The 57671-nt window shown below is 59.7% G+C and carries 46 protein-coding genes and 2 pseudogenes (1 of these 48 running past the window's edge); 28 read left to right on the top strand and 20 right to left on the bottom strand.

The window, feature by feature from the left end:
• The 3 genes in view from BN2476_RS29470 to BN2476_RS29460 are tightly spaced (each overlapping or abutting the next) and all read right to left on the bottom strand, a layout consistent with a single transcriptional unit that may run on beyond the window.
• Positions 1–2920 carry the 5' portion of an efflux RND transporter permease subunit gene (locus BN2476_RS29470; RefSeq protein ID WP_087737748.1) on the bottom strand. It extends 146 nt beyond the left edge of the window, so 2920 of the gene's 3066 nt are visible here — the first part of the coding sequence; its start codon is at positions 2918–2920; the stop codon falls past the left edge of the window.
• Positions 2917–4041 carry an efflux RND transporter periplasmic adaptor subunit gene (locus BN2476_RS29465; RefSeq protein WP_235851015.1) on the bottom strand — a complete coding sequence of 375 codons (1125 nt, stop codon included), beginning with the start codon at positions 4039–4041 and terminating at the stop codon, positions 2917–2919. Before BN2476_RS29465 ends, BN2476_RS29470 begins: the two co-directional genes overlap by 4 nt.
• Positions 4031–5470, bottom strand: coding sequence for a TolC family protein (locus tag BN2476_RS29460; RefSeq protein ID WP_087737746.1), 1440 nt, complete (start codon positions 5468–5470; stop codon positions 4031–4033). Before BN2476_RS29460 ends, BN2476_RS29465 begins: the two co-directional genes overlap by 11 nt.
• 138 nt (positions 5471–5608) lie before the next feature.
• Between BN2476_RS29460 and BN2476_RS29455 the strand changes: the two genes are divergently transcribed.
• Both BN2476_RS29455 and BN2476_RS29450 read left to right on the top strand, forming a co-directional pair.
• The gene (locus BN2476_RS29455) at positions 5609–6271 is read left to right on the top strand and encodes a response regulator (protein ID WP_087737745.1); all 663 of its coding nucleotides are present in this window, start codon (positions 5609–5611) and stop codon (positions 6269–6271) included.
• Complete coding sequence (locus BN2476_RS29450) at positions 6268–7605, top strand: ATP-binding protein (RefSeq protein ID WP_087737744.1); 1338 nt, start codon at positions 6268–6270, stop codon at positions 7603–7605. The genes BN2476_RS29455 and BN2476_RS29450 overlap by 4 nt, the downstream gene beginning before the upstream one ends.
• A gap of 441 nt (positions 7606–8046) precedes the next feature.
• Here BN2476_RS29450 and BN2476_RS29440 read toward each other — a convergent pair whose 3' ends face one another.
• The 4 genes and pseudogenes from BN2476_RS29440 to uppS all read right to left on the bottom strand — a co-directional run.
• A complete protein-coding gene (locus BN2476_RS29440; RefSeq protein WP_087737743.1) occupies positions 8047–8478 on the bottom strand; it encodes a hypothetical protein in 432 nt (143 codons plus the stop codon).
• A 69-nt stretch (positions 8479–8547) separates the two neighbouring features.
• A complete protein-coding gene (locus BN2476_RS29435) occupies positions 8548–9288 on the bottom strand; it encodes a COG4705 family protein (protein ID WP_087737742.1) in 741 nt (246 codons plus the stop codon).
• 1110 nt (positions 9289–10398) lie between these two features.
• Positions 10399–10584, bottom strand: coding sequence for a diacylglycerol kinase (locus BN2476_RS47755; RefSeq protein WP_235851013.1), 186 nt, complete (start codon positions 10582–10584; stop codon positions 10399–10401).
• Positions 10585–10875: 291 nt separating this feature from the next.
• Positions 10876–11246, bottom strand: a pseudogene (uppS, locus tag BN2476_RS48575) (polyprenyl diphosphate synthase); the annotation flags it as partial.
• A 535-nt stretch (positions 11247–11781) separates the two neighbouring features.
• On the opposite strand from uppS, the gene BN2476_RS29420 reads away from it, so the two are divergent.
• The 6 genes from BN2476_RS29420 to BN2476_RS29395 all read left to right on the top strand — a co-directional run bounded on the left by BN2476_RS29420 (position 11782) and on the right by BN2476_RS29395 (position 17923).
• Positions 11782–12795, top strand: coding sequence for an ABC transporter substrate-binding protein (locus tag BN2476_RS29420; RefSeq protein WP_087737752.1), 1014 nt, complete (start codon positions 11782–11784; stop codon positions 12793–12795).
• A 116-nt stretch (positions 12796–12911) separates the two neighbouring features.
• Complete coding sequence (locus BN2476_RS29415) at positions 12912–13709, top strand: ABC transporter ATP-binding protein (RefSeq protein ID WP_087737741.1); 798 nt, start codon at positions 12912–12914, stop codon at positions 13707–13709.
• Positions 13710–13760: 51 nt separating this feature from the next.
• Positions 13761–14597: an ABC transporter permease gene (locus tag BN2476_RS29410; RefSeq protein WP_087737740.1), complete on the top strand. Its 837-nt coding sequence runs from the start codon at positions 13761–13763 to the stop codon at positions 14595–14597.
• A 156-nt stretch (positions 14598–14753) separates the two neighbouring features.
• Positions 14754–15866 carry a porin gene (locus BN2476_RS29405; RefSeq protein WP_087737751.1) on the top strand — a complete coding sequence of 371 codons (1113 nt, stop codon included), beginning with the start codon at positions 14754–14756 and terminating at the stop codon, positions 15864–15866.
• A 135-nt stretch (positions 15867–16001) separates the two neighbouring features.
• Positions 16002–17627: a methyl-accepting chemotaxis protein gene (locus BN2476_RS29400; RefSeq protein WP_087737739.1), complete on the top strand. Its 1626-nt coding sequence runs from the start codon at positions 16002–16004 to the stop codon at positions 17625–17627.
• Positions 17624–17923, top strand: coding sequence for a DUF3579 domain-containing protein (locus BN2476_RS29395; RefSeq protein WP_087737738.1), 300 nt, complete (start codon positions 17624–17626; stop codon positions 17921–17923). Before BN2476_RS29400 ends, BN2476_RS29395 begins: the two co-directional genes overlap by 4 nt.
• 644 nt (positions 17924–18567) lie before the next feature.
• Here the strand turns inward: BN2476_RS29395 and BN2476_RS46650 are convergent.
• Positions 18568–18717 carry a hypothetical protein gene (locus tag BN2476_RS46650; RefSeq protein ID WP_160111776.1) on the bottom strand — a complete coding sequence of 50 codons (150 nt, stop codon included), beginning with the start codon at positions 18715–18717 and terminating at the stop codon, positions 18568–18570.
• Here BN2476_RS46650 and BN2476_RS48570 point away from each other — a divergent pair.
• A pseudogene (locus BN2476_RS48570) lies at positions 18670–18816 on the top strand (DNA-binding protein); the annotation flags it as partial. The gene BN2476_RS46650 and the pseudogene BN2476_RS48570 sit on opposite strands and share 48 nt — an antisense overlap.
• A 211-nt stretch (positions 18817–19027) precedes the next feature.
• Here BN2476_RS48570 and BN2476_RS29385 read toward each other — a convergent pair.
• The 4 genes from BN2476_RS29385 to BN2476_RS29370 all read right to left on the bottom strand — a co-directional run bounded on the left by BN2476_RS29385 (position 19028) and on the right by BN2476_RS29370 (position 25596).
• On the bottom strand, positions 19028–22138 hold the full coding sequence (locus BN2476_RS29385; RefSeq protein WP_087737737.1) for an efflux RND transporter permease subunit: 3111 nt from the start codon (positions 22136–22138) through the stop codon (positions 19028–19030).
• The gene (locus tag BN2476_RS29380) at positions 22135–23277 is read right to left on the bottom strand and encodes an efflux RND transporter periplasmic adaptor subunit (protein WP_160111775.1); all 1143 of its coding nucleotides are present in this window, start codon (positions 23275–23277) and stop codon (positions 22135–22137) included. Before BN2476_RS29380 ends, BN2476_RS29385 begins: the two co-directional genes overlap by 4 nt.
• Positions 23278–23342: 65 nt before the next feature.
• On the bottom strand, positions 23343–24803 hold the full coding sequence (locus BN2476_RS29375; RefSeq protein ID WP_087737735.1) for an efflux transporter outer membrane subunit: 1461 nt from the start codon (positions 24801–24803) through the stop codon (positions 23343–23345).
• A 112-nt stretch (positions 24804–24915) separates the two neighbouring features.
• Positions 24916–25596, bottom strand: coding sequence for a response regulator transcription factor (locus BN2476_RS29370; RefSeq protein WP_087737734.1), 681 nt, complete (start codon positions 25594–25596; stop codon positions 24916–24918).
• Between the two features lie 147 nt (positions 25597–25743).
• Between BN2476_RS29370 and BN2476_RS29365 the strand changes: the two genes are divergently transcribed.
• Positions 25744–26427 carry a response regulator transcription factor gene (locus tag BN2476_RS29365; protein WP_087737733.1) on the top strand — a complete coding sequence of 228 codons (684 nt, stop codon included), beginning with the start codon at positions 25744–25746 and terminating at the stop codon, positions 26425–26427.
• Between the two features lie 133 nt (positions 26428–26560).
• Positions 26561–27778 (top strand): sensor histidine kinase, encoded by a 1218-nt coding sequence (locus BN2476_RS29360; protein ID WP_235851012.1) that lies wholly within the window; start codon positions 26561–26563, stop codon positions 27776–27778.
• A gap of 101 nt (positions 27779–27879) precedes the next feature.
• Here the strand turns inward: BN2476_RS29360 and BN2476_RS29355 are convergent, their stop codons facing one another.
• Positions 27880–29043, bottom strand: coding sequence for a PepSY-associated TM helix domain-containing protein (locus tag BN2476_RS29355; protein WP_087737731.1), 1164 nt, complete (start codon positions 29041–29043; stop codon positions 27880–27882).
• A gap of 214 nt (positions 29044–29257) precedes the next feature.
• Here BN2476_RS29355 and BN2476_RS29350 point away from each other — a divergent pair, with 214 nt between their 5' ends.
• A complete protein-coding gene (locus tag BN2476_RS29350; protein WP_087737730.1) occupies positions 29258–29923 on the top strand; it encodes a response regulator transcription factor in 666 nt (221 codons plus the stop codon).
• Positions 29920–31296 (top strand): ATP-binding protein, encoded by a 1377-nt coding sequence (locus BN2476_RS29345; protein ID WP_087737729.1) that lies wholly within the window; start codon positions 29920–29922, stop codon positions 31294–31296. Before BN2476_RS29350 ends, BN2476_RS29345 begins: the two co-directional genes overlap by 4 nt.
• A gap of 23 nt (positions 31297–31319) precedes the next feature.
• Here BN2476_RS29345 and BN2476_RS29340 read toward each other — a convergent pair whose 3' ends face one another.
• The 4 genes from BN2476_RS29340 to BN2476_RS29325 all read right to left on the bottom strand — a co-directional run bounded on the left by BN2476_RS29340 (position 31320) and on the right by BN2476_RS29325 (position 34963).
• Positions 31320–32120, bottom strand: coding sequence for a transporter family protein (locus tag BN2476_RS29340; RefSeq protein WP_143811072.1), 801 nt, complete (start codon positions 32118–32120; stop codon positions 31320–31322).
• An 80-nt stretch (positions 32121–32200) separates the two neighbouring features.
• Entirely contained in the window at positions 32201–33070 is an 870-nt protein-coding gene (locus BN2476_RS29335; protein ID WP_087737727.1) for an ABC transporter permease, read from the bottom strand.
• Positions 33071–33096: 26 nt separating this feature from the next.
• Positions 33097–33903, bottom strand: coding sequence for an ABC transporter ATP-binding protein (locus BN2476_RS29330; RefSeq protein WP_087737726.1), 807 nt, complete (start codon positions 33901–33903; stop codon positions 33097–33099).
• 49 nt (positions 33904–33952) lie between these two features.
• Positions 33953–34963, bottom strand: coding sequence for an ABC transporter substrate-binding protein (locus BN2476_RS29325; protein ID WP_087737725.1), 1011 nt, complete (start codon positions 34961–34963; stop codon positions 33953–33955).
• 754 nt (positions 34964–35717) lie between these two features.
• On the opposite strand from BN2476_RS29325, the gene BN2476_RS29320 reads away from it, so the two are divergent.
• From BN2476_RS29320 to BN2476_RS29260, 13 genes are all read left to right on the top strand, one after another.
• On the top strand, positions 35718–37844 hold the full coding sequence (locus BN2476_RS29320; protein WP_087737724.1) for a TonB-dependent siderophore receptor: 2127 nt from the start codon (positions 35718–35720) through the stop codon (positions 37842–37844).
• Positions 37845–37875: 31 nt separating this feature from the next.
• Positions 37876–39042 carry a PstS family phosphate ABC transporter substrate-binding protein gene (locus tag BN2476_RS29315; RefSeq protein WP_143811071.1) on the top strand — a complete coding sequence of 389 codons (1167 nt, stop codon included), beginning with the start codon at positions 37876–37878 and terminating at the stop codon, positions 39040–39042.
• Between the two features lie 60 nt (positions 39043–39102).
• A complete protein-coding gene (locus BN2476_RS29310) occupies positions 39103–40236 on the top strand; it encodes a PstS family phosphate ABC transporter substrate-binding protein (RefSeq protein ID WP_143811070.1) in 1134 nt (377 codons plus the stop codon).
• 10 nt (positions 40237–40246) lie between these two features.
• On the top strand, positions 40247–41245 hold the full coding sequence (locus tag BN2476_RS29305; RefSeq protein WP_143811069.1) for a PstS family phosphate ABC transporter substrate-binding protein: 999 nt from the start codon (positions 40247–40249) through the stop codon (positions 41243–41245).
• A gap of 3 nt (positions 41246–41248) precedes the next feature.
• Entirely contained in the window at positions 41249–42301 is a 1053-nt protein-coding gene (locus tag BN2476_RS29300) for a PstS family phosphate ABC transporter substrate-binding protein (RefSeq protein ID WP_087737720.1), read from the top strand.
• A 1-nt stretch (position 42302) separates the two neighbouring features.
• On the top strand, positions 42303–43487 hold the full coding sequence (locus BN2476_RS29295) for a PstS family phosphate ABC transporter substrate-binding protein (protein WP_143811068.1): 1185 nt from the start codon (positions 42303–42305) through the stop codon (positions 43485–43487).
• An 11-nt stretch (positions 43488–43498) separates the two neighbouring features.
• Positions 43499–44725 carry a PstS family phosphate ABC transporter substrate-binding protein gene (locus BN2476_RS29290; RefSeq protein WP_087737718.1) on the top strand — a complete coding sequence of 409 codons (1227 nt, stop codon included), beginning with the start codon at positions 43499–43501 and terminating at the stop codon, positions 44723–44725.
• A 58-nt stretch (positions 44726–44783) separates the two neighbouring features.
• Positions 44784–46004, top strand: coding sequence for a PstS family phosphate ABC transporter substrate-binding protein (locus tag BN2476_RS29285; RefSeq protein WP_143811067.1), 1221 nt, complete (start codon positions 44784–44786; stop codon positions 46002–46004).
• Between the two features lie 15 nt (positions 46005–46019).
• Entirely contained in the window at positions 46020–46475 is a 456-nt protein-coding gene (locus BN2476_RS29280) for a hypothetical protein (protein WP_143811066.1), read from the top strand.
• A gap of 244 nt (positions 46476–46719) precedes the next feature.
• On the top strand, positions 46720–47259 hold the full coding sequence (locus BN2476_RS29275) for a hypothetical protein (RefSeq protein WP_087737716.1): 540 nt from the start codon (positions 46720–46722) through the stop codon (positions 47257–47259).
• 105 nt (positions 47260–47364) lie between these two features.
• A complete protein-coding gene (locus tag BN2476_RS29270) occupies positions 47365–48444 on the top strand; it encodes a YncE family protein (protein ID WP_087737715.1) in 1080 nt (359 codons plus the stop codon).
• Between the two features lie 982 nt (positions 48445–49426).
• On the top strand, positions 49427–50632 hold the full coding sequence (locus BN2476_RS29265) for a PstS family phosphate ABC transporter substrate-binding protein (RefSeq protein WP_160111774.1): 1206 nt from the start codon (positions 49427–49429) through the stop codon (positions 50630–50632).
• Between the two features lie 2 nt (positions 50633–50634).
• A complete protein-coding gene (locus tag BN2476_RS29260) occupies positions 50635–51759 on the top strand; it encodes a PstS family phosphate ABC transporter substrate-binding protein (RefSeq protein ID WP_087737713.1) in 1125 nt (374 codons plus the stop codon).
• Positions 51760–52327: 568 nt separating this feature from the next.
• Here BN2476_RS29260 and BN2476_RS29250 read toward each other — a convergent pair.
• Positions 52328–52762 (bottom strand): HU family DNA-binding protein, encoded by a 435-nt coding sequence (locus tag BN2476_RS29250; protein ID WP_087737712.1) that lies wholly within the window; start codon positions 52760–52762, stop codon positions 52328–52330.
• Between the two features lie 1317 nt (positions 52763–54079).
• On the opposite strand from BN2476_RS29250, the gene BN2476_RS29245 reads away from it, so the two are divergent.
• Entirely contained in the window at positions 54080–55243 is a 1164-nt protein-coding gene (locus BN2476_RS29245) for a GGDEF domain-containing protein (protein ID WP_087737711.1), read from the top strand.
• 147 nt (positions 55244–55390) lie between these two features.
• On the top strand, positions 55391–56146 hold the full coding sequence (locus tag BN2476_RS29240; RefSeq protein ID WP_087737710.1) for an H-NS family nucleoid-associated regulatory protein: 756 nt from the start codon (positions 55391–55393) through the stop codon (positions 56144–56146).
• Positions 56147–56390: 244 nt separating this feature from the next.
• Here the strand turns inward: BN2476_RS29240 and BN2476_RS46645 are convergent, their stop codons facing one another.
• Positions 56391–56651 carry a hypothetical protein gene (locus BN2476_RS46645; protein WP_160111773.1) on the bottom strand — a complete coding sequence of 87 codons (261 nt, stop codon included), beginning with the start codon at positions 56649–56651 and terminating at the stop codon, positions 56391–56393.
• Between the two features lie 122 nt (positions 56652–56773).
• A partial coding sequence (locus BN2476_RS29230; RefSeq protein WP_143811064.1) for a nucleotidyl transferase AbiEii/AbiGii toxin family protein occupies positions 56774–57671 on the bottom strand: 898 nt, incomplete at its 5' end.

Raw genomic sequence — 57671 nt, 5'->3', positions numbered from 1 at the left:
GTGCAAACGCGAGCGGCAGCAGCGCGAGAATTGCAGCGATGGTCGTCATCGCGATGGGACGCAGACGGTTGCGGCCCGCTTCAATAAGCGCGCGCTCGAATGGCAGGCCTTCGTCGCGCACAAGTCCCTGCAGTTCCGACACGTAAAAGATGGCGACCTCGGTCACGATACCGATGATCATCGTCATGCCCATCATCGCGGAGATGTTGAGTTCGATGCCCGTCATCCACAATCCGATGAAGACCGCGCCAGCTGCGAGCAGCGGCATCGCCATCACCGCGAGCGCAACGCGAAAGCGCTCGTAGAGAAAGAGCAGCAGGCCGAACACGAGCGCGACGGCCGCGCCGAACACCGTGACGAGTCCCTTGAACGCAATCTGCTGCTGCTGGTACAGACCGCCAAGCTCATAGTAGACGCTCGACGGCAGCAGTTGCGGTTCACCGAGCGCCTTCTGCACATCGGCGACCGTCGAACCCAGATCGCGCCCGTCAATGCGTGCCGTCACGGCCACCATGCGCTTCAGGTTGTCGCGGCTGATCTCCGGCTGGCCTGTGACCTTGACCATGTCCGCGACGCGGCCAACGGGAAACAGATGACCGTCCGGCGCGCGCACGAGCAGCTGGCCGAGTTGCGTATCGGTGAGGCTCAGGGCATTCGCCACACGCACGCGCACGCCGACCGTCTTCGGCCCGCTCTGGAACTGCGTGGCGACGCTGCCTTCCAGCATGTCGGAGATGGCCTGCGCGACCGATTGCACGTCCATCCCTTCGGCCGCTGCCGCATCGGGGCGAATGCGCAATTCGAGCGCATCGCCGGCGGGATTGATGCCGTCGTTCACATCGACGACGCCCGGAATCTTCCCGATGCGCGCCGCGACCTTGCGGGCCGTCGTGTCGAGCGTGTTCTGGTCGTCGGAATAGATCTTGATCTGCACGGGTTGCGGCACCGCTGTCAGATCGCCGATCAGATCCTCCATCAGTTGTGCGAGCTCGACGCTAACGCCCGGGACCTGACTCTCGATCTGCGAACGGATTTCTTCCATCACCGTTTCGATCGGCTCGCGACCGCCGGACTTGAGCCGCACGAAGAAGTCACCACGATTCGGTTCGTTCAGGTCGCCACCCAGACCCGCGCCTGTGCGGCGCGAGTACGTCGAGACATTCGGATTGGACTGCACGATCGTCTCGATCTGCTGCATCAGCCGGTCCGTTTCGGTGATCGACGTGCCGGGCGCCGTGTGATAGTCGAGCACGAAGCCGCCTTCGTCCATCGTCGGCATGAAGCCGCTGCCGACCTGCGTGAACGCGAACGCCGCGACAGCGATGAGCGGCACGAGACCGGTCAGCACGAGCAAAGGCTTCGACGTCACATGCTCGATCAGATACGCGTAGCGCCTGTTCATCCACGAGGCGAGGCGCGTTTCCTCGTGTTCTTCCGCGTCTTTCGCCTTGAGCCAGTGGTCACACAGAATCGGCACGGCGAGCCACGTCACGATGAACGAGATGAGCAGCGCGCTGGCCATCGTCACGGACAGCGCCTTGAAGAACGCGCCCGTCACGCCGGAAAGAAACGCGAGCGGCACGAAGATGATCAGCGTCGCGGCCGACGAGCCCGCAAGCGGCCGCGTGAATTCGAGCGCTGCCGACATCACGCGGCCATGAAACGCCTGCGCGCCGGCTTCGCGCATGCGTCGCACGATGTGCTCGATCATCACGATCGCATCGTCGATGACGAGACCGACGGCGGCCGCCATGCCGCCGAGCGTCATGATGTTGAAGCCCATGCCGAACACGTCGAGCAACAGGATCGTGGCAGCCATTACGACGGGCACGAGCGCGACGGCAATGGCCGTGATCTTCCAGTTGCGCAGAAACACGAACAGCGTGATCGCGGCCAGCACGACGCCAATCATGATCGCGTCGCGCACGCTCGACGCCGACGCGACCACCAGCTCGCTCTGGTCGTACCAGTTTGCGAGGTGCACACCGGCCGGCATTTTGTGCTGGAAGTCCGCGAGCTTCGCGTGAATCGCGCGCGCCATCGCGACGCTGTTCGCCCCCGGCTGCTGATAGATGTTGATGAGCACGGCATCCTTGCCGTCTGCTGTCACGCGCATCCATTGTGGCACGACGCCCTGCTGCACCGTCGCGATATCGCCGAGCCGAATCTGCGTGGGCCCATTCGACGACACGACCACGTGCTTCAGTTCGTCGATATGCGTGATCGTCGTTTTCGCGATTACCAGATACAGCTTGTAGTGATCTTCAATGCGGCCCGTCGCCATCAGCACATTGCTCATGCCGATCGCTTTCGATACGTCCGCGAGCGACAGCTTGTATGCGGCAAGGCGCGCCGGGTCGATCGCCACTTCGAACTCGTCCTGGGCGCCGCCCATCACGTCGACACGCGCCACGCCTTCCACCGACGACAGCAGCGGGCGCAACTGGAATTGTGCGAGATCGCGCAGTGCCGACTGCGACTGCTTCTGCGAAGTCAGACTGTAGGCCAGCACAGGAAACACGGTCGGGTCCATGCGGCGCACCTGCATCGACGTGCCTTGCGGCAGCGTCGCGAGGATCTCGCTGATGGCCGACTGCGCTTGCAGCGTCGCCTGCGCCATGTCCGTGCCCCAGTCAAAATTGATCGAGATCTCGGCGGCGCCGCGGCTCGTTTTCGATTCGACGTCGCGCACGTTCGGCACGCGGCGCAGCGCTTCTTCGACGGGCATCGTGACAAGCGTCGTCATCTGTTCGGCGGGGCGGTCGCCGGCATCGAGCGATACGACGGCGCGCGGAAACGCGACGTTCGGAAACAGCGAAATCGGCATGCGAAACGCGGTCAGCGCGCCGGCGATCGCGAGCAGCGCGACGACGAACAGCAGCGAACGACGATGCCTTTGCATCCACTGGCTGAAGTTCATCGCGCCGTTCCCTGCTTTGCGTTCGGCCCGGTAGCCTGTTGCGCCGTGCCGTCGATATGCACGGGTGTGCCGTCCTGCAATTCATAGTTGCCCACGACGACGAGTGGCCGCGTGGCGTCGAGCGTGCCATCGACGCCATAACGGTCGCCGTCCTCGACGACCTTTTTGACGGTCACGCGATGCGCCTTGTTGTCGCTGCCCGTCTGAAACACGTAGTCGCCATGCGCGTCGTTCAGTACGGCGCTGCGTGGCACGATCCAGTACGTGCCCGATTGCGTCGCGATGTCGGCCTTCACGCGTGTGCCCGGCATGAATGCGCTTTGCCCGAACGGTACGCTCGCGCCGATATTGACGAGCTGGCTTTGCGTATCGATGGACGCGCCAACCATCGCAACACGTCCCGCGACGTGCGCCGTCTGAAGCGCCGTCGACAGGCCGCTGACGGTGACGGTGTCGCCGGGATGGATCGATGCCGCATCGGCGGGTTCAACGCCGAGCGTCACGTTCGGCCGAGCGTTATCGCCGCGCGAGCCCGCCGACAGCTGCAGGATCGCCGAGCCCGCCTGCACCTGATCGCCTTGCGCCACGGACACCTGCGTGACGACGCCGTCATGCGGCGCGACGATGGTCGCGTGCCCGGTGCCGATGCCGAGCTGCCGTTGCGCGTCGAGCGCCTGTTTTGCATCGAGCGCGGCCTTGCGCGCGCTGGCGAGCTGCGATTGCGTCGCGAGTGACTTGTCGTAGAGCGACTGCGTGCGCGCGAGTTCGTCCTGCGCGAGCTGCGCTGCGCTCTTCGCCTGCGTTGCCGCGACCACGGCTGCGGGATCGGCCTGCACGACAAACAGCGGCGTGCCGCGCTTGACGGCCTGACCGGCCTGCACGCGCATCTGGTCGATGCGCGCGACGTACGGCAGATCGACGGTCGTCACGCTCGACGATGAACTCGCGACCACGCCGTATGCATGAACAGGCTGGGCAATCGTCCCGCGCGTGGGCGTGACCGTCTGCACGGTGGTGACGGGCGCTTCATCCGCATGGGAAGAAGGGCAATACACTGAAAGGACTGCCGCGATGCCGGCAGTAACGAGGCCGGAATAAAGCCACGTGCGGTTATTTCGCATCGGATTCGGTGAAGGTTCTGTCTGAGGAGTAAGCATCGGGGATCGCGCTGCCGAGCAACGCCTGCAAGCCGACGCGCTGTTCGGCAAGCGACTCGCGCAGCGTCGCCACGTCAATGCGTTTTGTGATGGACGCGCTTTGCGCATCGACATATGCGCCGAGCGCGAGGTTGTGTTCCGCGTAGGCCGCAGTGGCGTGCTTTGCCGCAGCGTCGACATCGGGCAGCGCCGATTCGGTCGCTTGCAACTGGCGCGTGAGGATCGTTGTGTCGGCGCGCATTTGGGCGACGTCCGCATAGGCCGTGTTGAGCCGGTCCTGATACTCGTCGCGCAGACGTTGACGCGTTGCACGCTCGATCGCAACGTTGCCCTGGTTGCGATTGAAGACCGGCAGGCTCAGGTTGATCTGGAAACCGCTCGTGTAGATGTTGGACGTGTCGCGTGCGCGTACGAATCCCACGGAGAGGCTCGGAAACTGGCTGAGAATCGCCGCACGATACTTCTGCTCCTGCGCTTCGTAGCCCGCCTGAAGCGCGAGCAGATCCGGTCTGCGTTCGGGCAGCGCGGTGAGGGCGGCGTCGAGGGTGTCATCAGAGAGCGGCACATCGTGGTCGTCGCCGGTCAGTTGCAACTGCACGTCCTGCGAGAGACCCAGCAACGCATTCAGGTCGTGATGCGTTTGCTGGGCGGCACGTTGCGCATCGGTGTACTGGCGGTTCGAGTCCGTGTATGACGTGAGCGCGGCTGTCAGCGTGTCTGCGGTCAGATTGCCGGCGCGTTGCGCTTCGGCCATCCGTTCATAGCGCATGCGCGAGAGGTCGCGCTGCTGCTGCAACAGCGGCAACGTCTGCTGCTGAAAGCGCGTTTTGATGAAGAGCTGTCTGGCCTGCGCGACGGTCTGCCATTCCTGCCAGAGCAGCCCGAGATCCGTCTTCGCGACAGTCGCATCAGCGGACTGCCTGTTCGCGCTGCGCGTGACGATCGCCATCACGTCCATGCTCAAGCCGTAGTTGAACGCGCGCGTCGCGCCGTATGCGCCCGGATAGTCGCTTGAAATGCTCAACTGCGGATCGGGCAGCAGACCTGCGGAATAGGCCTGTGCACAGGCGATATGCAGATCGTCGCGCGCGAGCTTCAATGCCGGATTGTTCGCGACCGCGAGCATCGCGACTTCTTCGATATCGAGTCCATCGGAAGGATCGAAGCGATGCGCGGCGAGTTCAGGCAATGGCATGCGCGACGGATCGATCTGGATGCGTTCGAGCTGCTCTGCAGAGGTGCTGGTCGTATAGGGCGAAAGGGGTTCGCGGTGATACCAGGTGCATCCCGACAAGGTGAGGACATAGGCGCCCGCGATGGCCGCAAGTGGCATGCGTCGTGAACCGACGCGCGTGCGGACAAAATGCGCGGCAGAGTGAAAAGACAAAGGCATACTCCTGAGCGGGGCCCGCTCGAATGAAGATTGCGTCGAGTAACGGGCGGATTGTCGGCAGCACGCGCTTAAGAGACCCTTAAGGGCGCGTTAAGCTAAAGGTGCCGACAATGTAGGCTATTCAGGAGAAATGGCGCCATGCGTTTGCTGCTGGTGGAAGATGACGAGATGATTGGCGAGCCCGTTGTGGATACGATGCGGCGCGCGGGCTATGCGATCGATTGGGCGCACGACGGACGCGAGGCCGAACTGTCGCTGGACCACGACATTTACGATCTGGTTCTGCTCGACCTCGGCTTGCCGGAAGCGGATGGCATCGATGTACTCAACCGTTATCGCCGGCGAGGTGGCAATGCGCCTGTGATCATTCTCACGGCGCGCGATGCCGTTGAAAGCCGGATCGGCGGACTCGATGCGGGCGCGGACGACTACCTCGTCAAGCCTTTCGATCTTGACGAACTCGCTGCGCGTGTGCGTGCATTGCTGCGTCGACGCACGGGGCAAACCAGTCCCGTCTATTCGCACGGCGATCTGACATTGAATCCCGCCACACATGAAGCGACGTTGAAAGGCGACGCGCTTGCTCTCGTGCCGCGCGAATTCAGCCTGCTGCAAGCGTTGATCGAAGGACCGACGCGTGTGTATACGCGCTCGGAACTCGAAGAGAAACTGTATGGCTGGGGCGAGGAAGTCGGCAGCAATACGATCGAAGTCCACGTGCATAGCCTGCGTCGCAAGATCGGGGCAGAGCAGATCGTGACGGTGCGCGGCGTGGGATATCGCCTGAAGAGGTGCGAATGACGTCGATCCGGCGCTGGCTGCTCGGCTGGTTGATCGCCGGCCTTGCCATGGCAGCGTCGATCGCGGGTTTCGGCATCTTTCATACGGCACGCGAAGAGGCAAGCGAGCTGTTCGACTACGAATTGCGTACGGTGGCGCTTTCTGTGCCCGCGAATATCAGCCGCGTCGATACGCTCACGCGGCGCACGCCGGATTTCGAAGGTCTGTCGGACGATCGTATTCTTATCGAGATCTGGGATCAGGCTGGCAGGGGCGTTTATAAATCGCTGGGCGGTATCGATCTTGCGCGCTTTCCCGAAGGCATTCGCACGATTGAACGGGATGAATATCACTGGCGCGTGCTGGGTGTTCAGGAGGGCGATCGTTTCGTACAGGTCGCTCAGCCTGTGTCCGTGCGCGAAGATCTGGCCTTGCGGCTGGCATTGCGTACGCTGTGGCCACTCGGTCTGTTCTTTCCCGCGATCATTCTGATCGTGCTTTGGGTGGTCGGCCGGGGACTCGCGCCGCTTGGCAGCATTTCCCGCGCATTGTCGACACGCTCACTGGATTCGCTTGAACCGCTGCGGCTCGATGGCCGCATGCCCGTCGAAATGAAACCGCTCGTCGAGGCACTCAATGATCTGCTGCATCGGTTGAACATTGCTTCCGAAATGCAACGCACGTTTGTCGCGGATGCCGCGCATGAATTGCGCTCGCCGCTGGCTGCGCTGAAGCTGCAATTGCAGGCCGCCGAGCGCGATGGTTCGCTGGTCGGCAGCAAGCCGACGTTCGCGCGCATTGAAGGGCGCCTGAACCGGTTAATCCACCTCGTACACCAGTTGCTGACGTTGGCACGTGAAGATGCGCAACGCAGCGCGAAATTCGAAGCCGTGAGTCTGCGCAGATTGTGCGAGCGTGCGGTGGGTGACTTTTCGCTGCTCGCCGAGGCCAAGCAGATCGACCTGGGGCTTGAATGCAACGGCTCATCGACGAAAGCCGACGATGCCTACATGGTGCGCGCCGAGTCGCAGGGACTCGAAGTGCTGCTCAATAATCTGATCGACAATGCGATCCGTTACACCCCGCAGGGCGGGAAGGTGGATGTGATCCTGACGCGTAGCGGTAATGAGGTCAGCATGAGCGTATCGGATAGCGGCCCCGGCATTCCGGCGGGGGACCGCGAGCGCGTTTTTGACCGGTTCTATCGCAGCACGGGCCACAAGGAACATGGCAGCGGCCTGGGTCTCGCCATCGCGCAGAAAATCGCTCAGCGTCATCTCGCGACGCTTGCTTTCGACAACAACGACGACCGTCCAGGTCTGCGCGTCACGCTCTCCGGGTTGCGGACCGGGTAACTGTCGCCATCCTGTCACCATGCGAGCTGTTTCAGCGGCCACCCACGTGCGGCGTTCTTCGTCAGAAGGAGCGATGGATGCCTTTCACCGGCATCTATGCTTCACCACTCCGATCCATACAGTATGCGGCATCCTGATGCATTCGAGTCTCGCTGTCACGACGCAGGGCATCGCATTGGGACTCGCAGCAATCAGGTTCGCGTATCGATCGAGGAGAAGGAAAGCTATCGATGGCTGGAAAATCTACGGCAATCGACAGCACTGTTTGGGCAGCCGCAGCGATGTGTTGATGGAGGAGGAGATCGCGAAAGCGATATTTGCGAACTTTCTGTCACGACCTATGAGTTGGAGACCAACTTCCCGGTGCGAACCGGACCCTTGATGAAAACGCGCTCGCATCCTGCGACGAAAGCGCGTTTCACCTTTCGTATTGAAGCGTGCTCAACCTTTCCCACTCATCTGATCCATCATCGTGATCAGATCGGCGAGAGCTACCTTGCACCTGGCCTGTTCCGGCGATTTCTCGCGCAGCGCTTCGAGCGCGTTGTCGATGGCCTTGTCGAGCTTGTGCCAGTCGGCGGCGGCGCGCGGTTTGAGCGAAGGCTCGGCATCATCCCACGATGTTTCGAGATCCTTGATCCGCTTTTTCGCGCCGGCCAGATCATCCGCGTCGACGAGCTTCGACGTGTCGGTCGCGATGGTTCTGAACTTCGACAGATCTCCGAGCTTCGATGGTGCAGTAGCGGCATGTGCCACCGAGATCGGCGACAGCGCAGAGAGGCGTTGCGACATTGAAGCGATATGCGAACCTTCCATCGTACAGGTTGCGAAAGCGGCAACTGCGAGTACAGGAACTACCATGCGTCGGTTCATAACCGATCCTCCGTTTGAAGATGCAATAGCTTCGCCAGTCTGGCGGCGTGAACTGAAACCCGATGTGTGCTACGTGGCCTGACCCTGGCGCGTTCTGGCCGAAGCGTAGATGCCCACGAGCACGACAATGACGGCGAGGAACACCACGCTGGTCATGACGGTGCCCATGCCCAGCCCGCCATAATCTCTCGCTTGCGAGAGCAGATCGCCGAGCGATGCGCCGAACGGCCGCGTCAGAATGTAGGCAAGCCAGAAGATCAGTACATGGTTCGCGCCGAGATATGCTGCGCAGCCCATGAGCAGGAGCAGGATGCCGAACACAACGACGCCGAGGCTAAAACCGAGGCCGATGGCTTCCGTAGCGAGATCGCCGGCTGCCGTACCCAGTGCAAACGTGACGAGAATCGCGATCCAGTAGAACAGCTCGCGCCTGCGTGTCACGATCGTGTTAATGGAGAGCGTTCGTTCTTTCCGATACCAGGTAGCGAAGACGCCGCAGAGCAGAAGGGTAAAGACCGCGGTACTGATGTATAGGCTGACACCGAGCCCGTCGCTCAACACATCGGTCAATTGAGTGCCCACGACACTCACGAGCACCACAGTGAGCCAATAAATCCACGGCACGTAAGTACGTTTGCTCAATTGCGTGATCAGCGAAGCCGCAAGCAGCGACAACGTGATGGCAATCGTGATGGTGGTGCCGAACCCTACATGGACGGCAAGATAGTCGGCACCTGTTTCACCGACCGTCGTGGACAGGATCTTGATCGTCCAGAATGCGGCCGTGACTTCGGGAACCTTGTTTTGCATTGGTGTGACGTGTGCGTCGGGCATTCTCCCCACTCCTTTGTTCAAAGACGCTGATTCAAACGTTCAAATGTGTCCGGTCCGAAGTTTGTTCTGTTGCGCCACACTATGACGGCGGGAACCTTATCGAATGCTTACGTTGCGTGCGCGTTTGATGCGTGGTCTGATTGACACAGCACAATCGTTAAATGACTGATCGGCAGACGTGAAGAAGGTCGAATGGTGCACCTCGTTGAGCACGGTGCGCGGGTGCCTGACAGCGGCACGTCCGCTGCGCGCGCATCGGGTGAAACAACGTCATTGGAGTTCAAATACGCTAGCCGCGCGTGTATCCACCACATTGCCATTGACGGGTAGCTGAAGCTGTTCGCCGATGCGCGGCGCCCGACGGCCGCGCTATGGGTGTGCAATAAACATTCGATGTGTGTAAGGTGGTGTGAGCGTGCATCCGCAAGTCGAATGGTCAGTTATTCAGGCGAGAACCTGTCAAACATTAAGGTTGCCTTAACCGGGTAGAGATTTCCGAAAAATATAGTTCTCAAGTGATCCGGTTACTCTGCCGATAGACCTGCTGCCGAAATACGGCGTAACTTTTGGAGAGAACCATGTCAATCCAGGCAGTCGGCCAGAACTTGACCCAGTCTGTCGCCACACCTCCGTCACAGTCCGCAGGGGGTACACCCTCAACCAGTAAGACGACGTCGACGTCTTCCCCGGCCGCGTATACGGTCAGTATCAGCAGCGCGGCGCGTGCGGCATTACTTGAAGCTGCCGAGACGTCGGTTCAAACCGCGCAGGAAGCGAATCGTGGTGACCTTCAGGCACAGCGGCTTCTTGCAAAGGAACAGGCGTCAAAAACTCTGTAGTCTGTGCCTGATCCGGACTGCGCTGCAGCGTCACGTTCGTAGTGCTAGCGGAAGCGCTCGGGCGAGGTCCTGAGGCTTCCGCAGCACGTTGACGGCCCTCTTGCGATGTCGCAGGGCACGAGCGCGGGAGGTCAAAATCACGTCGTGGTTCGTCGTGAGCACGTTGCGCCCGACGTGAATGCGGCGGGTGTTGTCACAGTGATTTTTGAAAAACTGCCGACGCTATGGACGGGACTGTGGTCAAGCGCTACCGATTTGCAACAACGTCAATCACCGTGAGCAATCCGACGAGACCGGCGCCTGCGCAGACGAGCAGCACAGCGCCCGCAGCACAGTCTTTGGCTACACCGATTGCAGGATGATGTTCGGGATACAGGTGATCGGCCAGCCTTTCGAGGGCCGTATTGAACAGTTCGGCCGCCAGGACCAGCATGGCCATCGCCAGGCACAGCGCCCAAAGCACAAGCGGTGGCGAATCCTGCCTGGATGCGAAAGTTGCGCTGGGCTCGCCAGGTGGTGGCTACACCCGCCAGTGCATCGCCGGCGCTTTGCAAGAAACTCCTCTTCGTCATGATCCACTCCCGTCCTGTCCGGGCGTCCAAGCGTCTCCGAAGCCGCGATGTCCATACAAGGCAACCGTCGGCGATCGCTCAGCCTAGCGTCGCCCGGGAGGCAGCCCCAGCACCAGCCGTCCGATTGCGACCACCCAGGCTTCGCGCATGCGTCACGCAGTCGCGCGGCCAAAGCGACGCTCGCGCGTCCGGTACGATGCCAGATCGGCCTCGAGTGCCGCGTCGTCGAAGTCCGGCCAAAAGGTGTTGGTGAAGTACAGTTCAGTGTACGCGAGGCGCCACAGCAGAAAGTTTCTGATGCGCTGTTCACCGCCGGTACGGGTGAAGAGATCCGGTTCCGGCGCGTAAGCGAATGCGAGATGCTGCGCGAGGCTGGCTTCGTCGACCAGCGCGGATCGCCTATCGGCCACAGTCTGTTCGAGAAGCTGCTGGGCCGCCTGGAGTATGTCCCAGCGTCCGTCAATAGTTTGCCGCAACCGTCAACGTCATGCGGAGGGTTGTGGGTGGTTTTCGCTTCAGCGCGCACTGAATCAGCACCCGGAGGCCCGCATCAAGCATCGGACGCGGCGTCCCTTGGTACAGGACTTCGGTGTCGCGCAGTTGAAGGATCGGATCGTCATGAGGTTTTCCGTTTACCGACTCGAACGCTCGTTCATTTTCAACCGGGCCGGCCGGTTCGCGGGCCATGTCGTTTCCTAGCGCATTGCAGCAAATCCGCGTGCAATCAAACTCTTACAGGCATTCCTCGATGGATGCTGTCGAGAGAGCGTGTCAGTACTTGTCATGCTGCTGGCCCTCGCCTCAATGGGCAACACTGTCAAGCCAAATTCAGTCCATGCCTTGAACAAATGCATATAGGACTGGGTGAGCTTCGCGATTTGCCATCGAGATTCTTCTAAGGACGACATATGGAAATCTCGGGCTCCTGTGGATCCATAGGGAAAGCACTAACCTTTTTGTTTCGGGCGTGAAAGCGGGAGGAAGGTTTCATCCACCTAAGATGCCGCACCGATACAGAGGTAGCCATGTGCGCTGCCGCCAACAAAGGAGACTCCACGATGCGTCACACCTTCCGCAAGCTGAGGCAGATCGCGCTATGCGCATCAGTGCTATCCGTCGGCCTCGCTCAACATGCCTATGCAGGAGACGACGGCAAACTCAGCATCATGGTGGGCGGCGCGACGAAGATCATCTATCTCCCCGCGAAACTGACCGAACAGCTCGGCTATTTCAAGGACGAAGGGCTCGACGTCGAAATCCTCTCGCAACCCGCCGGCGTCGACGCGGAAAACGAGTTGCTGGCTGGCGCGGTTCAGGCGGTCGTCGGCTTCTACGATCACACGATCGACCTGCAAAGCAAAGGCAAGCAAGTCAAGGCTATCGTGGTCTTCGGGCAGGTGCCGGGGGAAGCGGAAGTGGTCGCCACGAAGGCCGCCGACAGCATCAAGAGTATGGCCGATGTGAAAGGCAAGACGCTTGGCGTGACAGGTCTGGGTTCCTCGACCAGCTTTCTGACGCAATACCTCGCCGAGCGTAACGGTGTGCACGCCGACCAGTTCACGATGCTCCCGGTCGGTGCAGATGCGAGCTTCATTGCAGCCATCAGGCAAGGCCGTATCGATACCGGGATGACGACCGAGCCCACCATCTCGGCACTCGAGAAGGCCGGCGACGCGAAGGTGCTCGTCGATATGCGTACGCTGGCGGGGACGAAGGCAGCGCTGGGCGGCACGTATCCGGCGGCGAGCCTGTATGTGCAATCCGCCTGGGCGGACACGCACAAGGCGCAGGCAGCGAAGCTTGCGCATGCCTTCGTGAAGACCATGCAGTTTATCCACACGCACAGCGCGGAAGAAGTCGCTGCGAAGATGCCGACGGACTATCAGAAAGACAGGACGCTGTATGTCAACGCTCTGCGGGCGTCGATGCCGATGTTCACCGCGGACGGCAAGATGCCGGCGGACGGTCCGCAAACCGTGCTGAAGGTGCTCTCCGCATTCAGTCCCTCTGTGAAGGGCAAGCACATCGATCTCACCAAAACCTACACGGACGAGTTCGTGGAGGCGAAGTAAGGGTAGGGTCGGCGATCACTTAAGCCGAGTTGGCTGTCGTTTTCATCCATCTCCTCCTCGGGGGTGCCGGGGTCTGCATCCGGGCACCGGCCCCCCATTTTTCTGGTGAGTTCCTGATGAACAGAAGTATTACCGGGCACGCACCTGCCATCGAGTTTCACAATGTCAGCTGCCGTTTCGTGAGCCCGGATGGCAAGGCGACAGTCGCATTGCGCGATTTCAGCATGTCGGTGGCGAAGGGCGAATTTGTCGCCATCGTTGGTCCCACGGGCTGCGGCAAGTCCACGACGCTCAGCATGATTACAGGCCTGCTCAAGCCGACGACGGGCGAAGTGCGCGTGATGGGCGCGCCCGTCGACGGCATCGACCCGCGCATCGGTTTCGTTTTCCAGGCCGATGCGGTGTTTCCGTGGCGCTCGGTGCTCGACAACGTGGCAGCCGGCCCACTTTATCGCGGACGTTCGAGATCCGCTGCGTACAAAGAAGCGGACGAATGGCTGCGCCGCGTCGGGCTCGACAAGTTCGGCAAGCACTATCCGCATCAACTGTCGGGCGGCATGCGCAAGCGGGTCGCGCTCGCGCAGACCTTCATCAACAAGCCGGAAATCCTGCTGATGGACGAGCCGTTCTCGGCGCTCGACATGCAGACGCGCACGCTGATGCAGGACGAGTTGCTGCAGCTGTGGTCGGGCAACGCGGGCTCTGTGGTGTTCGTCACGCACGATCTGGAAGAGGCGATCGCGCTCGCGGACCGCGTCTTCGTGCTGACCGCACGCCCGGCGACGCTGAAGAAGGTCTACGAGATCGACCTGCCGCGTCCGCGCATCACCTCCGAAATCCGCTATGACCCGCGCTTTATCGAAATTTCGCGCGATATCTGGCACGACCTGCGCGAAGAAGTGCAGATCGGGTAACCGAAGTCTGGAAATCACATGACAACCCCACAACACGCGCTGGCCGGGCGCATGAACCGGCAAACGTCCATCTCGCCAACGCCGAAAGAAGCGGTCGAGCGACGCAAGGTCCGCTATCGTGATCTGCTCGTCCTCACGTTGCGCGTGCTGGTGCTCGTCGTTGCGCTCGGCGGCTGGGAGCTCGCTGCACGCCTCAGGTGGATTGATCCGTTCTTCTTCTCGATGCCCTCGTCGATCTTTGCGCAGATCGTCGACTGGTTCGAGCACGGTACGGCCCAAGGTCCGCTTCTCTTGCAGGTCTGGGTCACGCTCGAAGAGACGGGACTTGGTTTCATCATCGGCTCGGTGGCAGGTGTCTTCTGCGGCATCGTACTGGGTCGCAACAAGCTGCTCTCCGATGTTTTCAGCCTCTACATCAAGATCGCGAACTCGATACCGCGCGTCGTGCTCGGTTCGGTGTTCGTGATCGCGCTCGGCCTCGGCATGGCGTCGAAGGTCGCGCTGGCCGTCGTGATGGTCTTCTTCGTCGTGTTCGCGAACGCATTTCAGGGCGTGCGCGAAGCCGACCGTTACATGATCGCCAACGCGCAGATTCTCGGTGCCTCGCGTCGTCAGGTGATGACGTCCGTAGTGATTCCGTCGGCATTGAGCTGGATTCTCGCGAGTCTGCACGTCAGCTTTGGCTTCGCACTCGTAGGCGCAGTGGTGGGCGAATTCCTCGGCTCGAAGCAGGGCATCGGCCTGCTGATCTCGACCGCACAAGGTGCATTCAATGCGAGCGGCGTGTTCGCGGCAATGATCGTGCTCGCGGTGGTCGCACTGGCCGCAGATTTCCTGATGACGTCGCTGGAGAAGCGTCTGATGGGTTGGAAACCGTCCCGGCAATAGGTTCAAGGTTCATATCAGGTTCGACGTTCTGTGGTCATGGCATGGCAGCGCGTGTGCGCTGCTACCCGCCGGTGGATTGAGCTTCGGTCCACGGCGGCACAACAAATTGTTCAACGCAGTGAAGAGGAGACGATAGTGACGAAGAAGCATTTTGCAATGGCCGCGACGGTCGCGGCCATTGCAGTCGCGGCAGGCGGCGCACACGCGCAATCGAGTGTCCAGCTCTATGGCCTGATGGATCTGAGTGTGCCGACCTACCAGTCGCACGCCGATGCGAACGGCAACCACGTCATTGGGATGGGCATCGGGGGTGAGCCGTGGTTCAGCGGCAGCCGGTTCGGGATGAAAGGTGCGGAAGACATCGGTGGTGGCACCAAGGTGATCTTCCGGCTCGAGGCGGAATACCGCGTGGCCGATGGCCAGATGGAAGACCCGGGTCAGCTTTTCGACCGCGACGCATGGGTCGGCATCGAGAACGATTCCCTTGGCAAGCTCACCGCGGGCTTCCAGAACACGATTGCGCGCGATGCGGCCGCGATCTACGGTGACCCGTACGGCAATGCGAAGCTGACTACTGAAGAGGGTGGTTGGACCAACTCCAACAACTTCAAGCAGATGATCTTCTACGCGGCCGGCTCGACCGGCACGCGTTATTCGAATGGCCTGGCGTGGAAGAAGCTGTTCAACAACGGCATCTTTGCAGCCGCAGGCTACGCATTCGGCAACCAGACGAGCTTTGGCCTGAACTCGGTCTATCAGGCTGCGCTCGGCTACAACGGCAATTCGTTTGCCGCGTCGACTTTCTACAGCCATGTCAATAAAAACGGCTTTGCGAACCAGTCGTTCTCGGTCGGTGGTAACTACACGTTTGGTATCGTGCGCGCGAATGCCGGCTATTTCCGCTACTGGGGCGACCAGGGTTCGCTCGGCCAGCGTCAGGACAACGCGTGGACCGTGTCGCTCAAGCTCGCGCCGAAGGGACCGCTCGACTATGAGCTTGGCTATCAGCAGATGCGCGTGCACAACGCGGCGTACAACGCAGACGGTGACATTCCGAATGCCAACCTGGGCACGTTCGATCCGACCTCGGGCCTGCACAACGGCTTCAAGGAAACGCTGTACGGCTCGGTGTTCTATCACCTCTCCAAGCGCACCGAAGTCTACCTGGCAGGCGACTACATGAGGCTGCACGGCGGCTATACGGTCGGCAGCACGTTCGGCGCGACCAATCAGCTCGAACTGACGGGCGGCATTCGTACGCGCTTCTGAAGCCAACACGCCGGCAGGGCGTTCACGTGATGACGAGCGTGGACGCCCGGCGCGAGCCTTTTTCGCCATCCGTGGCAGTGACGCAGATTTGCGCTCGCTGCTTTTTTATGTGGGCGACTCGCGAGACTCAAGACGATGAGCATTCGCAGAATTCTGTCCGTATTGATTGCCTGCTACACGATCGCGCTGGCCGTCGTGGTGGGCATCTCCGTCGTTTCGCTGCGTTCGGCGAATGCATCGCTCGAAGCAACGTATCGCAACGAAACCGCGGCGCTGCGCAAGCTGGCGGCGAGTACCGAATGGCTGCTTCAGGTGCAGGTCGATCTCGGTGGGTACGAAGCGCTGGTCATGCAGGGCAAGTCGACGGATGCGCTGCTTGCGCGCATTCACGCGGAACTCACGAGCAGCGACCGCGAGCTTGCCAGCTATCTTGGCCAGCCCGTTTCCGGGCCCATCGAGCAGGCACTTGTCGATGCGTTCAAGGCGAAGCGCGCTGCGCTGATGACGCAGGCGATGACGCCCGAGATCGCCGCGCTGGATCACAACGATTTCGCATCGTACCGTTCCGTGCACCGTCAGGCCCCCGATTCGTTATTCACCGACTACCGGCATGCGGCGCTCGCGCTGGAGGATTTTCAGTCCCAGCAGCAGAAGATGCACTTCGAGTCCGCCGAGGTACGCTTCTATCGATTGCTGCAAGTGTTCGGCGTCGTGCTTGCCCTTGCGCTGCTGGCGGGCGCATGGGCGAGATCGCTACTCATCCGTTCCATCGTCCGGCCTATCGATCGTGCCATCCGTCACTTCGACCGGATCGCGTCGGGCGATCTCACGGTGCCTGTCGATGCGCACGGAAAGAACGAAATGGGCCGCCTGATGCACGCGCTTTCGCGGATGCAACAGGCACTCGCGGCGTCCGTCGCGCAGATTCGCGGTGCAACTGCGGCCATCTCGCTGGGCGTCGCCGAGATTGCGCAAGGCAATGCGGATCTGTCGAGCCGGACCGAACAGCAGGCGGTGGCGCTACAGCAGAGCGCATCGAGTACCGAGCAGTTGACCGACGCCGTGCTGCGCAACGCGGACAATGCACGCGTGGCGAGTACGCTTGCCATCGACGCTTCGGGCATAGCCGGCCAGGGCCGCGAAGCAGTGGGACGCGTGGTCGGTACCATCGAGGATTTGTCGTCGAGTGCGGACAGGATCGTCGACATCATCGGCGTCATTGAAGGCATCGCGTTCCAGACCAACGTGCTTGCGCTCAATGCAGCCGTTGAAGCGGCACGTGCCGGCGACGCGGGCCGCGGCTTCGCCGTGGTGGCGGGCGACGTGCGGACGCTCGCACAGCGCTCGGCGGCCGCCGCCAGGGAGATCAAGGTGCTGATTGCCGAGTCCCACAGCAGGGTCGGGCGAGGGCGTGAGCTCGCGGCAGCGGCCGGCGAGACGATGACGCAGGTGGTCGATGCGGCGCGCAAGGTGGCGGACATCATCGGCGAGATCAGCGAGGCGTCGGGTCATCAGTCGCGTGGCATCGAACACGTCAATCGCGCGGTCGCGCAGATCGAGCAGACGACGCAGCAGAACGCGGCCCTCGTCGAGCAGCTCGCCGCGGCAGCGGCATCGCTTGACGAACAGGCGCGCGGACTGGACGAAGCGGTGTCGTCGTTCCGGCTCGACGGGGCGCACACAACCAGAACCGAACTTCATCGTCTTGCACCGGACCAGCCAGTGGCTTTGCTGCATTCTGCAGGGACAGGCGCTGCATGACGCATTATCTGATCAGCGGAATCACCCGCGCCCGTGGGCCGTTTCGCCCGAACGATTGGGCCGAACGCCTTGCGGGTGTCGTGTCGATTTTCGTGAGGGAACGGGCTGGCGCGTCGCGCGTTTGTGCTGTCGGCTATGCGATGCCTTGCGTGGACGGCGATGTGAAATGCCTGAGAGTTGCCGGCGCGCTGCAGGAAATCTGCCCCGATGCACTCCGGTTTGTCCTTCAGTTTGCTGACGAAAACGATCTGCCGGTGAAAGCGCTTGATGTATCGCGATCTGACGTAAAACGCTGAGCTTTTGAGGGGGAGTATCGCCACGCCTGTGGGCGAATCTGCGTAACCGGTCAGGGATCGGCGAGCGATAGTACGCCACGCCGGCGTACGTGCCGCGCGTAAGCTGCCGCTCACCCGCTCGCTTTCACAGGTCACGGATCGGCATGTCGCCGCCCCGTAATGGCGCAAAGAATCCGGTTGAGGTGCGTGTCAGCCACGAATCGACTTTCCCGATGGGGAGGTTCCGTTCCTTCTGAGCCAAGCGCCAATGACCAGCAGGAGGTTCGAATTGTTGAATGTCGACCTTGTCGGCGTACAGCAGGGAAATTCAGATGGGGATAGCATGCAACGGTCTGATGGAGCTTGAGCGGCTGAGTGCGATACGCCACGTTGCCAAGAGTGCGCCGGCTCGAGGGGGGCCGGCGTGGCAGAGATTGGCGGAACCGCCGGTAGGGCGCATTCGAAGCTTCTTCATCAAAGGCCCCCTCGTACTTCCCGACGGTCGAAACCGTCGATGTCGCTGCGACTCACGATCCACAAACCCGGTGGTTTTAGCTCCGCAATGCGCGGACGCGCTTCGGCATGGCGAAGCGTAACATGCGTCGTCATTGTGACAAGGTGGCAAACGCGAATAGCGAGCAACCGGTTGCGCAAACGCAAGCATCTCATGTCATGTCGAGATGCGGACTGGCCAGACTGTTCGCTTCTGCGGTCATTGCATCGGGCCACGATGCGTTTTCGCCCGACGAGGCCGCCTCGCCGCCGAGATCGAGCGTCTGAAGGCCGAATTTCCGAAGACACGCGAGCTGTACCACGAGGTCTGCGCGCTGCTGTTCTTCCGTTTCAGACAGTTGCCGACTGCGAACTGCCCGGATCAGCTCGTGAAGCGGGGCAGCATGGGTACCGCGTCGGCCAGGAAATCAATGCGGGCGCCTCATATACCGCCAGCCCGATTCCCGTGGCTGGCATGTACGATTTGAGACATGGCACTTCGACTCTCACAGAGCCGATAAAGAGCAACGGGTTGCCGTTGGCGCAATTTATCAGATCCTCTCTGCCTTAAAGGCGATCGACAGTCCTCCCCGTTTGGCGGTTCAGGGCAGAGGCCTCAAAACAGACGAAGCGTTACTGGATCGTTGCTTGTTCCGATGCCATGCGATGCATGCGTCGCCCGGTGAGCCAGTGGGACAGACGGTCAAACCACAAATGGACGACCGGCGTTGTAAAAAGCGTGAGCATTTGGGAAACGATCAGGCCGCCCACGATCGAAATGCCGAGCGGCACGCGCAACTCCGCACCTGCTCCGTAGCCGAGCGCGAGCGGAAGCGCCCCGAAGAGGGCCGCAAGCGTGGTCATCATGATCGGACGGAAACGAAGCACGCACGCCTCGCGAATTGCCTCGACTGGAGAGAGTCCATGTTCTCGCTCGGCGACCAGGGCGAAGTCGATCATCATGATCGCGTTCTTCTTGACGATGCCGATCAGGAGAATCACGCCGATCATCCCCATGATCGATAGGTCCTGCCCGCACAGCATCAGCGCGAGCAACGCGCCGATCCCTGCCGAAGGCAGCGTTGAGATGATCGTCAACGGATGAATTGCGCTTTCGTACAGCACTCCGAGCACCAGATACACGGCGATCAGCGCCGCGGCGATCAGATACGGCTCGCTCTGCAATGATGCCTGGAACGCCTGCGCCGTGCCCTGGAAAGTGCCGGTAATTGCATCGGGTTTGCCGACCGTGGCCTCGGTCTTGTGGATGGCCGTGACGGCATTGCCGAGCGACTCGCCAGGCGCGAGATTGAACGAGATCGTCACGGAAGGGAAGAGCCCTTGATGATTGACGGAAACCGGCGAGACTGTGTTGTCCACCCGCGCGAGCGTGCTAAGCGGCACGAGCTGGCTTGTCAGCGGTGAACGGATATAGAGGTGAGTGAGCGCGTCGGTCGTCAGCTGATACTCAGGGTCCACTTCTTCGATTACGTGATACTGGTTCAGCTGGGTAAACATTGTCGCGATCTGGCGCTGGCCGAACGCATCGTACAGCGTGTCGTCAATCATCTGCGCGGTGATGCCGAAGCGCGCCGCGGTGTTTCGGTCGATCACCAGGTTTGCACTCGTGGCGGAAGCCTGCTGGTCCGAGGACACATCGGCGAGTTCAGGAAGGCTTGCGAGCTTTTTCGTCAGTACCTTGGCCCAATGGTTCAGTTGATCCACGTCTGGGCTCTGTAGCGTGTACTGGTACTGTGCCGCGCTGATGCGTCCGCCGACCTGGATATCCTGGCGAACCTGCATCGACAATGAAATGCCTTTCACGGCCGCGATTTGCGGCTTGAGGCGACTCAGCACTTGCGCCGCGCTCGCGGTGCGCTTGCCGAAGGGCTTCAGATTGATCATCACCCGGCCCTGGCTCACAGTCGGAATCGCTCCGATCCAGTAGTAGACGTTGTCCACCGCCGGATCGGCCTCAATGATTGCCCCCAGTTCACGCATCTTCGCGGACATCGAGCGCGGCGAGATATCAGGCGCGGCCTGCGTGACACCCATAATGAGCCCGGAATCTTCCTGCGGAAAGAACCCCTTCGGAGTGGCGATGAATAGCGCCGCAGTGGCAAGCACGGTCGCCACCGTAATGCCAAGCATGACGTTCTGGTGACGCAGCACACGATCGAGGCCGCGCTCGTAGGCGCGCTCCATCGCGACGAAGCCTTTTTCGAGCCAGCGCTCGATTTTCTTCAGCGGGCCCCGGTCGCTGCCCGGCGGCTTGATGAACCAGCCGCAGAGCATCGGTGTGACAGTGAGCGATACAAGTGCCGACATAACGATCGCCGCGCTCACCGTTACCGCGAACTCTCGAAAGAGCCGCCCGACGATGCCGCCCATCAGCAGGATGGGAATGAACACGGCGACGAGCGAGATCGTCATCGAAACGATTGTGAAGCGGACTTCGCGCGCGCCGAGCAATGCCGCGCGCATCTTCGGCACCCCTTCTTCGATATGGCGCATTACGTTCTCGATGACGACGATCGCATCGTCGACCACGAAGCCGACCGCGATCGTCAGGCCCATCAGCGAGAGATTGTCGAGGCTGTAACCGAGCAGGTACATCACGCCGAAGGTCGCGACGAGTGATAGCGGGATCGTCAGGCTAGGAATGACCGTCGCCCATACGTTGCGCAGGAACGAGAAGATGACCATCACGACGAGCGCGATCGTCAGCATTAACGTGAACTGCACGTCATGCACGGCGGCCTTGATGGTCTGCGTTCGGTCGCCGACCACATGCAGATTCGCTGCCGCAGGAAGGCTCGCCTGCAGGGCTGGCAGCCGCGCCTTGATATTGGCGATGGTCTGAACGACGTTGAAGCCCGGCTGCTTGTGAATGTCGATGACGATTGCGCGGTCATGCTGGAGCCATGCGGCCTGCTGCGTATCTTCGGGTGCGTCGATCACTGTGCCGAGATCTTGTACGCGCACCGGGGCGCCGTTCTTGTAGGCCACCACGAGATCGCGATAGTCGGCAGCGCTCGTGAGCTGGTCGGTTGCATTGAATACCACCGAGCGGTCGGTGCCGTTCAGGCTGCCTTTCGGGGCATTGACGGTCTGCACGCCGACGATCGAGCGGACGTCCTCGAGCGTAAGCCCGCGTGCGGTGAGCTTGTCAGGATCGAGCCTGATGCGAACGGCCGGTCGCTGCTGGCCGTGAAAATCGACGAGACCGACGCCCGGCATCTGTGAGATCTGCTGGGCGATATAGTTTTCGGCGTAGTCATCGAGCTGCGTCAGAGTCAGCGACGAGGACGTGAGCGCGAGCGAGAACATCGTGAAATCGGCGGGGTTGACCTTCTCGTAGGTCGGCGGGTTCGGCAGATTCTTCGGCAACTGGCCACCGGCCGCGTTGATCGCCGTCTGCACGTCCTGAGCAGCACCGTTGATGTCGCGCGACAGGTCGAACTGCACGGTGATGTTGGTTGTGCCGAGCGAGCTCGCCGAGGTGATCTGGGTAATGCCAGAGATATTGGAGAGTTGCCGTTCAAGCGGCGTCGCGACCGAGGTGGCCATCGTATCCGCGCTCGCGCCAGGCAGTTTCGCGATGATGAGGATCGTCGGAAAATCGACCTGCGGCAGCGGCGCCACCGGCAGGAGGAAATACGCGACGGCGCCGGCGAGCATCACGGCGACGGCGAGAAACGTTGTCGCTATGCGCCGTTCGATGAAACATTCGAGGAGGCTCACGACGCATCTCCCGCACGGGTTGCGGCATGGCTCGGCGCTTCGGCCGTCGCCGCGACCGTGCTCGCCGCAACGCGCACGCCGGGATGGAGGCGGCTCTGCCCGTCAAAGACGACGAGATCCGCCGGTGCGACGCCCGAGCGCACCTCGGTCATGCCTTCCACGCTCGCGCCCGTCGTTACCGGGCGCAACTGCACGTGCCCATCTACGGCGACGACGTAGAGCTGCGTGCCGTCCTGCGTGTTGACGATCGCCCGGCTCGGCACCGCTATCCGGCCGCGGTCCGTGCGCACGAGGACGCGTGCATTGACGAGTTCCCCGGGCCAGAGTTTGCGATCCTTGTTGGCAAACGACGCCTTGAGCTTGACCTGGCCAGTGGCGGGGTCCACCGTGCTGTCGATGAAGACAAGCTTGCCGTCGGCAAGCGCGGCGCTGCCAGCGCGCGTCGTGATGTGAACGGGCAGCGGCCCTTTCCCCTGATTGTCGAGCAGATCGGGCAAGACATCCTGCGGCACGGAGAAGACTACCGTGATCGGCTCCATCTGCGTGACGGTCGCGATGCCGGTCGTGTCGCTTGCGCGCACGATTGCACCGATGTCCGCCTCGCGCGCGCCCACCCGCCCGTCAAAGGGCGCATAGAGTGTGGTGAAACCGAGCTGGAGCTTGTCGTTCTGCACGAGCGCGGTGTCGGCGGCGACCATCGCGGCGTATGACGCCACCTGCGCTTTCGCCTTATCGACGCTCTGGGAGGTTGCCGCGCCGATGCCTACCAGCTTCGTGTACCGGTCAAGATCGAGGCGCGAGTTATCGAGGTTGGCCTGATCCTTCCGCTGAGCGGCTTCTGCCTGTTGCAGCTGCGCCTTCAGTGGCCCCTGGTCGAACTGCGCGAGCAATTGTCCGGCCCGCACATCTTGACCTTCGGTGAACGCGATGCGCTGCAACTGTCCGTCGACGCGCACTTTCACATCGACTGCGTTGATTGCCTGCACGGATCCTGTTGCTGCCACCCGGACGGGGAAGTCTTGCCGCACCGGGTGCCCTGCGTAGACGGGCACTGGTGCAACCGGCGTCGGATGCGGATGTTCTGGCCACAGCCACCATCCGGCGAGGCTGGCGAAGACAAGCATGGCGCCGATCAGCAACAGGCCACCGTGGCCGTCGCCACGGTCGCCGCGGGGCGCGTTCTCGCGAGGAGGGTGGTCGATTCTCATGAGCGGGACAGGTTTGTGGAAGAGTCGGGGCTTGCGGTGGCTGCGTCAGTTACACCAAATCCGCCGCCGAAGGCTCGAAACACGCTCACCGATGCCTGCAGGCGGGCGAGGCGCGCCTGCATGAGCGTGTCCTCTGACTGAAACCGCGTGCGCTGCGCGTCGAGCACCGTCAGGAAGTCGACCGTGCCCAGCCGATATTGGGCTTCTGCGAGCGTAGCGGCCTTCGCGGCGGCGTCTGCGGCACTGCGGTCGGCCGCCTCGACAAGCTCCTGCTGATGCGCAGCGGTGAGTGAATCTTCGACCTCCTGCAAGGCGGTAATTACAGTTTGCTGATAATCGGCGATGCTTTTAGCCGCTGTGCCCCGGCTCGCATGAAGCTGACCCCGCAATGCGCCTCCGTCGAAGACTGGTGCGGCCAACGCGGCTGCGATGCTTGCGAACGGACTCGCCATCAATCGCGAAAGCGATTTGCTTGCGAGGCCTCCGTCGGCGGTCAGTACAAGGCCTGGCAAAAACGCGGCGCGCGCTGCACCGACAACATAGTTGGCCGATTGCACCTGTGCCTCCTTCGCGCGAATGTCAGGCCGCGTTTGCAGCAAGCTCGCTGGCAGGTCAGGACGCGGCTGCGGTATCGGAATGCTCGCAAGCGATACCTGTTGCACCGCGAATTGCTCTGGTGCGCGGCCGGTCAGCACGGCGAGCGCGTGCTGCGCGATCTCGAGTTGTTGTTCGAGCGCCGGCACTGCAGCCTGAAAAGTCGCAAGCGCGTTGCGCTGCTGTTGCACCTGGAGTTCCGTCGCGACGCCGGCTGCCTGCTGGGCAAGCAGCAACTGCAGGACATGGGAAGCATCGTCCGCGATCGTGTGGGCGAGCGCGAGCCTGCGGTGCAGACTCTGCACGCTGAAGTACGTATCCACGACCGATGCGGTCAGGGTCAGCGCAACTGTGTCGCGATCGAATTCGGACGCACGCGCGAGCAGCGCGGATGCATTGGCATTCGCGGCGTTCAAGCCCCAGAAGTCCACTTCATATCGTGCCTCTGCAAAAACGCTCTGGCTCTTGCTGTTGGACCCGTGATGGCCGCCCTGATGGCTACGGTCAACGGTTGCGCCTGCCGCGAGCGACGGATACTGCGACGCCCCTACTTTTTCCGCAGTGCCGCGCGCCTCTTCGACGGCAGCGACCGCCGCCGCAAGCGAATAGTTGTGCGTGAGGCTGTCGTCGACGAGCGCATCGAGCGCCGGGTCGCGGTAGGCGTGCCACCAGCCGGCGCGCACGGGTAGGGTTGCGTGGAGAGACGCGCTGGAACTCGCGCCCGAGAACGCGGCCGGCATTGGAGCGTCGGGCCGCTGATACTCGGGCACGAGCGAGCAGCCTGCGACGAATGTTGCCAGCACACACGTAATGAGGGGAAGGAGACGAATCGACGGCGGCGCCGATTCAGGCAGCCAGGACATGGAAGAAGCCTCTCGCAACACAGGTGGAGCGAGCTTATTCAACAGGTCCTGTCAGGCCTTTCGCGCGAGTATTAAATTTCGTTCACACATCCGGTGGATAGCCGAAAACTGCTCAGGGAGGGACTGCGCTTAGCATGTAGCCTCCGCCGATCACCGTGTGAATCAGCGGCACGGCGAAATCACGATCCACCTTTCTGCGCAAACGATGAATATGCATGTCGACGATATTTCCGCGCGGCTCAAAGTCGTAGTTCCAGGCCGCCTCGAGCAGCATGCTGCGCGTGACGACCTGTCCTTCATGACGCATCAGGCATTCGAGCAGCAGGAACTCCCGATGATGCAACCGCAGGTCGAGCCCTGCACGGGTGCCGGTGCGAGAGCGCCGGTCGAGCGTCAAATCCACGCAGTGCAGAAGCGCGTCCATGCGCTGCCGGTCCGCGCGGCGGCCGAGCGCCTCCACCCTGGCGAGCAGTTCCGCAAATGCGTAAGGTTTGGCAAGATAGTCATCGCAACCGGCGCGGATGCCCTCCACGCGCTCGCGCAATTCGCCCGCAGCGGAGAGCATCAGCACGGGCGTGGCGTTGCCTTCTGCACGCAGCTGGCGAACGAGCGCGAGGCCGTCGAGCGCGGGTAACCGTCGATCAGAGACGATCACGTCGTAGATGGGCTCGCGCGCGTAGGCAAGACCCGTCGCACCGTCGTCAACCCGGTCGACGACATGGCCGGCTTCGGTCAGACCACGCAACAGGAACTGGCTCGTGCGCGAGTCGTCTTCGATCAGCAGGATGCGCATGCGAGAATTGACGGAGCCTCTGGATTAAATTTTTTTCACGATCGCGCGAAACCGTTGAAGGGGGCAGGGCGGCATACTGCATTCGCGTGACGCCCAGCGTAGCGCAAAACGGCCAGGAACGACGCATTCACTTCGCGGATAAACGGCATGTCAAAGGTACTAGTGGTGGAGGACGATGCGCAAACGCTCGCTGAAATCGTCGAGGCGCTCACTGATCACGGATGCGCGGTCGAAACCGCCCGGACGGGTCGTGACGGCCTCGTTCACGCGGTGGGCAACGACTACGACGCGATTGTCCTTGACCGCATGCTGCCGGGCGGCCTGGAGGGATTGGGGATGCTCTCGGCGCTGCGTAGCGCCGGTGTGCAAACACCTGTGCTGATTCTCAGCGCATTGTCCGCAGTGGACGAGCGCGTGCGCGGACTGCGTGCCGGCGGTGACGACTACCTGACCAAGCCGTTCGACTTTATTGAGCTAACCGCAAGGCTCGACGCCCTGATGCGCCGTCGTGACAGTGCGTCGGGCGTGCAGACCTATCAGGTTGGGCCGCTTCGGCTCGATCTGCTCAAACGTGAAGTTACCTGCGCGGGACGGCCGATTGCATTGCTGCCGCGCGAGTATCGCCTGCTCGAGTATCTGATGGAACACGAGGGACAGGTTGTGAGTCGGACGATGCTTTTCGAGGCCGTGTGGGACTATCGCCTCGAAGAGCGCACCAACGTGATCGACGTGCATATCAGCCGGCTCAGAAAGAAGCTTGATGCATGCGGTCATGCACCGATGATCGAAACCGTTCGTGGATCGGGGTATTTGCTGCGTGCGCCTGACTGATCTTCACCGCACTACCGGCTTTCGTCTCGCGACGCTGTTCCTCGCGCTGTTCGGTGCCGCCGCGCTTGTGCTTTTCAGCTATCTCTATGTCGAGATTACCGGATTCGAGAAGGAGCGAATCGACGACTGGCTCGTGCGCGAGCATGCCGGAGTCGGACGAGAAGAGGCAGCTGAGCTCGTGGCGAGCTTTAATCAGCAGAGCCGGTACGATACCCGACGTCAGCGCCCATTCGGGCTTTTCGACCCGGCCGGACACCGTATCGCCGGAGGCTATCCCGGTAATTTGCCGCCCATCCCTTACTTCGATAAGCCATTCGCAATGCGGCTCGAAGTCATGCCCGGGCGCCCGCCCGCGCGATGCATTGCTGCGCGCTTGTCGGAGGCGCGCGTTGCGCTGCAGTGCCAGAACACTCGCGATCTCGATCACTTCGACGAGGAGTTGTTGCACGCGCTGTTGAGCGCCGGGGTGCTCACGCTTTCGGCAGGACTGCTTGGTGCGGTGCTGATCGGTGTCGGCGCGATGCGGCGCCTCGACGCGGTGACGGAGTCGATCAGATCGATTGTCGCGGGCGATCTCAGTCGCCGCCTGCCGGTGCACAAGAGGAACGACGATCTCGACCGGCTGGTGCGCGTGGTTAACGGCATGCTCGACGAGATCGAACGCCTGATGCACGAAGTGAAGGGCGTGTGTGATGCCATCGCGCATGATCTTCGCACGCCCCTTACGCGGCTGATTGCAAGCCTCGAACGGGCGCAGCGGCGCACCATGACCGAAGCTGAGTATCGCACGACGATCGACGACGTGATCACCGAAGCGATCGGCATCCAGCGTACGTTCAACGCGATGTTGCGTATCTCAGAGATCGAAAGCGGCGCGCGCCGGGAAAACTTCGCCGGGGTTGACCTCGCGTTCGTTGCCGCCGATGTGTTCGAGTTCTACGAGCCGGCCGCCGAAGAGCGCATGCTCTCGTTCACGCTGCATCGTGACGAAGCTGCCTCCTTCGAGATGCAAGGCGATGCGAACCTGCTATTCGAGGCAGTTGCCAATCTCACCGAGAACGCGATCAAGTTCGCGCGAGCAGGCGGGCACGTACAGCTCGAACTTTTTCGCGACATCGAAGGCATGGGGATTCGGGTCATCGATGACGGCCCGGGCATCACGCCTGAAGAACGCGAAGCGGTGCTCAGGCGCTTCTATCGAGGCGAGGCAAGTCGCCATACCCCTGGGAGTGGGCTGGGGCTGAGCCTTGTCAACGCGGTCGCGGGGATGCACGGCATGGTCGTGCGCTTTGAGGACGCGCAACGCGGCTGCAGGATAGCGCTAATAAGGTACGCCGAAGCGTCGCGTTGATCGGCGGGAACTGCACGAGACGCTTTAAGGTATCGTTTCGACGAATCACGCTAAGGCGTCGATCGCGAAAGAGCACCATCCCAGAAAGCTGAATCGGACCCTCAACGCACCTGTCTCGACCCGCTTGGACTCGCCGATTGGTGAGGCAAAGCGGCGCTCGGGCCACTCGACTGGGCTGCAGTTCGACGCAGCCTGCGGCGAAAATAAGTGCTGAAGCCGGTATAGCCCAGTACGGGGACGGCGAGTGCGCCCGAGAGCAGAAGAAGTTGGCCGATGAGACCGCCGATCTCACCTCTGTGCAGAGCGTCGGCCCACGCGAGCAGCCTGTCCGCGGGGCTGCTCGTCGCGTAGGCGCGATAGCTGAGCACGCTGCCGGTATTCGCATCGAGATACAGATAGGAAAACGCGTTGGGATGGGGCGCATGCTGGTCAAGCAGATCGACTTCGATCGAACCGCCTGGCTTATGGGCATAATGCAGCAAGGCTTCAACGGGATTCGGCGTCATTGACTGCGCGCGCTGCCACGCCGCCTCCATGGACAGGGACTGGGAACCCGCGGCGATCGCGGATTCCGGAACGGGTTGGCGCAGCGGCGAATTGGTAACCGTATAGACGCCGTTTCGATACCAGTCGAATGCCAGCGGCAAGCCGGTGAGTGCGCTCGTAAGAAGGACCAGCACGGAATAGAATCCCAGAGTTCTGTGCAGATTAACCAGGCGTGCCAGGCCGGTAAGACCCGATATAAGTCGGACGTGGCGAGACAGCCCGCGAAGGGTACGTGGCCACCAGATCACGAGGCCGCCACCGGCGAGTATGAGCACAAACAGAAGCGAACTGGTTCCTGTGACAAGACTGCCTCCCTTCATGAATTTGAAGCGATGAAGTTGCTCGAGGCGGTCAAAAACGCCCTCATAGCGGCCCCGTTGCCCGAGTATCTGTCCCGTGCAGGGATTCACATAGACGATGTCCTTGCCATTCCTGTCGCTGAAACGCAGTTGGGCCGGCGCATCGGGGCGGGCGAATAGATGAATCGAGTCGAGCTGCCCTCCGGGATGGACAAGACGAGCGCTATGTGCCAGCTCGTCGAGCGGAAGGCGCGCAGCACAGGCTGTCACGATCAGCAGGTCGCCATTGATCGCCGGATCAAGCTGCGCGCGAAATAACATTCCCGCGCCCGTTGTGGCCATGAAAATCACCACAATACCCACCGTAAAGCCTGCCCATCGATGCAAAGGCAAAAGACATCTACGGACAATGGTGGCCATGGAAAGATCCCGGAGCGTGGGGTACGTGCAAAGTCGTCGCTCTGCATACGATGAGTGCCTGATCTTAAGCGAACCTGAATGCTTTCTTAACGCGAATTCAGGTAACTAACCGACGCCGATTCGTATGCGTAAACAACCCAATTGCCATCCATATAGCTGTGTTATAGGCTCGAAAAAAATACGCTCTCGGCGTGGGTGAGACGGAATTGTCAATATGAAGATCCTGATAGTCGAAGACCAACGCAGGCTCGGGCTGTTCCTAAAGCAGGCTCTTACGGAGCGTGCTTATACCGTCACCTGGGTAGGAACCTGCGCCGAGGCGCGTGAAGCATTATGCGAGACGGGCTATGACGTGATCGTGCTCGACCTGGGGCTTCCAGACGGAGACGGTCTGGACTTGCTGCGCGAGTGGCGCAGCGGCGGGTTTAACGAGCCGGTCCTTATTCTCAGTGCGCGCGACGCAGTACAGGATCGTGTCACAGGGCTCGACGTCGGCGCGGACGATTACCTTTCCAAACCGTTTAGCGTCGAGGAACTGCTCGCGCGCATGCGCTCGCTGTTGCGACGGCAATCGTCAGTAAAGGAAACGGTGCTGCAGCATCAAGGCATCAAGCTTGATCTCCTGAGTCGCACGGTGCACCTGAACAGCAAGCCGATCGATGTGACGAGCCGCGAGTTCGCCTTGCTTGAGATATTCATGCAGAACCCTGGTCGCATCCTTACCCGCACACTTATCTCGGAGAAAATCTGGGAGTCGCACTACGATGTCGATACTAACCTGCTTGATGTCTATATGAGCCGTCTTCGAGCCAAGTTGGAAGGGCCGCTGGGCAAGCAGGTTTTCAAGACGGTGCGCGGCGTTGGATACCAGCTCTTATGAAGTCGATCGGTGTCAGGCTGGCAGTCTGGTACGTTCTGGCGTCGACGGTGACCTTCGCATCGCTGTTCCTTGTCGGACGGTATTTCACGGAGCGGCATGCGATCCGGGCGCTTGACCTGCTCAACGAATCCGAGTTTGAGCAGATCAAAAGCCGGCTTGGACCGGCGGGAGAGCCTTTGGGCCAGCCCGCAATCCAGCAGCGGATGCGCGAGACCATGGCAGACGATCTCAATCTCTTTTACATCGAGATTCATCAAGCTGACGGACAGGTGCTGTTCGCTTCGCACAATCTGCATGGACGCACAATTTTCACGAAGTCAGGCAGAAAAGCTTTCAATGCAAACGTCAGCGGACTCGGTGAACTACGCGCAGGCGCTTTTACGCTCGGACCACTTAATGTCGTGATCGCGACGTCCAAGCGTCACGTACGCGACGTCATGGTAGGTTACGAGCAGACATTCTATGGGCTGCTGGCCGTGATGATTGTGGTCAGCAGCGTAATCGGCTACGGGTTAAGCAGAATGGCATTGCGTCCCGTTCGCCTCATCGAGGAGACCGCCAACCGGATCAGCTCGGACAACCTGAGCGAGCGTATTCCCGTCTCTGCCGCACAAGACGAGATTTCGGATCTTGCACGCCTGTTGAACCAGATGTTCGATCGCCTCGAATCTTCATTCGACCAGATACGCCGGTTCTCCGCGGAGGTATCTCACGAATTGAAGACGCCACTTACGCTGATCCGGCTGCAGGCGGAGAAACTGCTTGTTGAAGGCAATCTTGCTCCCCCGCAAGAACAGGCTGTGCAGGTTCAGATTAAGGAGCTCGAGCAATTGAATCGGATCATCGAGGAACTGCTGTTTCTGTCACGAGCGGAAGCGCGCGCGATCACCCTTGACCTGAAGGTTCAGAGTACCGAGGGCTTCCTCCATAGCTTCGTTCAGGACGCACGCGTTTTGGCGGAGTTCCAGGGGCGCCGGTTTTTCCACACACATCACGGCGAGGGTTGCGTTGCATTCGAGCAGAAATGGCTTCGCCAGGTGCTGCTCAACCTGTTGACGAATGCGCTTGCCGCCTCGCCCCCTGATGGCCGGATCACGCTGCGTTCAGTATTGGTCGACGGGCTCTGGCAAGTGAGTGTCGAAGATGAAGGGCCAGGCGTCCCCGCCGAGCAGCGGGAACATATATTCGAGCGTTTCGTGCGGCTCAAGCGCTCGGGAGCCGAGGACAAAGGCAGTGGACTAGGCCTTGCGATTTGCCGCAGCATTGTCGAACTGCACGGCGGACGGATCAGTGCGGAAGCTGGCGCGGGAGGCTGTGGGCTGCGTGTGGTCGTCGAATTGCCGACCGCGGATAGCGTTGCGATCGCGCAGTGACTTGCGCCTCGCCGCGCCTGAGGTCAAAAGTCGACCTGATAGCCCGCGTAGTACGAAAACTGGTTGGTGCGGTTGACGTTGGTCAATCCACGGCCGGCTGAGAACAGGATCCGGTCGCTTTTTCCGAGGCCGTAGCTCCCGCCAATGTTGAACCCGAGCGAAGAGGGCTCGTCGGCGCTGGCTGAACCGGTATAGAAAAACTCCCCACCAAGCTGCAGTTTCTCGGTGATCTGGCGCGTCACCGCCCATCCCGCCAACCAGTAGTTTTTGCCGCCGCTGTCGCGATTCAGAACGTAGCCGCCGCCGCCAAATGTAGTCCATGGGCCGAAGGACTTTTGCGCCCATAACGGAAGCAGGATACGTGTGTGCCCGTCGCCGAGTCCACGTATTTCGTTACCCGTCGGGAACACGACGGAGGGAGCAAACGCTATCTGCGGGCGGATGCCCTCCTCCGCTTCCGTAATGAACCGGTATTTCAGTCCGATCTCTGTGTCGCCTATGCCGTAGTGATGGGCCTCGCCTGCTTTGTGCGAAAACGCGAGGGCCGACTTGACGCTGATCTGCAGGTCGTTAGCCAAACCATAGTTGATTTCGACGGCGGGCAAGGCGCCGTCGGCTCGATCACGCCGAACCGTGCCTTCTGCATCGACATTGATTTCAAAATGATGATATTCGACAGGCTCCGGATCATCGGTGACGAATGGCGGGCCAGCGAATGCATCGCCACATGCGAGCAAAGTCGAACACAACAGGGCGGCACTGATCAGAAGTTGTGCCCGTCCGTTTTTTTCGCAATTCTTCGATCCAGTTGAAGTCATATTCATGGTGGAACGGAATGGAGGAATGATTCATGGCACCGGGAAGCGCCATGAATTTGCACGGGTGAACAGCCAGGGAGTTAAGGTCAGTGACCGATCTCGGTGAACTGCGGCGGGCGCCACTTCAACAGAAGGTTTTCGATACGGGTAATCAGATATTCGGCGGCCAGTGCAACTGCGGCGAGAACGATCATGGCGGCAAACACGCCCGCCGCGTTGAACGCGCCCTGCGCAGTGGATATCAAGAGTCCGATGCCCTGCTTGGAACCGAGAAACTCGCCCACCACAGCGCCCACCAGCGCAAACCCGAAGCTCACATGCAGGCTGGCGAGGATCCAGCTCAATGCAGAAGGCAGCACCACGGTAAACGTTACCTGACGCCTCGATGCGCCGAGAATATGGGCATTGGCGATAAGATTCCGGTCGGCCTCGCGCACGCCCTGAAATGCGTTGGCAAAAACCACGAAGAACACCATCACCACGGCAAGTGCCACTTTCGAAGCCATACCCAGGCCGAGCGCGATAATGAAGACCGAGCCGAGAACAACACGCGGCACGGAATTCGCGATCTTGATGTAGATGCTGAAAACGTCCGCCAGCAACTTGTTGCGGCCCAACGCGATGCCGGCAATGACGCCGCCTACGGCGCCGATCAGAAAACCGAGAGCAGTTTCCTCGAGCGTAATCAGAACCTGTATCCAGAGCGGCCCTTGTGAGGTACCGTCGGTCACCCACACCCAGATCTGATCGACGATCAGCGATGGCATTGAGAAGAAGAACGGATCGATCCAGTGCATCCGTCCCGCAAGCTCCCATCCTCCCAGGGTGACGACGAGAACGAGCAGACGCAAGGTATGAACGAGGGTGTTGCGCATGCGCATTTTTGCCTGTGCGCCAAGTTCCAGCCGACGCAGTTCGGTTTCCTGCGCGAAAGAGTCAGTCGTTGATGTGTTCATGTCAGGCCTCTGTCTTTGGCGAGCATTCAAATGTGCACTTCATCTTTCAGGTCGCTCCAGATCTGTCGTGAGAGCTCAATGAATCGGGGCGAATAGCGGGCCTCGGCGACGACGCGTGGGCGTGGCAGATCGATCTCGTAGGAGGTCTTGATGGTGGCAGGGGAGGCGCTAAGCACAAAGACCCTATCGGCGAGAGTGATCGCTTCTTCGATATCATGAGTCACGAAGACCACCGATGCGCTGTTGGTGCTCCACAGATGTAGCAGCTCGTCCTGCATAAGTGCACGGGTCTGTACGTCAAGCGCGGAGAACGGCTCGTCCATCAACAGAATTTCTGGCTCGTTGATAAAGGTTTGCGCTAACGCGACGCGCTTTCTCATACCGCCCGACAGCTGATGGGGGTAGTGATGTTCAAACCGCGAAAGACCAACGCGCCGGATCCAGTCCATGGCCTTGTCCTTCGCCTGATCCTTGGACATTCCCCTGTAAAGTGGGCCGGCGCATACGTTGTCCAGCACGCTCTTCCAGGGGAAGACAGCGTCCGCCTGGAAGACGAAGCCAATGCGCGGGTCAATGCCCTCTACCGGACGCCCCAGAACCTTCACCGTACCTGCGCTCGGGCGCGCCAGTCCGGTAATGAGACTGAGCGTCGTCGACTTGCCGCAGCCGGTCGGGCCGACCACGGCGCAAAATTCTCCCTTGCTGACGCTCATCGTGAAGTCGCGCAACGCCATGATTGCCTTGCCTGCGGGACTGACAAACTGGCGGCAAACCCGATGGAGTTCGATGGCGGGAGGAGTCGTGACGACGGTAGGAGGAATAGTAGTGACCATTGAAAGACCTGATGTGCCGATTGCGTGTCGGGCGTTCATAAGAGGTTCCTTATTGCGTCTTTGCCGCCGAGACAAATTCGGTGGTGTAGGTCTTCGACAAGTCGATGGAATGTCCCTTGACTGTCTGGTCGAATGCCGACAGAACCTTAAGCACCGTGGCCGGACCCGATTCCGGCATGCGACCATCAGGGATGAACGATTTCTTGCCCTCGGCCAACGCCTTGACATATGCGGCGCGGTCGCCTGCGTAGTAATCTGCCGGCATCTTCTGCGTGATTTCTTCGGCGCTATGCGTGTGAATGTATTGAAGCGTCTTGACGAAGGCGTTCGCGAGTTTCTGTGTCAGGTCTTTATGTTCCTGGACCCATTGCGTCTGCATATAGAGGCTTGCGGCTGGGTACAGGCCGCCAAGCACTTTTTGAGTGTTTTCCGGCGAGCGGAGATCGATCAACACCTTGGCCTGGCCCGTATCGACGAGCCGCGAGATCGTGGGCTCCGTGGTCATTCCGGCGTCGATCTTGCCCTGCTGCATGGCGGCAATGAATGTGTTGCCAGCGCCAACCGGAAGGGAGGTCATCTCGCTCAGCTTGACGCCGTGTGACACCCCGAGGTATTGCGTCAGGAAATTGGTCGACGAGCCCAATCCTGTGACACCGAGCGTCTTGCCCTTGAAATCGGCGGGCGACTTGATCTTATCGGCCATCTTGGTCGCAACCAGTTCGACCTCACCCGGCGTGTGGCTGAACTGCACGACGCTTTCGAGATATTTCCCTTTTGCCTGAATGTCGATCGTGTGGTCGTAGAAACCCACCACACCCTGCACTGACCCGGCGATCAGCTCATTTTCAGCGTCGACCCCGGCGGGCTCATTCAGCAACTCGACGTCGAGGCCCTGTTCCTTGAAGTAGCCGAGCCGCTGGGCCAGCATGGCGGGCAGATAGATCTGCTTTTCCATGCCGCCGACCATCAGTGTAATTTTGTCGTTGGCTGCAAAGGCTGAATGACTCACGGTGCTCAGCGCGAGAGCGCCCATCATCAAGCGCAAAACCGAGTGCTTCATTGATCCGACTCCTTTTTGATCGAGTGAACAGGGCGAATAATCGCGGCGCAGTCCACATGCCGCGCGTCGCCAGCTGCGGCCATCCTGCCGCGAGCATGGTTCATTTATATCGATCGACCATAAAATGAGGCTGAATCGAATGTGAATGTCTGTTCAGGCAGGAGGCCGGCGTGGTGCGGAGACAATGTTTTCTCGATGATGCGTGCCGTGCGGTATCGATGCGCAGTTGTCGAGTGAGGGTTTTCACCCACGATGACGCCATCTCTAACGTGGTTATGGCGGCACTACTATTGGCGCCTCTTACTTCTTCGGATCGTCGGCGCGATTGCCTCTCTTAAACTAAATGGCATTTCAGAAATCGTTCACGCTGACTTCAGGTTGGGTACGTAACGTGTCATCCATAGTCACTCCCCACATGCAGCCGTCTGTTCCGCTGTCAACGCGCCACCTGTTGATCTCCTGGCGGCGTGATGCGGGCGGGCAAAGGTAAGCGATCTGGCCCGTGGCTACGACATCCGCCCGAGAGCGGTGTAACCCAACAAACGGAGGCAGCATGAAAAGCGCACAACAGCAGCAAGGTTCGACGCAAAGCGTTGAACGACCGTTTGCATATCCGCCGGACGACACTACGAACAACAAGCCGTAGTCGCGCGCAAGCTTTAGCTGCGCGGCTTGAACGGATGCCTGTTTCGCGGCACGCAAGAGAGCTGTTGAAAAAGGCCCAGGTAAGAGAATAAAAAGTGTTGGGGACTTGATGAAACTTAAGCAACATCGTTTGGCCATCGCCGTACAAGCAACGATCGGGATACTTGCGCTGTCGGCAGGATCTTTGAACGCGTGCGCGGCTGACCAGGGCAACGTGCCAGTAAGCGTCGCTTCGGGCGACACATCGACACCTGGGCAGGAGCAGGTCAATCCGGACTCGGTGGATGGAAACGCCACCACCACGGTCAACGAAAAGGGTTCGGTGACGAGCAAAAGCGTGATCTCACGCGACGCGTTGGATTCGGTCGGCGCACAAAATGCCTATGACGCGGTCAAGAACGTACCCGGAGTGGTAGACGCCGATACAAAAAACGGCGCCACAGATGACCTCCAGATTCGCGGTATCCATTTGAGTTCGTCGAGCAGCTACCGGGTTAACGGCGGCTGGGCACCGTATAGCAACATCCCATTGCTCGAAGACAAGGAACGCATCGAGGCACTCAAAGGCGTCGGCGCGCTCGTCTACGGGATGGCGCCGCCGGCAGGCATCATCGAGAGCGTCACGAAGCGCGCCATGGAAAAGCCGATCGCCTCGCTCGGGGTTTCCTTTAATCAGTTTGGCCAGGTTATCGCAGCTGCTGATCTGGGCCGTAAATTTGGCGACCGGCAGCAGTATGGCATTCGCGCCAACCTCGCCGGTGGTGTTTTGCAAAAGGGGATCGAGGGCGCGCACGGTACCCGGGAGTTCGGCTCTCTGGCGCTAGATTGGGCGGCCACCGACCGGCTGAAATTCAAGTTCGACGTTGAGACATACGATCAGTACGTCATCGAGCAGACTGTTATCAGCCAGTTGAAACCCGTCAACGGAATCGTACCGCTGCCGCGTTTGCCGGATCCAACCAAGTTGCTGTCGGGTCCCTGGGCAGGTTATCGGACGCGAGGTGTGAACGTTCTGGGAGGCGTGCACTATCAGATCTCCGACGACTGGAAGGTACTCGCCGAGGCCGGATACTCGCAAGCGGATCGCGTTTATCGGCATCTGTCGCGGTTCACGAACTACAACCTCGTGACTGGACAGGGTACGGAAAAGATCACACTGGTGAACGACCAGGTATACACGAACAAGTATGCGAAGGTCGAAGCTCAGAACCACAAGACATTCGGGCCTTTCACCAGCACGCTGAATTTCGGGATCGACCGTTACGAGCGGGACTTCAACAACCCGAGCACGACGGTTGTCAACATGTCGCAAAACCTTTATAACCCTGTGGCGCTGCCCGCGCCGGGGCCTGCAGCGCCGGTGACGTACGCCCCGCAGCAGAGCAGCGACGTCGGCATATACGCCTACGACAAGCTCGACATGTTCGAGCGCTTCCATCTGCTGGGTGGGATCCGACATACGACGTATCATGCGGAAAACTCGCAAGGGCATGGCGAGACAGGCAACACAACCGACGTATGGTCGCCAGCAGTGGGTGCGGTGTTCGACATCACACCCAATACTTCGGTGTACGCCAGTTACATGAAGGCGCTCGAGGAGACCGCACAGGCACCGTTGGGTACTGTGAATCAGTTCCAGATCTTGCCGCCCGCGAAGTCCACGCAAGCGGAAGCGGGTGTGCGAGCAACGAATATCTACGGTCTGTCCGCAACGCTCGCGTATTTCCGGATTGATCGTGCGAACGCGATCGTCGATCCCGTCACCAACGTCTTCGGGATCGATGGCACTGTCCGTTTCGAAGGTCTGGAGTCGACCGCGACTTACGACTTCTATCCGGACTGGACGTTCAACGCGGGATGGACAATCATGCACGCGGTGCAGTACTCGCCCGATGATAAGGCCATCAATGGTCTGTCGCCGGAGAATACGCCGAAGTTTGCCGGTAACCTGTCCGTGACCTGGCACCCCCATATGATCTACGGTCTTTTGGTGACCGCGGGGATGATGTACACGGGAGTTCGCCCGGTCAATCCCCAGGGGCAGGGCACGATTCCTTCCGTCACACTGTTTTCGCTTGCAGCCGGTTACCGGACCATCATCGCGAACCATCACGTCGCCTTCAATCTGAGTGCTACCAACCTGTTCAACAGGCGCTATTGGAGCTCCGCGGTCAACGGCGACCTTGGCGTCGGCCTCGAGCGAACGATCAAAGGTAGTGTGAGAATCTTTTTCTAACGGACTCGTGTATCCGGAGGAGCTTTATTCCATGATGCGACGTCTTCTGCCCATGTCTGCCGCTATCGTGCTGGCCATGACCTGCGTGAGTTCCAGAAGCGCACCGCTAGGCACTGAGCCAGGCGGCAGGGCGAGCTCACCACAAGCGGTGGACAAGGCGTCCGGCTCGCCGGCGTTCGATCTGTCTCGCCTACCTGCTTATCAGCCACAACAACAGGTATCTGGCTCTATCAGGAACTTCGGATTTGGTCTCGGAGGTCTGCTGAAAGACTGGGAGGAGGGCTTCCGGAAATTTCATCCCGATATCCACTTCGAGGACAAGCTACCGACGAGCGACGCCGCGATCCCTGCACTGGTGACGGGCGTCACTGACCTTGCGCCGGATGGCGGCGAAGCAACCCTGACCGAAACGCTGTCATTCTTCGAAACCTACGGCTACTACCCAACGGACATCACCGTGGCGAGCGGCGCGTATGACGTGGAAGGCCGTTCCAACGGCCTGGTAGTCTATGTCAGTAAAGACAATCCGATCAGCAAGCTGACAATCGAGCAACTCGACGGCATCTTCGGCGCCCAGCGCACTGGCGGTCTCCGGGGTTTCAAATGGACGCTGGCCGACGGCCGTGACGCGCACACGGATATTCGCACCTGGGGGCAGCTGGGCTTGAAGGGAGCGTGGGCCAACAAGCCGATTCACACCTATGGCCATGCGCCGTCCGGTACGTCGCGATTCTTCCAGTGGAAGGTGCTCAAAAATGGCGACAAGTGGAATCCGAACTATCAGGAGTTCGTCGAGACCGGCAGCAAGATGATCGGGGACAATGATCGCGTGAAACAGCATGGCGGATTGCAATACATGCTGGCCGACCGGCTCGCGAACGATCCCTACGGGATTGCATGGACCGTCGTACCGCAGGCGAGCAAGGTCACCGGGATCAAGCCGGTCGCATTGGCGCCGCGCGGCGGCGGAGAATTCGTGGTTCCCAGCAGGGCCAGCTTCCAAAGCCGCACTTATCCGCTTGTGCGCAGCATTTATATCTATCTGAATCGCGCGCCGGGCCAGGCGGTCGATCCGAAACTGAAAGAGTTTTTGCGTTATGTGCTGAGTCGCGAAGGCCAGGCCGCCGTCATGAACAATGGCAACTATCTGCCGCTCACTGCGGCCGTGGTCAGCGAGCAGCTCAAGAAGCTCGAATAGCGTCTTCCAGGTGCCGTGCATACAGGCGATGTCCCAAACAGCCGAAACTGAGAGGAGTTCATGAAGCTAACGTCATCATCGAAATTGCAGGGAACAGCATCCGTACTGCTTGCGCTCGCGGGGCTTGCACTGGGCGCTGCGCATGCCGCTGCGCAAACACCGGATCTGAATCAGCTTGCCCCCTATAAGCCTGAGTACAACGTGACCGGCGGTCTGCGAATTGCGGGCAGCGAACTGAAGGGCAATGTCGACTTGCTCGTGGAAGGGTTCAAGAAATTCCACCCGGATGCGATGGTCTCGACCAACTTCATGACCAGTAGCGAGGGCGCGCTCGGCATGATGTACGCAGGCGTATCGGACATCGCGCCAATGGGAGACGATGCAAAGGTCACCGATCAGATGCCGTTCTATAACACGTATCGGCATGTGCCGACCGAGATCTCCATTGCGACCGGCGGATATGACAAGCGTGGAACGCTGTTCGCATGGGCTATCGTGGTCAACAAAGACAATCCGCTTGCAAAGCTGTCGATGGGGCAACTAGACCGGATTTTCGGCTCAGAGCGCACTGGTGGCTGGGAAATCGGCGCTGACGCGAATAACAATCTTCTATACACGTCCAGATATGCGAGAGGCCCTGAAACCAATATCCGAACGTGGGGTCAGCTTGGCCTGAACGGCGACTGGGCGAACAAGGAGATCCAGACCTACGGATACATCGCGCCGGGTTTTGCGGTCAATTTCGAGCGAAAAGTCATGCACTGGTCGGATAAGTGGAATCCGAATTTCAAGGAGTACGTTGAAGAGAAGGAAGCGACCACCGATGCGGCCGGCAAGGCGGTGGCAAGCGAACGGATGCTCGAAGACATCAGCAATAACAAATACGGGATCGGCTGGGCAGCACTGATGCACGCTAAAGACTACCCGAACGTCAAGGTGCTGGCCATTTCGCAGACGGACAACAGTCCGGCGATCGCGCTGACGCCAGACAACGTCAAGAACCGGAGCTACCCGCTCACGCGCGACGCGTATATCTATGTGAACCGCACACCAGGGCAGCCACTCGACCCGAGGGTACGCGAGTTCATGCGCTTCGTGCTTAGCCGCGATGGCCAGCAGATCATCCAGAACGCCGGTGTCTATACGCCGCTGCCGGCCAAATATGTCGCCGAGCAATTGAAGAAGCTCAACTGAGAAACCTCCCATGAAAGTCGGTCTTCACGTTCTCGGACTGGCCGTTGTAATCACCACGGCGTCCTGCGCGGGTCCAGCTAGGATAGCTGCGCCCGACCACTACAAACCGCGCGAGCAGGTGAGCGGTGAAATCAGGATCTGGGGCAGCCCGGCCGATGGCCCGTTGCTCAAAGACTGGGAGGCGGGGTTCATGAAGACCCAGGCAGGCGTGACGTTCAGCGAACAGTTGCACGGGCCGGAGTCAACCATGGCAGGTGTCTATAACGGCGTTGCGGATCTGGCTTTCATGGGACGGGAGATGCGTGTGCCGGTAGAAAACATGGCGTTTGAGTGGGTATATCTGCGAAAGCCAGTCAGTATTCAGGTCGCAAACGCAGGCCTGCGCGCCGAACGGCCCAGCACGAACCTGGCGATCTTCGTGAACAGGCGCAATCCCATCGGGCAACTCACTCTCGCGCAGCTCGATGCGATTCTTGGGGCTGAACACAAGCGCGGCGACGCGAACTTCCGCCACTGGGGCGATATTGGCGTCGAGGGCCCGTTGCACGATAAGCCGATCAATGTCTATGGGCCGCCGGTGGATAGCATTCCTGCGCTTTTCATCCGCCATGCTGTGCTGAAGGATAGCCAGAAATGGAATCCGGACTATCGGGAATTCCCGACAGACGGATCGGACCTGCTCGATGCGATCGCGCAAGATCCTTCGGGCATCGCATTCGCGCCGCTGAGTGCAGGAAATCAGGCGGTCAAGCCGGTGGCGCTGGCCAACGACGCTTCGGGTCCCTTTTATCCCTTGACCGAACGCAGCGTCAGTGCGCGCACGTATCCGATCGGGCGCGTCATCACGATGGTGCTGGACAGAGCGCCGGGCAAGCCGATCGATCCGAAGGTAAGAGAGTTTCTCCGCTATATCCTGAGTCCGGACGGGCAGGCGGCAGTTGCGCGCGATGGCGCATACATACCCCTGAGCACCGAAAGCGCACAGCAGCAGCTCAAGCGACTCGACTAGTCAGTGAAGGTCATCATGCGCGCCCTCTCGTTACTGCTCTGTCTATGTATTGTTGCCGGCAATGCCTTCGCGGACAGCTTGGATCTTCCGCCCGTCTACCAGCCTCGACAACATGTCTCCGGTCTGATTCGCATCTGGGGGCATGGAGCCTATGGTGATGCGACCGACTTCATTGAGTCGCTGGTTCGAGAATGGGAATCCGGCTTCCGCAAATATCAACCAGATGTGCAGTTCGACAACGAGTTGCACGGAACTGCATCTGCGATCGGCGCCCTTTACACAGGCGCGGGCGACCTTGCTCTTATGGGGCGGGAGATCTGGCCCAATGAGATCTCGGCCTTCAAGGAGGTGTATCAATACCCGCCGACAGGTGTGGACGTACTGACGGGCAGCTTCGACGTTCGCAACCGTGGTTATGCGATCGTGGCATTCGTGAACAAGGCCAATCCGCTGACCCATCTGACGCTCGCCCAGCTAGACGGGATTTATAGCGTCGATCGTCGACGCGGGTCGGCGCCCGTGCGAACCTGGGGTGATCTCGGCTTGACGGGCGAATGGCGCGACAAGCCCGTTCACGTCTATGGATTGCCAATTGCACGAGGTTTTGCCGAGTACTTTGAAGACACGGTTTTTCTCGAGTCGCGGAAGTGGAACCCCGCATTGCGCGAGTTCGCCGATGCGCCGGGTTCGAACGGCGCGACAGATGGTGGGCAAATGATGCTCGACGCACTGGCGAAGGACCCTCTCGGAGTCGGCTATGCAGGTCTCGTTTATCACAACCCGGATGTCAAGCCGCTCGCGCTCGGTGTCAACAACAATGGCCCGTTCGTCAAGCCGACGAAGGAGAACGTGATTGACCACACGTATCCGCTCAAACGGATGATCACGATGTTCCTTAACCGGCCACCTGGACAGGCGGTCGATCCCAAGCTTGAGGAGTTTCTTCGCTACGTGTTGAGTCGTGAAGGGCAAGAAGCGGTGGTACGCGACGGACAGGGCTATCTGCCGATGCTGGCGCCATTCGCCCGTAAAGAACTGAGCAAACTGGAGAACTGAAGTGGCTAGAAGATCATATGCGGCGCTCGTGCTTTCGCTGATGTCCGTCGCGGCGTTAGCACAGAATACCTGGCAATCTCAACCGACCGAAGCGTCGAAGAAACTTCCTGTCGGCTCTGCTGCCGAGCGCAAAGCCCGCATGTCGGCGAGAGCCAATCGGCCCGCGTACACGAAGCAGTTCGATCTCTCAGGTTTACCGCATTATGTGCCGGAGCAGAAACTGAAGGGGAAGTTGCGCATTTGCGGCAACAACTACGTCGGCGACGCCCCGCTTGGCGGCTATTGGAAGCAGGCGTTTGAGAAGTTTCAGCCGGGTATCAAGATCGAGTACTTCCTGCCCACGGCTGCGATCGCAGTGCCATGCCTTTACTTCGATCGTGCCGACATCGGAGTCAATCACGCACCGAGCTTCTACGATGGCCTCGCACACCTGCGTCTGAAAGGGTATGAGCCCACCGGTATCTCCGTAGTCACCGGCTCTTTTGACTACGTGGGCTGGCAGAACAACATGGTCATCGTCGTAAACAAAGACAACCCGATCACCGGGGTCACAATGAAGCAACTTGACGGGATCTTCGGTTCTGCGCGCGACGGCGGCTGGGTCGGGACGACCTGGCATCCGGAGTTCGCCCGCGGGCCCGAACAAGACATCCGCACCTGGGGCCAGATGGGTCTCCAGGGATCGTTGGCAGACGAAAAAATCCACCCGTACGGCTACAGCCTCCGCTACGCGACTGCGATCGAGTTCTCCAACAAGGTTCTCCGGGCTAGCGATAAATGGAACGGAGATTTGCATGCCTATGCCAACTACCGCCGCCCCGACGGCACCACCTACCTCGAGGCCGACCAGATTACAGATCAGGTGAGCAAGGACCCGGCGGGTATCGGCTACGTCCGGTATCACGACGGTTTCCCCAAAGACGTTAAGGTGTTGGCCGTTGCCAGGGACGAAAACAGTCCTTTCGTTGACTACAACATCGACACGCTCCAGAACCGCACCTATCCGCTGTGGGGCGACCAGTCTTTCTGGGTAAGCCTCAAACCCGGCGCAAAGATGGATCCGAAGGTGCGCGAGTTTATCCGCTTCGTGCTGAGCCGCGAAGGACAGGAAGCGGTAGAGAAGGACGGCAAGTACCTGCCGCTATCGGCCGAGGCAGCGCAGGCGGAATTGAAGAAACTTAATTGAGGAGATCGGATATGAACCGCAAATTTGCTGGCGCTACGCTGGGCGTGGCGCTCCTGATGGGGATTGCCGGGTCCGCAACGGTGATGGCTGACACTGATACGACGGTGAGAGGACAGCGGGAAGGCGAGTCTACTGACGGTCTTGACATGCAGGCAGCCCGCGCGAGGATGATGACCGCTCGCGGTCGTCATGTCGCTTACACGAAGAAGTTTGATCTGTCCGGGCTGCCGGACTATGCGCCAAAGGAGAAGGTCCACGGCACGATCCGTATATGGGGAAGCAATTACATCACCGACGGGTTCCTTGGCGGTTATTGGGAGGCTGCATTCAAGAAGTACCAGCCCGATGCCAGGATTGACTGGCATATGAATACGACCCTGTCTGCCGTTCCCTCTCTTGCGCTCGGGGTCAGCGACGTGGGAATCGGGCGTAAGATCACCTTCCAGGAACAGGAGCTCTTCGAGCGTTCCACCAATCACTCGCCAGTCGAAATCGATATCGCGACCGGGTCCTATGATGTGCCGGGTTGGCAACCCGGATACGGCGTCGTCGTGAACAAGAACAATCCGCTTACCAGGATCACGATGGAACAACTCGACGACATTTTCGGTGCGGAGCGCACGGGAGGATGGGAGGGGACGAGCTGGCGTCCGAACTGGGCGCGCGGCCCTGAGAAGAATATTCGTACCTGGGGCCAGCTGGGGTTAGGTGGCGAGTGGGCCAATAAGCCTATCAACGTCTACGGACTGACACTTCGCTACCACCAGGCGACCGAAATTTCAGACCGCGTCCTCAAGGGTAGCGACAAGTGGAACGAGCATCTTACGACCTACGCCAACTACGTGTCGAAGAGCGGCAAGCTTGAGCGGGGAATGAACGAGGACCTCGCCAACGATCCGTACGGCATTGGAATCGTGGCCGCGCCGACGACCAATCTGACGGGTGGCGCCTCTGAGCCCACGCAAAAGATCCTGCCGGTGGCTTGGAAAGACGGCGGACCGTACGTTCCTTACACGCTGGACACACTGCAGAACCGGACCTATCCCCTCTACGACCAGATTTTCGCGTATCTGGATCATGAGGCCGGCAAGCCGGTGAACCCGGGCGTCGTCGAATTCCTGCGTTTCGTCTTGAGCCGGCAAGGTCAGGAACTGGTGCAGAAGGATGGCAAGTATTTACCGCTGACCGCTGAAGTAGCCAAGGCGGGCTTGCAAAAGCTGGATGCGCTTGAGAAATGAGCAGCTTCACTGTCGATATCTCACATGACGGGCTGACGAAGCCCAGAGGAGTTGCATCATGAAGCGCAGGAGCGTGCTTGCGGGGCTCTGCTCGGCACCTTTGGCGGCCGCGACGCTCGCGTCCCGGACCGCCTGGGCAACGGATGTGGCCTCGCCCACCACGGACGCTGCGGCCTTGTCGAAGGCGCGCGCCACCGGTACTAAGAAGCGGGCGGTGCGCAAGTTCTACCAGCCTCAGTTTGACCTGAGCGGTCTGCCGGAATACACGCCGGCACGGCAGGTGACGGGCACCATCCGGCAGTGGGGCAATAACTATATCCAGGACAGCCCCCTCGTCGATGTGTGGGAGCAGGCTTTCCGGAAATTCCATCCTGCGATCAGGTTCGAAGACAATCTGTCGAGTTCGTCGGTCGCGTTTCCCGGGTTGATCGCTGGTGTCGCCGATCTGGCGCCGATGGGGCGCCAGGCGCTGTGGGACGAACTGAAGGGGTTCGAGCGTGAGGGCGCCGAGGGCGGCGCAGGAGGGTCTGCCGCGGTCGACATCGTGGAGATCATCATGGCAACGGGCTCCTACGACGTGCGCGGCTGGACTTTCGCGTTGGGCGTCTTCGTTCATCAGGACAATCCCCTCACCAGGCTCACGTTCGAACAACTTGACGGGATTTTCGGCGCGGAGCGCGCCGGCGGGTGGGAGGGGCTGACGTGGCGGCCGGATTTCGCACGTGGACCGGAAAAGAACATTCGCACCTGGGGGCAACTCGGTCTGACGGGTGAATGGGCAGACAAGCCGATTAATGTATACGGGTACAACTTCAAGTATCACTTCGCCGATGAAATCGACAAGAAGGTATTGAAGGGTTCTGGAAAATGGAACGAGACATTGCGCATGTACTCGAACATGGCCGGACAAAAGTCCGATGGCACGCTAACGGGCGGAGGCGAACTCATGATGAACGACCTGTCGAAGGACAGGTACGGAATCGCCTACACAGGAATCCCGTTCAAGACACCCCAAACAAAGGTATTAGCGCTTGCCGGCAAGACTGATGGACCCTACATCGACCTCACGCTTCAGACCGTACAGGCGCGCCAATATCCGCTGACGCGAGACGTGTACTACTACCTGAAGCGTGAAAAAGGCAAACCAACGGATCCGAAAGTCAAGGAGTTCCTCCGATACGTTCTGAGCAGGGAAGGACAGACTGCGGTCGAACGCGATGGAAAATATCTGCCGCTTACTGCCGAGGCAGCCCGCGAGCAGCTTGCCAAGCTCGACTGAGGCGGGATGAATTCCATGAAGCGAACCCTCTTTCTATCCACGGCTTTCGTTCTCGCTATGCCGGCCTATGCGCAGTCTACCGCCCCGATCTTCGCGCAGCAGTTGGTCGACAAGGCGCTTGCTGCGCATCCAGAACTGACGGTGCTGGCATTGCATGTGACCCCGCCTGCGGCGGCCGATAACATCATCATTGCGTCGAATATCGGCCGCATCGGCAAAAAGGCTGACGATGATGATCTGAGTGTGCTTAATACCGGAAAGCCGCGCATCGAAATGACCAAGTCCGGCGATTTGTCGGTGGAAGTGCCGATGCATGATCACGGCGGACAAACGATTGGCGTCGTCGGCGAGACGTTCCGATATCACGCCGGCGACGATAAGTCGAAGACGGTCGAACTCGCGGAACAGGTCAGAGATGAATTGGCCTCTCAAACGCCATCACTCGCCAAGCTGTTCGAGCGGGCCAAGTAGCCAAACCTGCATAACCTTCACTTTGCTGTTCATTATCAGGCGCGCCGGCGCCTGAGGGGCTGTTACGTCTTGACGCGCGGCCGTAGCCAGGACCGGGAGGTAAGGAAGTTATTGCATCGGTAATCCCAGATCTCACGCAAACTTAATTTGGATTTAACACACGTTCATTTCCACTCAAGGTATCGAACCTAGAATCAATTCACCGTTTAACCGGTATCGACTCGTAGGCCATTTAGGGATAGACATGAAACCGTTGAAAAAGATTGCATTCGCAGCGATATTCGGCGCACTGTGCGTCGCATCTCTCTGGACCGCCGAAGCCGTGCATGCCGAAAACACCAAGAATTGGACACCGCCGTCGCATAAGATCTATGCGCAAACGCTGTCGGATCAGATCATGGCGCAACACCCGGAGCTGCTCAGTGTGACATTCCATGGAGTTCCCCCCGGTGCAACCGATCAGTACACGATGTTCGCCGGGTCCTATCCGGATCGCATTGGCAACGCAGACGATCCGGATGACATCGACATCAGTAAAAAGGGTATCACGATCGTTGATCCGAGATGGCATCGCGCGAATGACCCGGTGAAAAAGTTCGTCATGATGCTGCCGTTGCGTGACGCGTCCGGCGAAAACATTGGGGAAATCGTGATGGCCTACAAGATCGACGCCAATAGCGCAGGTAAGGGCGAAAAAGATTATTTTTTGGCGTCCACGGCGTTGCGCGACAGTCTCGAGAAGCAGATTCCAAGCTATGCAGCGTTGTATCAGCCGACCAAATAACTCCGCTTCCAATCTGTTCAACGTGCTGTCCGGCGGTTGAGGACAGTGCGCGGTGTCTTTTCGGGTGGTAAAAGCCCACCTCAACTTTGATGAAGGAGACGGAGAATGCGTGCGCGATTTTCCGCGATGCTGTCTTTCACGATGTTAATCGGACTTGCGCCCTACGCAGCGCAATGTTATGCCGATACCGCTGCGCCGGGGCCTGCGCCGCTCACGTTTGCCGGACGCAGCCAGTTGCCTGGTTACACTGGTGACTTTGATCACTTCGCAGTTGACCTGAAGGGAAACCGCCTGTTCCTCGCTGGCGAGGACGGCGGCACGCTCGAAGTCTTCAATCTGAAGACCGGCCAGCACGAGAAGACGATAAAGGGATTCGAGCAACCGCACTCAATCCTCTATCTGCCTGAACGAAATCGTCTGATCGTCACGGATAGCGGTGATTCCATGACCAAAGTGGTAGATGCCACCACGTACCGGATCGTCGGAAAAATCCAGCTGACGCCAGGTGCTGATTCGATGTTCTATGATCCGTCCCGCAAGCACATGTACGTCGTCACAGGCGGCAAGAACGCCAGGAACAAGATGGCGGACACAATCGTTTCGGAGGTCGATCCGGTGACCGGCAAGCGCATCGGGGATATCAAATTCGATACTGATTTTACGGAGTCGATGGCGGCTGAACAGAAAGGGAATCGGCTCTTTATCAATGTGACCGGGAAGAGCCAGATTGCCGTGGTGGACAAAAACACTCGTGCAGTCACGGCAATGTGGCCCATAAAAGACGGCGAGCTGAACGCGCCGATGAAGCTTGATGAAAAAAATCATCGCCTTTTCGTCGTAACGCGCAAGCCTTTCAAGCTGCTTGTCCTCAACTCTGATACAGGAGAGGAGATCACCAGCTTCAAGGCGCCCGAACGGACGAACGAAATGCTGTTCGATGCGGTGAATCACCGTATCTATCTTGCGGGTGACGACTACCTGTACGTGATCCAGCAAAAGGACGCTAAGCACTATGAAGAGTTGGCACATGTGCCCTCCGCGAAGGGGGCGAAGACGGCCATTCTCGTGCCGGCACTCAAGCGTGTGTATACCGCGGTTTCGCCGGGTGACGAAAAGGTTGGTGGGGAATTGATGTGGTTCAAGGTCAATCCCGGCAGTGCGCAAGATTCCGTTGCAGGCAGCTAGCACTGTGGTTCACGAGCAGGCGGGCGTTGGGATGCGCTATTTCCATATCCAGGAACGGCGACATATCAGCTCTCGTTTTAAAGGAGGCCGTTTTGACAGGATTGCTAGATCGTCTGAAGTTGTTCCAGCAGACGAGAGAGCAACCGCACCAACCGGTTTATGTGCCGAGACGGTGTCTTTTCGATCGCGGCCGAAGCTGTTGATGTGTGGGACGCAGGTATTCCCTGCGCTGCCCACGACGCGGGCTGGGTAAGCGGCAGACTGGACTCGTACGACGCACTTTGCCGATCGATGGCGCGACGCACGCGAGTTCGTCAGCGAGTCTGCGGGCTTGATATTGTCGGTGGCGGCAGACAGCGCGGGCGCCCAGATTCACGCCTCAGTATTTCATCTGCTGGCTGGGGATCACATCAACCGATGCCAGATTTTGCTGCATTCATTTATCCCGCCTTGGATGCGACGATGCGGCATGACACATGTTCGCGCTTCGGCTTGGGTTACTGGTTGACTGGTTGACTCGCAAAGCCATGGAGTGGCACTGGACACGATATCTCGGTCGACACCAGCGGGAACTCGGCGACCGCGTCTTCGACCTGCGCGTTTCACCGATGTACTCCCCAACATCTTGCGCGGTTTCCGAGCATTGGGGAGCGGACGCGGTAATGCGAAAGAACTGTTGTTTCTTTGGCGGTCGTTGAACAGCATCCATTCGCGGATATACGGAGTTAGTCCGTCGTGTGCCGCACTGTCGGCTGTATCGTGGGCGATTCGTTTGTGTCCGTTGAAGGCTTTTATTGGGACACGATGTTGGACTGGAATGCATAGGGGTGCAGGCCTAAATGCGGCTGCGCCAAAGTGCGTGAAGCATGGGAGGTTTTTTTTTGATCGCGACAATTAAATCCGCTTTAAGAATTACTTCTGATTGATGTCAGATTGGGCAGTTAGTGTTCTTTTATGCAAAGCCATGATGTGGAGCGAGACCATGTTGATGCAGACACCTGGAAATATGAGAAGGTCTTCTGGAAAATGCCGGATTATGCAACTCGCGTTGCTCGCGACCTGTCTTTCTCTATCGATGACCGGCGCGGCCGATGCTAAAGGCAGGATGTATCTCGTCGACCCCAATCTTCCGGCCTATCGTCCCAAGCCCGTGTCGCCACCGCACGGCCATGGATATGTTATGCGGGACGGGAAGGTCCGAATCGTCGGTTTCGACGACATGGCGGGGATGGTAGCGAAATGGGACGAAGAGTTCACGCGCGCACATCCGGGATTCAAGTTCAAGCCGGTCCTCAAAGGAAATGGGACGGCGATTCCGGCCATAACCTATGACATGACCTTGCTCGCTCCGGAGGGTGGCGGAGCGACGCTCCTGGAGTTGCTTCCCTATGAGAAGATCTACGGCTCGAAGAAGGATGTGGTCGCTGCGCTGGTCATCCGCGTAGGCCACGGCTCGCTGGACCCGGACGCGAAAATGAGCCCTCTGGGGATCGTCGTCGGCAAGGACAATCCGATCAAGTCGCTGACCGAGCAGCAGGTAGCCTCGATCTTTTCGACGGGCAGCGGCACTGGCGACGTAACCAACTGGAGCCAGCTTGGCGTGGGCGGAGCCTTGGCCGACAAGCCGATCCATCCCGCCGGCCTGTATTGGGATGCATACCAGCGACCCGAAGACCCGTCCATGGGCGAATTCATGATGTACCGTCATATGGGACAGTTTCCCGGCTACGTCTTCACGCCTAACTACGAACAATTCGTCCACTACCGGGACGTCGTGAAGAAGGTCGCATCCGATCCCTATGCCGTCGGCATCGTAGCGTTGAATAAGGTCGATCCGAGCGTGCGCGTCGTTCCAATCGTTACTGCCGATGGTCACTACCTGTCCACTGGATCAGTTTCAGATCTGATGGCAGATCGTTACCCCTATGGCCGTGATTTGTACATCTATCTCAGGCGAGAACCGGGAACGCCGTTCGATCCCCTGGCGAAGGAGTATATGCGCCTGATTCTGTCGAAACAGGGTCAGGAAGTCATCGCACAGGATAAGAAAGGATACCTTCCGCTCACCGCCGAAGAAGTGAAGGTAGAACTCGCGAAGCTGGACGCTGCCGATACCTGGCAAACCCGCACGAAGCAGGGTCCCATGCTCCACCTACCATTCCCGTCGCCCGAACCGGAAGGAAAATAAACATGAAAGTCAAACAGACCTTGTCGCGCCTGGTCCGTGTCCCGTGCAACGGGATGACGATCGCCGCTGCTTCCTGCGTCGGCGTCCTGCTGACATGCGCTGTCGTCATGCCGCTTCGCGCCAACGAAATTGACTTCGCGCAGCGGCCATACGTCCCGCAGCACGTGACTGTGCCCGAGGACAAGTCTTATGTCGTCGGGCCGGATACGGTCTTTGTGGCCGGAAATGACGTGCTGATCCCACTGTTCAACAAGCTTGACGTAGCATGGGCGAAAGTCGAGCCAAAGGTCAAATTCCAGAAAATCATGATGGGTTCGACCTTGTCGGTCGAAGGCCTAACCTCGGGGAAGTCAGCATTCGGACCTATCGGCCGCGGAAACCGTCGCCCCGAGGTCGACCAGTTCGAGCAGCGTTTCGGCTATGAGCCGACGTACTTGAAGATCGGCTATGACAGCAATCCGCACAACAAGCTGTCGACGGGGATTTGGGTAAATGCGAGCAATCCGATCAAGCAGATCACGCTGGAGCAGGCTGCGGCGATCTTCACGACCGGCGGTAAGGGAGGCGATATCACGCACTGGTCACAACTTGGCGTGCAGGGGGACTGGGGGCCGGTACCGATCCATCCATATGTGGCTCGGGACACCGACGCGATCCTCGCCATGATCGATGAAATGCGCGACAAGTTTGGTGGGCGGCCGTTCACGTCGCGAGTTGAGTGGATGCCGACCGAAGAAAGTGCGATCGATTCGGTCGCACAGGATGCCTTCGGAGTGGTCCTTATGGATTACTGGAACAACGAGGCTCCGATGACTGGGGTGCTGACGTGGAAACGGCTTCATGACCTCGGCCCGAAAATCAAGTTCGTACCCATGGTCATCGATGACGACAAAGGTACGCTGTCGGACGGGACGGTGAAAGGCCCGTTGCACCCGATGGCCTCGGCGATCGGAATTAATATTAATCGCGTCCCGGGCAAGCCGTTGGAACCTTGGCTGAAGGCGTATTGCGAATTCCTGCTTTCCAAGGATGCGCAGGATATCATCGGATCGCCTGAAATGAGGAAGGCAGGGTTCAGGCCACTCCAACCGGGCGAGGCTGCCGACGAGTTGAAGAAGATTGAATAGCTGCTGGTGTGCCGAGTTAGAAGTTCACGATTGAACGCTTGTTGGTCAGTTATTCGTTAAATCGCCTCAGAGATTGCATCCGGCCCGTTGGTGCTGGAGCAACATGGGTCGCTGACGCGACGACCGGATTGCGGGACAAGCGCAATGAAGGAGAAGTCGAATAGCAAGTGCTGGAAAGTCGCTGCGTCTGATGGTCGAACACTGGCTCGCTCCGGAGCCCGCGGCCCAGGTTCGCGTCATGCGGTTCAGAAACAGGCCTTCCATACCGGAATCCCATGTATGCGTCGAGGGATGCGACGCGACTGGCCGGGGTTGCAATGTTCTTCTTTCGTCACCGAGACGGCACATGGCGCATATTCTCACCGAGTCCGGAACGGCCCGCCATGTGTGCCGCTGAGGTTTTGACGAACTTACCCATCATACTAGCTTGTCGTACACGTCCAATGAGGGCGATCGTACAGTCGCATCTTGGGTACTCGCTTGACTGATGTAGAGGGTCGGCCTGGATTCCTGGTTATCTGAAGCTTCGGATACGATTAGGCCGACCCTCAACATGCACGAAGCCTACTTAAGCCGCCGCGTCCTTCAGTTTTTTCAGCGCACGCGCCTTGATCCGAACCGTGGCCGGCTTCGCCTCGAACCAGCGCTCCTCGCCGGTAAACGGATCCTTGCCAAAACGGCGCTTCTTCGCCGGTACCTGCTGAACGCTAATCTTCAGAAGACCCGACAGCGTGAACTCACCAGCGCCCTTCTTGTGGATCGAGCCGAGCATGGTGTCTTCCAGTGCAGCCAGAACCGCCTTAGCAGCTTTCGGCTCGACGTTGGCCGCCTGAGCAACGTGCGCGGCGAGCGATGCCTTGGTGAATTTCTCCTTCATCGGCGCGCCAGCGACCGGTTTTGTCCCCGTACCTTTCGCAGCCTTCGCGCTACCCGTGGTAGTAGGGGCAGCAGTCTTGCTTTTTGCGGCGACTTTCGGTGCAGCCTTCATTGCAGTCTTTGCCATGGTCGTGGTTGATTCACTCTCGAGTTAGGAGGCGCTTGCTACTCAGTTTATGCAGCAAGCAGGTGCATTCTATGACGCGCCATGATCGCTGTGTCAAGAAAATGCCTTAAAACATGCTCTCAAATGATTTTTCCACAACACAATTGGCCCGGTGTAATTCAAGGGCGGGCGGCATTTACCATTTTCCCGCTCTAGCAGGCCAGGAAAAGGTGAGGATTTCCAGGAGTCGGAGTTGGGGGGCGGTGCCACCCCCCCGGACGAGCCGGATGGTCACAACGCAGAGGGCGATACGGGGGACCTGTCCATCTTCGACCAAGCCGACGCTGTGAACCGACGTCGGCGCCGGACAGGGCATTTTCCGCGAACAGCTCCCGGTGGAAGCATGCCGCCGTTTGCTCGCGACGGATCCAATTGTCCCGGATTGGTGAGTGACTGGCCGGACGCGGGCAAGGCAGCGGAGATCTGGGCCGCTGGGATATCGGGTGTTTGGCGGCTTTCCGGTGGTGCTGTTTCCTGATCGCAACGTTCATGGCGCTAACGGTCGCGCATACCCTGTCGCTCGAACTGGTGAAGCTCACGCATGAGCTCATGGATCCAGTGACGTTAATAGTCGGAGAGATGTAGTGACTGGAAAAGCGTGTGAAGCCGGTTGCGCCAGTACGCCGTCGTGGTGGCGTCGGCAGTGCGTCGGAAAAAGAACGCGCTCAAAACCCGACCGGGATGCATGATGTCCCGCTCAATAATCGTATCTGTTTGCACCGCTGAACCGACTCCCCGTGAATGACAGCAATCCTGGAATAACCGGGGCGAACGCTACACCGCTCGCTGAACCATGGCAATCACCTGTACGTTGTCGTTTTTCCCCCGACCGGCGCTGGGCGTGCGGGAAGCTGCTACCCGTACGACGTTCATAAGCCTTCACTGATGCGCGCAGGTTAGCGCTTCCGTCGGACTTCTTTTGGGTGAAAGCTTGGGATGAGGACTGGAAGGTGACAGGCCGGGGCACAAGAGGTACCGCTTTCCTTACCAGATACGGATTTGGTGTTGCTACAACATGCTTCCAGCCGAGTGCGCCCATTGTCATGGATGAATACAGCCTTCAAACTGGCTTGCGAGACCGACCGGGAATAAAATAGCCCGTCTCGTCGACACGACTGCAATCGCCATGCGGCGAGCGTCGCAGGGAAGAAACAAGATTCGCTTGATATGAAGCGACGCGCGGTGAGTGAGGCCAGAGGGGGTGCTGACGTCGCATGTTGCCTCCTTACCGCTTTTTTGATCGCAGGCTGAAGGCTAACAACAACGTAACCCAGATCAATGTCCAGCACTGCCGTTCTTCTTGTGGTCGCCCTGGTGTCATGCGTCGCAAGCGCCGCCGTGCTTGGCAGCCTCGCGCGTCATCGCATTGCGGGTCTTGAGCGATGGCTCGCCGCGCACTGCATTTTATTTGTCGCATTCGCTCTGCTTGTTTCAGGGCGCGGTCATTACCCGCCACCAATCGTACTCACTGCCTGCACCTGCGTTCTTGCGGCCGCAGTGCTGATCCTGCAGGGCTGTCGTCGCTTTGCCGGCCGTCCGACTATCCGGAGGTACGAGTACCTTGGCCTGGCTGTGTCGGTCGGCGCCGTGTTTTATTGGGCTGTGTTTGCGCCCAATGAGAACGCGCGAGCAGCTGTGATGTCGGGCGTACTCGGCTATACACGAATGGCCGTGGGCTGGACCATCTGGAATTCCCGCATGGTGCGTCGGCGTCAGTACGGGCACTGGCTGGTCATCATGGCAGCGGCTGCAGGCACCGGGGTACATGCGTCGAGAATCGTTCATTGCATTTTCTTCGCCAGTCCGACGGCAAGCGTTCTAGAGCCGTCGGCATGGAATATCTGCTTCATTTCAGCCGGCATCCTTTCGCTGCTATTGCTTTCCATCGGCCTCGTCATGCTGGTGAACGACAGTCTCGTGGACCATGCGCAACGCCTCGCAACAGTCGACGAACTGACCGGCCTGCTGGCACGACGCGAGCTCCTGTTGCGCGGAGGAGAACTTTTGAAAGCGGCCCTTTCTTCCCGTTCGCGGCTCTCGGTCGCCATCATTGATCTCGATGACTTCAAGGTCATCAACGATCGGTACGGGCATCCGGCCGGTGACCGCGTCCTGCAGAAGTTTGCGATTGACGTGTCGCGGCAGCTTCGTCGTACAGACCTTTTCGGGCGACTCGGTGGGGAAGAGTTTGCGATTTTCTTCGCACAGACTGGACGGGAACAGGTCGCCGCACTGATTGAATCCGTTCTGTCGTCGGCCGGCGTTAGCTCAACACACGAAGAGGAGCCTCGCTGGAGCTTCAGTGCCGGTATCGACGAATGCCGTTCTGGCGATACGCTCAGCGACCTGATAAGTCGCGCCGACGCAGCGCTGTATCGCGCAAAGCGGAACGGGAAAGGGCGCGTTGAACTGGCAAGTTCGGATTCCCTAACTGCGGCGTGATACTTCGCGATTGAAAAGTGCAGTCGTCGTCTTTTAACAAACTGTAAAACAGGCGCGCGACATGCTCGCTGCTAGAGAGGATTGACACTAGCGCTTGACTAGTGCTGTGTGGCATAGTGCGGCCATCGCTAAACCAAGGGGGAAATAATGGCGACGCTCGAACAGGTACAGGCACGCATCGCAAAGCTGCAGGCGCAGGCCGGTGCTCTTGCCAATAAACAGTCGTCCACCGTCATCGCAAAGATTCGTGACCTGATGGAAAAGCATGGCTTGACCATCGCGGACATCGATGCACACATCGGCGGAAAGAAACGTGGCCGAAAGCCCGGCTCCAAAGCCGCTGTCAGCGCCGCGACGTCGGCGAAATACCGCGATCCGAAAACAGGCGCGACCTGGACGGGCCATGGCCGTGCGCCTGCGTGGATTGCGAGCGTCAAGGACCGCACGAAGTTTCTGATCGACGGTAGTGCTGTGCAAGCTGCTGCTGTGCCAAAGACGGCCGCAAAAGCGGGTAACTACGTGAGAGGCCCTCAGGCCGCCAAATACCGCGACCCGAAGAGCGGGGCGACGTGGAGCGGTCGCGGTCGGGCACCGGCATGGCTGGCTGGTGCCAAAGATCGTTCGAAGTTCCTGATTGCAGGCGCGGAAGAGGGCGTCGCAGCTTCGAAACCCGCGGTGGCAAAAAAGGCAGCGGCGAACAAAACAGCGACCGCTGGGGTGGCAAAGAAGAAAGTCGCCGCGAAAAAGAGCAAGACGGTCGCCAGGACGCCCTCTGCAAAGAAGGCCGCGGTAAAGAAAAGCCCGGCGAAAAAGGCTGTCGCGAGAAAAGCACCAGCGAATGGGACTGCTGCAGCTTCTGTTATGGCACCGGGCGTTGCGGTAGCTCCCACTGAAGCGTCCTGATCCAGGATCCGACGGAAGGGGCAGGAACCTTCAGAAAGACCTGCCTCTTGTTGTGCCCGGAGCAGTCGCTCGACGCGCCGCTGTGGTCCCCGATCCCGACATGTCCAGCTGATCTGCGCCGGCCGTGTCATCATGACTGTTCCGCGGTGGCCGGCGCGATTGCCCGATCATCCGGGATACTTTTCAGACCGTAATTGGCTCTTGTCGGGGATGTATCGGCATCCCTGGCGAAAGATCAAACAGGTTACGCAGGGAGCGCGTACGCGTGGAAGACGAAGATATCCAGGTCGATCTTTACGAGATCGTGGCGTCGGGCAGTGGCGATACCGTATGGATCAATGGCAACGATGGACTCTGCTGGGCGAGATTCAGCAAGAGATTCGGTATTGACGTCCACCGAAGTGCGTCGATGCCGCAGGCCGATACCGAATGTCTCTATTGCACGCACGGCAAGGCCGACGTCGACGATTGGGCGATCTTTCGCGCCGAAGTTTTGCGGCATCATGGCGTCTTCGTTGACGCAGATACGCTTTCGTTCGCGTGAAATCGAGCCCCTGAGCGGGTCAGCGTGACCGATCGCGTCGGCCTGCTATCGAGCCTCACCTCTCCGGAACTGCTCGCCCTCGCTTAGCCATGATCGAGCACGGCAAAGCCGTCCTGCAGCAAGGTAGCCTGTTGGGCAAAGCGCGTTGCGTCGCGCGCCTTGAGTTTGCCGAGATTCTCCAGTTTCCAGCGGATGGCCGGCAGCTCGCGCAGATGCTCATAGGGCATCAGTGACCAGTCGGGCGCAAGCCGGACGAGCGAGACGAGAAATTCGCGGTGCTGCCCGCTCAATGCGCGCGGGAGATCATGATGGAGCCGTGTCTGCACCGTCTCCAGTATATGCAGATCCACGGGGTCGACCGTCATCCCGACGAAGCCGCCCTCATACTCGTGCTCGAGCGATCGCGGCTTTGCAAAGAGCACCTCGTGAACGGGCCGGTTGTGGCCGACGAGGTAGCCGACAAACGCTGAGACGAAATCCTCGCGCAGCCCGTACGTGTCGTACATGTGCTGCACGTCGAAAATATCGCGCGGATGTTGCCGGTCGAGTGCAGCCACGAGCTTGCTGCCGTACAGCTCCGCATCATCGAGCGTCGGCACCTCAAAATCGACACGGAACATGCTCTGCGCGCGCGGCACGACACTGCGCATCACTGTTGGCATCAGCGTGCCGCGGAAGACGTAGGTCACCTCGACTTTCACCTGGGCGTCTGCAGACGATGCGGTCAGCTTCACATCGTCACCCTGATGCCGGCCACTGGCTGCCGCCACCGTGACCGTGTGCCCCTGCCTTTCGATTGCTGCCTTCGCCCGCGTCAGCTCGGCGTCAATGATCGCAAGCGCCTCGCGTCGGTCGGGGCCATGCGCACGCATGACGACATCGATGTCGACCGACAGGCGGGGCAGGTCCTGCACGAACATGTTGATCGCCGTGCCGCCCTTCATCGCGAAGTGGGGCGTGTCGGGGTATCCGTCCTTTTCG

Origin of the sequence: Paraburkholderia piptadeniae (genome assembly GCF_900007165.1) — a bacterium.
GTDB lineage: Bacteria > Pseudomonadota > Gammaproteobacteria > Burkholderiales > Burkholderiaceae > Paraburkholderia > Paraburkholderia piptadeniae.
Note: the sequence above shows the minus strand (reverse complement) of the source record. Positions and strands in the feature narration are given on the sequence as shown.

Coding starts and splice junctions, on each gene's coding strand:
- BN2476_RS29375 (WP_087737735.1), bottom strand. CDS start 24,803: ATGTCCTGGCTGCCTGAATCGGCGCCGCCGTCGATTCGTCTCCTTCCC.
- BN2476_RS29265 (WP_160111774.1), top strand. CDS start 49,427: ATGTTGATGCAGACACCTGGAAATATGAGAAGGTCTTCTGGAAAATGC.
- BN2476_RS29460 (WP_087737746.1), bottom strand. CDS start 5,470: ATGCCTTTGTCTTTTCACTCTGCCGCGCATTTTGTCCGCACGCGCGTC.
- BN2476_RS29405 (WP_087737751.1), top strand. CDS start 14,754: ATGGCCGCGACGGTCGCGGCCATTGCAGTCGCGGCAGGCGGCGCACAC.
- BN2476_RS29275 (WP_087737716.1), top strand. CDS start 46,720: ATGAAACCGTTGAAAAAGATTGCATTCGCAGCGATATTCGGCGCACTG.
- BN2476_RS29395 (WP_087737738.1), top strand. CDS start 17,624: ATGACGCATTATCTGATCAGCGGAATCACCCGCGCCCGTGGGCCGTTT.
- BN2476_RS29345 (WP_087737729.1), top strand. CDS start 29,920: ATGAAGTCGATCGGTGTCAGGCTGGCAGTCTGGTACGTTCTGGCGTCG.
- BN2476_RS29450 (WP_087737744.1), top strand. CDS start 6,268: ATGACGTCGATCCGGCGCTGGCTGCTCGGCTGGTTGATCGCCGGCCTT.
- BN2476_RS29370 (WP_087737734.1), bottom strand. CDS start 25,596: ATGCGCATCCTGCTGATCGAAGACGACTCGCGCACGAGCCAGTTCCTG.
- BN2476_RS29455 (WP_087737745.1), top strand. CDS start 5,609: ATGCGTTTGCTGCTGGTGGAAGATGACGAGATGATTGGCGAGCCCGTT.
- BN2476_RS29435 (WP_087737742.1), bottom strand. CDS start 9,288: ATGCAAAACAAGGTTCCCGAAGTCACGGCCGCATTCTGGACGATCAAG.
- BN2476_RS29280 (WP_143811066.1), top strand. CDS start 46,020: ATGAAGCGAACCCTCTTTCTATCCACGGCTTTCGTTCTCGCTATGCCG.
- BN2476_RS29325 (WP_087737725.1), bottom strand. CDS start 34,963: ATGAAGCACTCGGTTTTGCGCTTGATGATGGGCGCTCTCGCGCTGAGC.
- BN2476_RS29365 (WP_087737733.1), top strand. CDS start 25,744: ATGTCAAAGGTACTAGTGGTGGAGGACGATGCGCAAACGCTCGCTGAA.
- BN2476_RS29440 (WP_087737743.1), bottom strand. CDS start 8,478: ATGAACCGACGCATGGTAGTTCCTGTACTCGCAGTTGCCGCTTTCGCA.
- BN2476_RS29315 (WP_143811071.1), top strand. CDS start 37,876: ATGATGCGACGTCTTCTGCCCATGTCTGCCGCTATCGTGCTGGCCATG.
- BN2476_RS29415 (WP_087737741.1), top strand. CDS start 12,912: ATGAACAGAAGTATTACCGGGCACGCACCTGCCATCGAGTTTCACAAT.
- BN2476_RS29260 (WP_087737713.1), top strand. CDS start 50,635: ATGAAAGTCAAACAGACCTTGTCGCGCCTGGTCCGTGTCCCGTGCAAC.
- BN2476_RS29240 (WP_087737710.1), top strand. CDS start 55,391: ATGGCGACGCTCGAACAGGTACAGGCACGCATCGCAAAGCTGCAGGCG.
- BN2476_RS46645 (WP_160111773.1), bottom strand. CDS start 56,651: ATGATGCCGCAAAACTTCGGCGCGAAAGATCGCCCAATCGTCGACGTC.
- BN2476_RS29350 (WP_087737730.1), top strand. CDS start 29,258: ATGAAGATCCTGATAGTCGAAGACCAACGCAGGCTCGGGCTGTTCCTA.
- BN2476_RS29290 (WP_087737718.1), top strand. CDS start 43,499: ATGAACCGCAAATTTGCTGGCGCTACGCTGGGCGTGGCGCTCCTGATG.
- BN2476_RS29310 (WP_143811070.1), top strand. CDS start 39,103: ATGAAGCTAACGTCATCATCGAAATTGCAGGGAACAGCATCCGTACTG.
- BN2476_RS29400 (WP_087737739.1), top strand. CDS start 16,002: ATGAGCATTCGCAGAATTCTGTCCGTATTGATTGCCTGCTACACGATC.
- BN2476_RS29270 (WP_087737715.1), top strand. CDS start 47,365: ATGCGTGCGCGATTTTCCGCGATGCTGTCTTTCACGATGTTAATCGGA.
- BN2476_RS47755 (WP_235851013.1), bottom strand. CDS start 10,584: ATGCTGGTCCTGGCGGCCGAACTGTTCAATACGGCCCTCGAAAGGCTG.
- BN2476_RS29355 (WP_087737731.1), bottom strand. CDS start 29,043: ATGGCCACCATTGTCCGTAGATGTCTTTTGCCTTTGCATCGATGGGCA.
- BN2476_RS29320 (WP_087737724.1), top strand. CDS start 35,718: ATGAAACTTAAGCAACATCGTTTGGCCATCGCCGTACAAGCAACGATC.
- BN2476_RS29410 (WP_087737740.1), top strand. CDS start 13,761: ATGAACCGGCAAACGTCCATCTCGCCAACGCCGAAAGAAGCGGTCGAG.
- BN2476_RS29305 (WP_143811069.1), top strand. CDS start 40,247: ATGAAAGTCGGTCTTCACGTTCTCGGACTGGCCGTTGTAATCACCACG.
- BN2476_RS29340 (WP_143811072.1), bottom strand. CDS start 32,120: ATGAATATGACTTCAACTGGATCGAAGAATTGCGAAAAAAACGGACGG.
- BN2476_RS29420 (WP_087737752.1), top strand. CDS start 11,782: ATGCGTCACACCTTCCGCAAGCTGAGGCAGATCGCGCTATGCGCATCA.
- BN2476_RS29465 (WP_235851015.1), bottom strand. CDS start 4,041: ATGCGAAATAACCGCACGTGGCTTTATTCCGGCCTCGTTACTGCCGGC.
- BN2476_RS29285 (WP_143811067.1), top strand. CDS start 44,784: ATGAAGCGCAGGAGCGTGCTTGCGGGGCTCTGCTCGGCACCTTTGGCG.
- BN2476_RS29335 (WP_087737727.1), bottom strand. CDS start 33,070: ATGAACACATCAACGACTGACTCTTTCGCGCAGGAAACCGAACTGCGT.
- BN2476_RS29245 (WP_087737711.1), top strand. CDS start 54,080: ATGTCCAGCACTGCCGTTCTTCTTGTGGTCGCCCTGGTGTCATGCGTC.
- BN2476_RS29250 (WP_087737712.1), bottom strand. CDS start 52,762: ATGGCAAAGACTGCAATGAAGGCTGCACCGAAAGTCGCCGCAAAAAGC.
- BN2476_RS29330 (WP_087737726.1), bottom strand. CDS start 33,903: ATGGTCACTACTATTCCTCCTACCGTCGTCACGACTCCTCCCGCCATC.